Source organism: Vibrio sp. 10N.222.52.B12, assembly GCF_002875385.1.
In the GTDB taxonomy this organism is placed as follows: domain Bacteria; phylum Pseudomonadota; class Gammaproteobacteria; order Enterobacterales; family Vibrionaceae; genus Vibrio; species Vibrio jasicida.
On sequence record NZ_MDAW01000115.1, the window covers coordinates 114,996 to 172,666 of the forward strand.

The following is a 57,671-nucleotide window of genomic DNA, read 5'->3' on the forward strand; positions in this document are numbered from 1 at the left end:
AGTTTTCGCCGAAATGGCGGATTTTCAGCATGAGTGCTATGTCGTTTTAGACGATTACCATTTGATCACCAACGACGAAATTCATGAGTCAATGCGCTTCTTCTTAAAGCACATGCCAGACAACCTAACCGTGGTTGTGACAAGCCGTGCGGCACCACCTTTAGGTACGGCTAACTTACGCGTACGCGATTTAATGATCGAAATTGGCAACGAAATGTTGGCATTCGATACAGAGGAAACCACACGTTTCTTCAACCAACGTATTGCCGATGGCATTGATGAAGACATGGCAAACAATCTACGTACCTATGTGGAAGGTTGGCCATCCGCGTTGCAATTGATCGCGCTGCAAGCACAACATCAAAACCGCACACTGGCACAAACCGTCGAATCGGTTTCTCAGTTTAATCATGCGCACCTATGGGATTACCTTGTCGAGGAAGTGTTTGATTTGCTTGATCATGAAACACGCCACTTCTTAATGCAAGTGTCGGTGCTGGACCATTTCAATGATGAGTTAGTTTTCGCACTCACACAGCGTGAAGACGCGCTAGGTATGATTGAATCTCTGAACCGTTATGGCCTGTTCATCTATCCGTTGGAAGGTGAGCAAAACTGGTTCCGCTTCCACAATTTATTTGGCGAATTCCTTTCTCATGAACGTCTTGCTCGAATTCCACAACAAGAAAAAGACCTACATCGTAATGCCGCCGTTGCTTGGTTGAACCAGAAAGCACCGCATCAAGCCATTCATCATGCGCAGAAATCTCATGATACCGACTTAATCGTCGAAATCTTAAATGAATTTGGTTGGAAGATGTTTAACCAAGGTGAGTTAACCACCTTAGAATCGGCGATCAACAAACTGGACAAAGAGTTACTCTTCAGCCATCCAAAACTGTCGATGCTAAGAGCATGGTTGGCACAAAGCCAACACCGTTACAATCAAGTGGGCGAGTTGCTGGCAGAAGCCGAAGAAGAACACACTAAGCGAAATATCGAGTTGGACTCTGGCTACCAAGGCCAAGCTCACGCCTTGCTCGCTCAAGTTGCGATCAACAGCAACCAACCAGAGCGTGCATTGGAACTAGCCGAACTTGCATTGAGTCAACTTGACCCTACCGTGTACCGCAGTCGCATCGTGGCGACATCGGTCGTCGGTGAAGTTAACCACGTATTGGGTAAGCTCGATCGTGCGTTGCCAATGATGCAGCAAACCGAAAAGCTGGCTCGCCAGTATCAGGTTTACCACCAAGCGTTGTGGGCAATCCTGCAGCAAAGCGAAATTATGATTGCGCAAGGTTACGTTCAAGCAGCATTTGAACTGCAAGACTCAGGCTTCCGTCTGATCGAAGACCAGCAGTTACAACACGTACCCCTTCATGAATTCTTGCTGCGTATTCGCGCTCAAGTATTGTGGTGTTGGAACCGTCTGGATGAAGCGGAAGAGTGTGCGTACAAAGGTCTGCAAATTCTGGAAAATCACTCACCAAGCAAACACTTACATAGCTACTCAATGCTGGCACGTATTGCAATTGGCCGTGGTGAACTCGATAAAGCAGGAAAATTCATTGAGCACATCCAACACTTGATGAAACAGTCTACTTACCACGTAGATTGGACTGCGAACGCATCACTTTCTCTGATCTTGTTCTGGCAAGCGCGCGGTAACACAGAAGCGATTCAAGAATGGTTGAATACTGCCGTTCGCCCTGAATCCGCATGTAATCACTTCCAACAACTGCAATGGCGTAACATTGCTCGCGCTCATATCAACCTAGGCCAATATGATGAAGCACGTGAGGCACTGAACTTTTTGCAAAGCGAAGCTAGTCGTACGAATTTGGTGACGGATACAAACCGCAACTTGGTTGTAGAGGCTATCTTGGCAGCACGCCAAAAAGACGAAGACCAAGCGAAAGCGCTATTGAAAGAAGCCCTAGTTATGACGAACCAAACTGGCATGGTAGGTAACTTCCTTACTGATGGAGCCACCATTGGTGGTCTGTTAGAGAAGCTAAGTCTTCGTCACGAACTCGGTGACCTAGAACGTCATCGTGCTCAGCAATTGATGAAAGACATTTCATCAAACCAACGCAGTCGTTCTATCCACTTCGATGAAGACTTTATTGAGAAATTGGTGAATCACCCGAACGTACCGGAACTGGTTCGTACAAGTCCACTGACTCAACGCGAATGGCAAGTTCTTGGTCTAATCTACTCAGGCTTTAGCAACGAACAAATCGCGCAAGAGTTGGATGTCGCAGGCACAACGATTAAGACTCACATTCGTAACTTGTACCAAAAGCTCAACATTGCTAACCGTAAGGAAGCCATCGTAACAGCGGAAAATCTGTTGCAGTTGATGGGTTACTGATCGGACTGAATAAATTAGTGCTAGATACTAGGGTTGGCGTTATGCGTCAGCCCTTTTTATTGCTCATTAATCGTTGAAAAGTGCAAATTGCAAAGCACGTAGGAAACGTTGTACATATATACCCGAGTCATTCTCGCAGAATCAAGCATCTCAAGGTTATTTGGGTATACTACAGACAAAAAAATAGCCAACCGCAATTAAGGCGATTGGCTTATGTATGATGTGAACAATGTGTATTCACTAACAACGTCAGTTGGCTAGGTGACCCTCGGCTTAAGAAGGGTCGAAAAGAATTATGCATTAATCATGCCAATTTGAAAAGCTTTATTTTTGGGCACAAGATCTCATATCAGATCAGACCAGAACGGATAAATTTGCAATATGCAAAACCAAAACGCAAAACGCAGTTGCAATACGCAACTATACTTCATAAATGATAAATAAATCATCAAATGGCCAGATTCACGATATTTATTGTTTAGTTAGGATGATTTAGACAGTGTTGCGCCTTTTATATTTCCCCTCTTCACATTGCTAAATCTCGCTTATCGTTCTGTTTTATTTGTTCAAACTCGCGATAGAGTTTGTGTTTCTCCGATAAGCCATCATTTCGAACTCTTCCGAAACACTATTTCATACTTTTTTGACATCAATGTTTGTATACTCACTGCCATCAACATGACTTAGTACTTGAGAAATGAACTATCTAATCACCTACTTTAAAGGAATGGCCATGGGTGCAGCTGATGTTGTCCCTGGCGTATCAGGCGGCACCATTGCATTCATTACGGGCATTTACGACACGCTGCTAGAAAGCATTCGACGTATTAACCCATCACTTTTCTCGATTTGGAAAAAAGATGGCTTCAAAGCCGTATTTAACCATATTAACGGCTTCTTCCTGATTTCATTGTTTGCGGGCATTTTCACTAGTATCGCAACACTGGCAAAACTGATCAGTTGGCTACTAGAAACCCACCCAATTCCAATCTGGTCTTTCTTCTTCGGCCTGATTTTGGTGTCGGTCTACCACATCATTCGCCAAGTAGAGAAACGCGATGCGATTCGCTTTGTTGCCCTCTTGATTGGTATTGGCTTTGCCTACAGCATCACGGTACTAAAACCACTTCACATGGAGCCAACTGCAATCAACACCATTCTTGCAGGTGCGATTGCGATTTGTGCAATGATCCTACCGGGCATCTCAGGCAGCTTTATTTTGCTGTTGATCGGCATGTACGCTCCTGTACTAGGCGCAGTGAAAGGGTTCCAAGTTGATATTCTTGCATTGTTCCTTGTTGGCTGTGTGGTCGGTCTATTGTCTTTCTCTCACCTGTTATCTTGGTTACTGCGCAAATTCCGCGATTTAACGTTGATGTTCCTAACAGGCTTGATGATCGGCACGCTACCGAAGATCTGGCCTTGGAAAGAGACACTAACATGGCGTACGAACTCAAAAGGCGAGCAAGTGCCATTGCTAGAGCAAAACCTGTCACCGTTTGAGTTTGAGCACATCACGTCTCAACCATCACAACTGGTGTTAGCCGTGATCATGATGCTAGCTGCCATTGTACTGGTACTTGGTTTAGAAAAGTTTGCGGATTCAAACAAGTAATCAGAATCACTATTCCATCATCTAAGAAGCGGAGCCATTGGCTCCGTTTTTTTATTTACGCTTTACAAACGATAAGTTTCAAATAGATAGGAATATACCCAAGTGACTTCAAGATGCAGGATTCAGAGCGTTGTCATTGATTCGAGGTCAAGGAAAACAACACAGCGTAATAGCCAGCTATTTCCATGTTGTTTGACGCAGCAATCGGGTCAATGACACGCTCCCAAAGGGCGAGTTGCTTTGGCTTGTATACTTTGTTGTCGATTCTTGATTTAGCCCCACCAAACCTTTAAATCGCCGCCGCGTCTACAAACCAAATCATTCTCGCTGAACCAGCATCTCGAGGTTACTTGGGTATAGTGCACAATTTGTTGAAGTTACGAGTTTTCCTACATCCCATCTGTGCTAGGATGCAGACAATGTTAAGTGATAAATACTGAATCTTAATGAAAGTGTTACAAATCGCAGGGATAGCCGTTGCACTGGTTGCTGGCTTTTACGCGCCTACCCTGATCAAAAACTTCTCTTCAGCGCCCGAGCCTAAGTCGCTCGATGAATACTGTTTCCTCTCTACTGAACCTTGCATCCAACATGATGTTGCGATGACGCTTAGCGTCGATACTGCTCAACCTCTGATCCCCGCTCAACTCGAAGTCGAATGGCAAGACAGCGAAGCCGATCAGCTTGTATTAAGTTTGGTTGGTCGAGAAATGGAAATGGGCGAGCCAAAATTCATGCTGAAGAAAGTGGCGCCGGGTAAATTCGTGGGCGACGTGACATTGCCCGTTTGTACACAAGATTCGATGACGTGGGTTGGTGAGCTTTCCGACGGTAAAGACACCATCTACCCAGCCCTCAAAATGCAAAGATAAGGAATTGATATGAGCCGTAATTGGTCTCTTTTTCTCGTGGTTGCTTTTGTCCTCGGCTTTGGTACCAAAACGTATCTAGATGGACAAAAAGACGTAGAGAAAAAACAACAAGTCGCAACCGAACAAAGTGTGTTGTTCGGCGAAGGCGATAAACCTGTCGATATCTTCGATACCAGCGATGATCGCATTCGCATTGTTTACTTTGGCTTTACGCGTTGCCCAGACGTGTGTCCGACCTCATTAGCCATGCTAGCAGGCGCACTCAATCAAATCGACGATGCGCAAAAAGCACAGTTGCGCCCGATGTTTATCTCGCTTGATCCAGAGCGCGACGAAGCCGATGCATCCGCCAAATACGCGCACTACTTCCACCCTATGATTGAAGGCCTGTCAGCACCGTTGGATGTCACTACCCCACTTGCTCACAAGTACGGTGTTATCTTCCGTAAAACGGAACTCGAAGGTTCTGAGCTGAAATACACTCTCGACCACAGCTCATATTTCTATTTCTTGAAGCCCGACGGCACACTCATTACCAAAGTGCCTCATACCCTAACGCCTGCACCAATTGTCGAGGCGATTTCAAAATTGACAGCAGAAGGAAAAACCAATGAAAGCTAAACAAGCCATCAAGAGTCTGGCACTTACCGCCCTTCTTCTGAGCCCATTTGCTCAAGCAAACTTAAACGTGATGCCTCATGAACCATACGCGCGAGCGATGGCGCCAGGCGCAACGACAAGCGCGGTCTTCGTGACATTCGCTAACCGAAGCCAAGAAGACATCAATATCGTTGCAGCAGAAACACCAGCAGCAGGCAAAGTTGAGCTGCACGATGTGATTAAAGAAGGTGATGTGATGAAGATGCGTCAAGTAGATCACATCACACTAACAGCAAAAGAAACCACCGAGCTAAAACCGGGCAGCCTGCATATCATGCTGTTCGACCTTAAACAGCCGCTTAATGAAGGCGACGAAATCGAAGTCACCGTGACTTACGACAATGGTCAAAAGCAAAGCTTTACCGCACCGGTTAAAAAAGTCATGGCTGGAATGAAAAAGCACGAGCATCAGCATTAATTGTTGCTCGGCAAATCAGCTCAAAGCTCCTCCAACGTGAGGAGCTTTTTTATTCCTCTCCCTTTTCTCTGAGCAGTATTCACCAAGCTATCAATGCATGATTTTGTGTCCTAAATCAGAGCGAAGCAGCCGCAGCTGAGATATAAACAAGGCTTTGCTGCCAAACGAGTTTCTCGCCATGTTAAAAGCCCTTTCTCGCGTCTTCAAAATGCTGACGCAAGTGAATCCAAATCTGGAACAAGATGTCGACACCGTGATACAAGCCATTGGCGGTTTGGATAACTTGGTCGAAACGGGCGCTTGCGCGACAAGGCTACGCCTAACGTTAAAAAGCACCGCTATCGTGAACCAAAAAGCATTAAAAGAACATGGAGCGCATGGTGTGGTGATCATTGATGAGCGACATATCCAAATCATCTACGGCGTAAAAGCCAATACTTATTCACAAGAGATGGAAGAACGTCGAATAAAACACATATAAAACGCAGAGGAGTTGTAAGAATCGAATCACAGCCGCTATACTCCGGCCGTTAACTCACCAACTAAGAGGAAACATGATGATTGTAATGAATAACACTAACTGGGCAGTGAAAGGGTAAACGTCCAACTTTTTTCTCGTGGCTAAACCACAACTCCCCCCTTCCTTGCCCGGTTTCACCGGGGTCAGCTCTATGCGAATTAGACCCTAATGCGATTTGTATTAAGGCGCTTTGTTGCGTCTGGGATAATTCAACAATGAATAAAACACATTCTTTTTGTGAAACACTACTAACTCAACCTAACCCATTAAAGCTATTAGGTTGGAAACCGTTTTTTCAACAACAACTGACGTTAGACGATTACGAGAACACGCTTTTCGCGCGAGTGATTGCTCACCATCGTAGTGGTTACGTTGTGGTTAGCGAACAAGGTGAAACTCACTTACCTATCCATACCTCGTTACCCAGCATGACCGTTGGTGACTGGGTGATACTCAACCACCAACAGCAGTTTTCTCGTTTACTTGAACGCCGCAGCTTATTCAGTCGTAAAGCCGCAGGCAGCAAGGTTGCCGAGCAGCTTATCGCCGCAAATGTGGATACCGTATTTATCGTTTGTTCAGTCAACCACGACTTTAACCTCAGCCGCATTGAGCGTTATTTAACTTTGGTCAATGAAGCCGATGTTGAGCCCGTGATTGTGCTGACCAAAGCCGATTTATGTGACGATGTCGATGAACTAAAAACTCAGGTGCAAAGGCTCGATCCATTGCTAATGGTCGAAAGCGTAAATGGCCTAGATGAATCGAGCGTAAGCAAGTTAATGAGTTGGTGCGGCGAAGGGCAAACCGTTGCTTTTATTGGCTCATCTGGTGTGGGTAAATCCACTTTAGTGAACACGCTACTAGGCGAACAAGAACAAGAAACGGGTGGTATCCGTGAAGACGACAGCAAAGGTCGACACACTACCACTTCTCGCTCTATTCACTTGTTACCTTCTGGCGGCATCTTAATGGACACGCCAGGAATGCGTGAGATCCAATTGACCGATTGCGAAACTGGCGTGAGTGAGACCTTCTCTGATATCGAAGCATTAGCAGAGCAATGCCGATTTGGTGATTGTCAGCATCAAACAGAGCCAGGCTGCGCCGTTCAAGCTGCGATTGAAGATGGCACGTTGGAGATGCGCCGCTTTACTAACTACCAGAAGTTACTGCGCGAACAAGCCCATAACGGCGCGACACTTGCTAAGAAGCGAGCGCAAAGCAAGCAATTTGGAAAGATGGTACGTAATGTCGTCGGAGAAAAGCGAAAACGCCAACAAGGTTACTAAGTTGTAGTATTTAGGTAATCAATAGAACAAAGGAGGCTAACGCCTCCTTTTTTAATAACTTAATGAAAAACCATCATTCATATTTGGCGACACAAATCAACACAAAAGACCAATAATGGCAACATCAAGCAAACATTTAAACTAAGAACAAACTAAAACTAGACACAAAATATTACCAAGCTAAGATATGTGATATTCAGCAAGAATATGGCTGAATTTATAAAAACAGGATAATTGATAATCAGGACGTCTTAGCAACGCAATTCCAACCTTCAGCCCTTGTTTTACGAGGAACATTACGCCGTGTAATGACTGAATTTTGCGCGCTTGCTCAGACATCACATTGCAGGAATGATGTATGCAACACAACAGTCTCGTTGCCCGATATGCTCGCGGTAACCTCGTTCTCCAAATCCTCGTCGGTATCGTCTTTGGTATCTTACTAGCAACAATTTCTCCAAGCCATGCTCAAAGTGTTGGCATGATTGGTAGCCTTTTTGTTGGCGCACTAAAAGCCATTGCACCGATCTTGGTGTTCATTTTGGTCGCAGCGTCTATCGCGAACCAAAAGAAAAACCAACACACTTACATGCGCCCAATCGTGGTTCTTTACCTAGCGGGTACCTTCTTTGCAGCACTAACCGCGGTATTACTAAGTTTCCTTTTCCCGACCAATTTAACGCTAGTAACCGGTGCTGAAGGTGCAACGCCACCACAAGGTATCGCAGAAGTTCTACAAACCTTGTTGTTCAAACTGGTTGATAACCCAGTAAACGCATTAGTAGAAGCTAACTACATTGGTATTCTTGCTTGGGGTGTTGGTCTTGGTCTTGCACTTCACCACGCATCAGCAACGACGAAAGCGGTATTCGAAGATCTAAGCCACAGTGTTTCTCACATTGTTCGCTTCATCATTCGTCTTGCGCCATTCGGTATCTTTGGTCTAGTTGCATCAACGTTTGCAACAACAGGGTTTGGCGCACTAGCGAGCTACGCACATCTGCTAGCGGTACTGCTAGGTTCGATGATGATCATTGCGTTAGTGGTTAACCCAGCGATCGTATACTTCAAAACAAAAGAAAACCCATACCCATTAGTGTTCCAATGTCTACGTGAAAGTGGCGTAACAGCATTCTTCACACGCTCAAGTGCTGCGAACATTCCAGTGAACATGAACCTATGTAAGAAGCTAGACCTAGACGAAGATACGTACTCTGTATCTATCCCGCTGGGCGCGACCATCAACATGGCAGGTGCAGCAATCACCATCACAACGCTAACGCTAGCAGCAGTACACACTATGGGCATCGAAGTTGATCTCATGACAGCAGTACTTCTAAGTATTGTTGCCGCAGTATCAGCGTGTGGCGCATCTGGTGTTGCTGGTGGTTCTCTACTACTGATTCCACTGGCATGTGGTCTGTTTGGTATTTCAAACGACGTAGCAATGCAGGTTGTAGCAGTTGGTTTCATCATTGGTGTAATTCAAGATTCTGCTGAAACAGCGCTAAACAGCTCAACAGACGTTATCTTCACTGCCGCTGTTTGCAAATCAGAACAGCAAAAAACTCAGTAAGACTTAAGCATCAGTAAGATTTACGCATCTTTGGTGTAGGAAATAGAAAGGGGAGCCAATGCGGCTCCCCTTTTTGTTTCCTGTTAAGGGTGACTTACAAACGAACCGTCTTCCCTGTTTGCATCGACTCTAACGCAGCATCCGCTAGCGTCAGAGCAATCTCGCCATCTATGCCAGAGCAGCATGGCGCTTCGCCTTTCAGTACTTCAACAAAGTGTTGCCATTCCGCCACGTAAGCACGCTCATAACGCTCTAAGAAGAAGTACTTCGGTGTTGCGCCTGTTTGCCCTGTTTCTGTACTGCGGCTGACTAGATTTTCAGTTAGATTCGCCACTTGCAGCATACCTTTCTCGCCATGCACTTCGAGACGTTGATCGTACCCGTAACCAGAGCGACGGCTGTTATGAATCGTCGCCATCGCGCCAGAAGGGAATGTAAGCGTCACCACACTGGTATCGATATCTCCCGCTTCACCGATGGCAGGATCTACCTTGCAACTGCCATGTGCAGTAACCGCGATTGGATCTTCCCCTAAGATAAACCGCGCCATGTCGAGATCGTGAATCGTCATATCACGGAACATGCCACCCGAGGACTTGCTGTATTGCGCTGGCGGTGGCGCAGGATCGCGAGAGGTGATAATTACGCTTGCTGGTTCGCCAATTTGACCGTCATCCAACGCTTTCTTAAGACTCAGGAAATGCGGATCAAAGCGGCGATTGAAGCCTAATAAGAAAGGCACTTGATGCTGATTTACTACGCCCAAGCAATCACGTACTCGCCCCAAATCAAGGTCGATTGGCTTCTCACAAAAGATGGCTTTACCTGCTTTTGCTGCTCGCTCAATCAAATCCGCATGAGTGTCGGTTGAAGAGCAAATGCACACCGCATGAACGTCGTCATCCGCCATCGCCTCTTCTACGGTTTGGCGTTTTGTCTGCGGATACTGCGCACAAAACTGATCCGCATAGACTTCATAAGGTTCGATAAGCGAATAAATCGTGGTTTCTGGTGAACGTTCGATATTGACCGCATGGACTTGACCAATTCGACCCGCTCCAAATAAAGCAATATTAAACATAGTAATTCCCTTCTGTGTCGCTTAATCGAATTGACGCTTCATGCCCGCCAACATATCTGTGGCTATGTCGTAGTAATCCCCTTCCCACAGTTGGTCATTGAGGAATTCACCAGAATAGAAGCCGTCGTAACCTGTTTGGCGAATCGCATCGACCCATTCTTTTAATGGCACCTCACCTTGCCCTAACAAGTAACCGCGTAGAGCGCGCTCATCGGGCCAAGCCTCGCCCGGAGCAGGACGCTTACCGTCAGACAAGTGCACGTTGTAAATCAGCTCGGCATCGATATTTGCCACTTGCTCCAACGTTGCCCCGCGACATGCCCATAAGTGCCATGTATCCAGAACAAAACCAAAGTTGTCGCGGCCGACGGCGTCGTACAGGCGGAAGTAATCTTCCAACTTGGCGATTGGAGTCCAAGCCGCGCCTTCATATTGGAAACGGATGCCATAGCTCTTACCAATGTCGACAATCTGGCGAATGTTCTGTGCCGTGAGTTCGATGTTTTGCTCTTTGGTTAAGCCATTTAATGCCTCAAAAGCATTGAGCTGGATGGTAGGTGCACCCACGGCTTGCGCAAAACGGCACAGCGTCTCTGAATCTTGGAACAGTTGGCGTTGGCTGGCTTTATCTGTCACTTCAACCGCGCCAATGATATCGATCGCCGTTGGGACAATGCCAAACTCATCCATGCGCTGTTTAAGCTGCTCAGCGGTGAAGCCAGCCTGAATGTAACGCCAGAGTTTTTCGGTGTGGATTTCGAGCCCTTGATAGCCAGTTTCTTTGGCGAGTCGGACATCAGATAGGATATTGCTGTGCAGAGAGCACATGCCATGTAGAGCAAAACGCATCAGATTTACCTCTTCTCATTGCCCTGTACATTGCAGGACATAAGCCGAATTCAGCTCGAGCAAACCCGCAGCACAACCGCTAAGTTGCACCTAATCAGTGGACAAAGGTATGGAAAAATCTGCGCGCTTTACTGCTTATTCGCTCGCAGGATCGCGTCCCTATTCGAGATTACTGAGCGATGAAATTACTTCACTTCTCGACAAATCAGACTCACCGCAATCGCCTGCGCCAAATACATGGAGCTGCTGAGCGAACGGAAGCCCATCAATTCGCCTTCTTGCACTTCAAAACAGACATCCATTTTGCTGCCATGAGGCGTCATTTGGTTATCAGTAATGCAGACAATCGGCACGTTCTTTTTGCAAGCATCATCAATCAGTTGGCTGGTTTCTTCCGCGTATGGATTGAAGGTGATAGCAAACAGAACGTCTTTATCGTTCATTCGTCGAGTTAACGGGGACAACATGCCACCGTGATCATCCAAGAGCACGACACTCTTGTCAGATTTCATGAGGGCGTACCAAAGATAGAAAGCCACTGGATAAGCACGGCGAGTACCTTGAATGTAGATGGTTTCAGCACCATCCATCAAAGCCACTGCACGTTCCAGCTTTTGAGGAGAGACCGACATTTGAAGCTGTTCTAGTGCTTCAATGTTTGCGTGTCCGAAATCTTGGAAGATGGCTTGAGGCGAGTCATGCGGGACGTCCTCCATCTCACGAGCTTTACGAACGCGCTCTTTGTAATCTCTCGGGCGATTCAAATACTGATCGCGAAACAGTACTTGCATAGAAGTGAAGCCATCAAAGCCCATCGCATTAGAGAATCGACTCAAAGTCGACAGGGGGACGTTGGCTTGCTTGGCAATGGTCGCCATGGTTTCTACCGCCACCAGCATCGGCTGGTCGGTGACGAAATCCGCGACTTGCTGCAAACGCCCGCTCAAACTGTCGTAACGCTTTGCGATTAACTCTTTTAGTGTGTCTAAATCTGCAGGTGCTTTCACTTCAACATCCATAGTTATACTGCTCTCCTATCAATGAACGCTTGGAGATAGAGGCCCCTTATAGTAACAAAAGGGGCCGCTATTTTAAGATAATAATTCAAAGTTTCGTACCGCTTCTTCTTTCACATAAGGCATCGCCTTTTGCATGAAGTAAATACGGTCAAACTTTTGTGGTTCCTGATTCATGTAATCGCGAAGATTATGACCCAGAGCCTGACGCAAACAGGTGCCAATATTGAACTTAGACACGCGACTTTGCTTGAGCTTGAGCATGTCTTCATCGCGGATACCACTCGAACCATGAATCACCAACGGCACAGCCACAGCATTTGCGATACGGTCTAAGCGACCAAAATCGATAGTACAAGTTGGCTCGGTTAAGCGGTGAACGTTGCCGACAGAAATTGCGACACAATCAACGCCACTTTCTTCTGCAAAGCGCGCCGCGTCTTCCGGTTCTGTGTAGATAGATTTTATGTGGTCGCGACCTTCTTCATAAGGCACCGAACCAATTTCACCCTCTACCGATGCTCCTAACGCATGCGCCACTTCCACGACTTTCTTGGTGCGAGCAATGTTCTCGTCCAACGTCAGTTGCGAGCCATCAAACATCACGGAACTAAACCCAGCTTTAAGCGCACGAAAGACGATGTCTTCTTCGTAAGTGTGGTCAAGGTGCAGCACCACAGGCACCGTGCTCTTGTGCGCCAGATTTAGGAACATTGCCGCAGCGGTTTCAACACCATAAAAATCCACCACGTCTTTGTTACAGGCCAGAATTACCGGTTTGTTCACTTGCTCTGCCGCTTCAACAACAGCACGTGCATCTTCAAAGCCGAACACATTAAAGCAAGGGACAGCATAGTTAGATGCCGCAGCCTCCGGCAATAGGTCATTCAAATTTACCAACATGATGATTCCCCTACTTAAATTTCGCGATCATGTCTTTGATGCCAGGGATCGTCTCCACTTGGTATTCGTGGTGCGGATCAAAATGCTGAATCAAAGATTTCTCAGTTTTGCCAACGATGATGGTGAAGTAATACATTTCATAACCCGGCGCCGCCACACTTGGGTGATAACCTTTGTCGATGGCAATCACAGAGCCAGTGCGCACATGGTAAACCGGGCCAAAGTCGTCTTCATGCTCGTATAGGAACTGCGCACCAAAGCCGAAATCTGGGTTAAAGCGGAATTGGTACACTTCTTCATAAAGGGTTTCTTTGCTGCCATCAGACTTAACACGATCTTCATCGTGCTTGTGTGGTGGAAAGCCAGACCAACCACCTGCACCAACGGTGAATAGCTCACTCACTAATAAACGACCACGTTTGTCTGCGTTGGATTGACCCAGCACGTGTTTGATCTTGCGGTGTGTTTTGGTGTCATCTGAACCGTATTGCACCATATCCACGTTCTCTTCACGAACACAGAAAGGCTCTAATGACGCTTCAAACTTACCACCTGCAATCATGACGTCAGCCTTGTCGCTCACACATTGAATGGTCGCACGGTAGCCAAGTGGTACGTAAACCGCTTCTGGGTTGCCGTCCCAAACTGATTTACGCTTACCAATGTTGTCGAACGTTTCGCTCTCGCTATCTTTCGTCACGGTGATGCTGCAAGTACCGCCCGCCAACACGATGACAGACTCATACCCTTCGATAACATGGTCAAAAGCTTCGTTCTGATTCAAGAACACTTGGTTGAAGTAACATAGCGGTGTTACTTCGTCGTTCGCACCAATAATTGGTTCATTCTTGTTATCAAATGGTGGAATGTGTTTTCCCATTTTTCTTTTCTCCTCACAGTTCGTTTGATAACGAGACTGTCCTATCCTTCTGAAAGTGGCTTAACAAAAAAGCCGGGCCACGATGGTGTGTACGCGCACTGTTTGGTTACCCTCAAGTGACATACCGGCCCGGGAGACCAAACGCGCAGCAATGTGGTGCCCGAAAGCACCAAACCGTGCTTAACTTCGCGTCTCAATAAAATCGAATAGTTGCTCCTTAGTTGGCATGGCCTCTGTGCAGCTGTGACCGCTGACATTAATCGCCGCTGCTGCCGTGCCGTTGCGTACGCCCTCTTCTAACGAACCGCCCGTAACTAGCGTCCAAATCAGACCGCCCGCAAACGAATCACCAGAGCCAAATGGTTTATTGGCTTCCACTCGGAAAATGCCTTGCTCGAATTTGTGACCGTTACGGTCGTACACTTTCGAACCATGCTCACCGGCTTTCACCACCACCACTTGAGTGTTCTCCGTTAGGAATCGAGCCGCCGTTTGATCATCATCGGTGTTACCCGGAGCAATGACGGTTTCCATCATGTCGAACTCTTCACGGTTACCGATCACGATGTCTGAAAGACCTGCGGCAATGCCGTAGTAAATCGAAGCATCGGTATCTGTGCGCCAAGAGTAAGGACGGTAATCGACATCCAGCACCACTAAGGTATTGCTGCGGCGAGCGTGCTGCATCGCAATCAAAGTGGCTTCACGGCTTGGGCTTTCCGACAATGCCGTTCCCGTGACCACCAAGACTTTTGAGCTAGCGATGTAAGCGGGATCAATCTCTTCTGGTTTGATGGTCAAATCCGATGCGTTGTTACGATAGATAAGCACGGTGCAATCTTTTGGCTTCATCTCCGTGAATGCCACCGAGGTGCGCGAGCCAGAATCATCGGTTCTCATGCCGTCAAGGTTGATGCCTTGATCCGTCATGTAACCTTTGACGTAACCACCGAATGCATCGTCAGCCACGCAGCCAATAAAGCCGACCTTACCGCCTAACTTGGCAATGCCCACCGCAATGTTTGCTGCTGAGCCACCAACGAATTTGTTGAAGCCGGAAATGTCCGCCATGTCGGTTTTAGCTTCGCGAGCGTAGAGATCTACGCCCGCACGTCCTAAAACGATGGCATCCAATGGTCGATTTGTTTCAAGGGCAATGTTTGTCATCGTCTGTTCCTATTATTTGTATTCAACCCAAGCGGCGTTCTGGTCTGCCGATTCCACACACTTCTCGCATAGGCGTACGCCTTCGATGCCAGCGTCGATACCCGGGAACCAAATTTCAGATAGCGCTTGCTGGTCATCACGGTCAGCCGCATCGAATGCCAACGCAAAACGGTGGTATAGGTTCGCCCATGATTCGAAGTAACCTTCGGCATGACCACCACCAACACGGTTGGAAGCCACACCCGGAGCATCTTGGTATAGGTAGCCCATGCCACGTTCAAGAATGCGTGGTGCTTCGCCTTGGACTTCAAAACGAAGTTGGTTTGGTTGCTCATCCCACCATTCGATGGACGCTTTCGAACCGACGATGCGGATTTTTTGTTGGTGCATCGAACCTGCATTCACTGCCGATGCCCAAAGCGTACCGACCGCACCATCTTTGAATTGCATCATGATGTGAGCGTTATCTTCGAGCGGAGCACGTGACTGGATAAAGCTTTGACGCATGCAAGACAGACGGTCGATTTCAAGACCTGTCATCACTTCACACAAGTAGAAAGCGTGCGTACCCACATCGCCTAGAACATAAGTTGGACCTGAGACTTCTGGGCTGACGCGCCATTTCAAACCTGGATCGTTTTTCTCGTATTCTTCGTTGTGGAAGCCGTGAGCAAACTGCATGTTCACCACACGAATCTCACCAAGGTCACCACGCTTCACCATTTCACGTGCTTGCTGAACCATTGGGAAACCGCTGTAACCGTACATCACGCCAATCACGCGATTGCGCTCTGCTGCGATCTGTTTGAGTTCTTCTGCTTCTTCCGTCGTGAAGGTGATTGGTTTTTCACACACGACGTGCAAGTTGGCTTCCAGTGCTGCTTTACAAATTTCGTAGTGAGTTGAGTTTGGCGTTGCGACTGAAACAGCTTGGATGCCATCTTCGCGTTGCGCTTCCTTCTCAAACATTTCTTTGTAATTTGCGTAGCAGCGGTCGCCATCTAGACCTAAGTTCTCACCGAAATCACGGCAACGATCCGCATCCAAATCGAATGCACCAGCGACCAATTTGAACAAACCATCACGCTGCGCCGCATTACGGTGCGAGTAACCGATCTGACTGCCACGACCACCGCCGACCATTGCCCAACGGATTGGTTGCTCAAAATGACGTTCTTCATTAAACATGTTTGACTCCTTGATAGGCTCTTGCTCAAGAGCCTATAAATCGAATTGTTGAAATCTGTTTTAAAGCTGGATGTTTTGATACATAAATCGGTTTGGGCTTAAACGCCGGCGCGTTGCGCTGCTCTGCCTTCTTCCCATGCCGCCACTTTCTCAGCGGTGTCGTCATTGCGTGTCACTTGAGGAAGTCCCACTTCCCACCAGCAATCACACTTAGACCAAGCCATTGGCGATACTGGATCGATGTCGACCACAATCACGTAAGTACGGTCGGCTTCTTTAGCGCGTTGGAATGCGTCATCAAACTGGTCGATTGACGTCAACTTCTCGCTGATTGCGCCTTGCGCTTCGGCATGCTTAGCAAAGTCCACTCGAGCCACCTCGCCATCAGGACGGCGACAGTCTTCCAGAAGGTTATTGAACGACTCGTTACCCGTATTGTTTTGCAGCTTGTTGATCACCGCGAAACCGCCGTTATCGCATACCACGACAATCATCTTGTGACCCGTCAGAACTGACGAGTAGATGTCTGAGTTTTGAATCAGATAAGAGCCGTCGCCGACGAGCACAACCACATCGTTATCTGGGTTCGCGACTTTCGCGCCCCAGCCACCTGCGATTTCATAACCCATGCAAGAGAAGCCGAATTCGATGTCGAACTTACCAATTTGGTAGTTCTGCCAGTTCATCGCGAGCTCTGCTGGTAAGCCACCCGCTGCCGTAAGTACGGTGTCGCCCGGCTGCATAGATTTGTTGAGCTTGCCAATCACTTCTGCATAAGAAGACGTACCGTCGAGTAGGTCGCCTGGTTGAGGATGAGTACGACGATGCACCACGGCTTTCCATTCATCCGCTTGCGCTTTCGCCGTTGCCGCCCATTCGTCACTGCTACGGAAATCGCCCAGTAGGTTAGACAGCTCAACTAAGCCACGTTTTGCGTCTGCTTTAACTGGAATAGCGCGATGTTTAATGGCATCAAAACGTGCGGTATTGATGGTAACCAGCTTCATATCTGGGTTCTTGAACACCGACCAAGAGCCTGTTGTGAAGTCTTGTAAGCGAGTCCCCACCGCCAACACCACATCCGCATGTGCTGCCATGTAGTTTGCAGAGTCTGAACCTGTCACGCCGATTGGACCTGCGTTCAGAGGATTGTCTTGCAACATCGTGGCGCGACCAGCAATGGTCTCAACCACAGGGATGTTGTGTTTTTTCGCAAAAGCAGCCAACTCGTCCGTTGCTAGTGAGTAATGCACGCCACCACCAGAGATAACCAAAGGCTGTTTCGCGCTAAGCAGCGCCGCTTTTGCATCTTCTAGATCCGCCACTTCTGGCTCTGGACGACGAATGCGGTGTACTTTTTCTTGGAAGAAGACTTCAGGGAAATCGTAAGCCACGCCCTGAATATCTTGCGGTAAGCCGATAAACGCTGGACCACAGGTTTCTGGGTCAAGCATGGTGTCAATTGCCTGAGGCAATGAGTGCATCAATTGCGTTGGCGAGATAATGCGATCCCAGTAACGTGTTAGCGGTTTGAACGCATCGTTACAAGTGATAGAAGGATCGTAGAAATTCTCTGGCTGTTGAAGCACAGGATCTGGCAGACGGCTAACGTAAGCATCACCAGAAATCAAAAGCACTGGTAAACGGTTAGTGTGTGCGATACCTGCTGCGGTAACCATATTGGTTGCACCCGGACCAATTGAACTGGTCGCGATGCCGATGCGACGACGTAAGTTCGCTTTGGCATACGCGATTGCCGCTGTTGCCATCGACTGCTCATTTTGACCACGCCAAGTCGGAATTTTGTCTTCGATGTTTTTTAGCTGTTGGCCAAAACACGTCACGTTACCGTGACCAAAGATGGCAAACGCCGCACCAAACAGCTGTTCTTTTTTACCATCAATTTCAATCATTTGTGCGGCTAGGTATTGAGCTAGCGCTTCTGCAACAGTTAGGCGTACAGTTTTCATTGTCTTCCCCGGTGGTATCAATCATTTTTGTAGCCACGTTGTCTCCGCGGCTTGATACAGGGGAGACGAATCTCCCCTTCCTTGCTTGTGCTCTTATAGGCCGTATTTCTTCGCGTAGCCTGTGATGTTCTCGTAAGCAGTTTTCGCGTACGTCAATGGGTGCGCTTTCGCTGGGTCTTGCTCTGCTTCAACCAGCAACCAGCCTTGGTAGTTGCGCTCTTTTAGTGCTGCGAATACGTCGTCGTAATCCACGTCACCTGTACCAGGAACAGTGAATACGCCATCAAGTACTGCGTTTAAGAATGATTTGTCTGCATCACGCGCGGCTTTCATTACTTCTAGGCGAAGGTCTTTAAAGTGCATGTGACCAATACGGTGACCCCAACGTTTGATCATGGTCACTGGGTTACCACCACCGTAAGTGATGTGACCCGTATCTAGAGTCAGGTAAACCGCTTCGCCGGTGAATTCCATCATCATGTTGATGTCATCTTCCGTTTCACAGATGGTGCCGACGTGATGGTGGAAAGACAGCTTGATGTCGTGCTCGTTTAGAAGATATTCCGCAACTTGAGTGAGTTTCGCGCAGTAGGTTTTCCACTCATCCATAGTAAGGATCACGCGTTGAGAAAGTGGCGTGTTGATGTCACCGTGAACCGTGTTGCTCACTTCACCGAACACCATTGCTTTACAGCCAGCAGCCTTAAGCAATTTGATGTGCTCTTGCATCGCTGCGATTTCTTCTTCCGCAGTCAGCTTCATTAGGTTGCCGCTGTACCAGCCAGAAGCGAGCACTAGGCCATGTTTTTCTAGTAGAGGGATTAGAACTTCTGGCTCACGTGGGTACTTAGTACCTAGCTCTGTACCAGTGAAACCAGCTTCTGCCATTTCACTTAGACACGTTTCCAATGGGATATCGCCGCCTAATTCAGGCATATCATCGTTGGTCCAAGTCAGTGGGCTAATTCCATATTGCACGTTGCTCATTTTTATTCTCCGACAATGTTTGCGTTATTTAATAAATGTCGTGAAGTAAAAGCGTGTTTTTATCGATGCTTTTCTTTCACCAATTTCGTTTCACTGGAAATTACATTAGCGAAAAAAAGACAAATTGAAAAATATTTTTCAATCAAAGTAATCGATGTCATCAAATTGTTAAATCATGAAAAAAGCTAATAGCCACGTGCCTTTCAAGCGAGTATGATCTGGATCTCGTTTATAATTTATCATTTAAAATCATAAAGTTAAATAAAGCACATCAAATGAAAAATGTTTTTCATTATTTGATTTGGATAACACTTTAGGATAAAAAACGAACAGACACCTAGTCGAATAACAAAAGAGTAAATATGATTAAACCAACCGACAAATGAAAAATAATTTTCATATATCTAATAAACACAACAAGTCGGCAATATAGATATCCAATACTCGTACCCTACAAAGCGGAGTATTGGCCGCTACCCAACTGGCTCTTATTCGATGGTTAAGGGAAGGATTGGGGATCTAATAAAGGAAAAAACAATGGAAGCTACATCCAAGGCCGAAGCTCGAAAGCACAACCTCGCCTACATCATTAGGATTTGTTGTATCGCTGCACTCGGAGGCATCTTATTAGGTTACGACACTGCTGTTATCTCTGGGGCAATTGGACCAATCCGTGAATATTTCGGATTGTCAGCAGCACAAACCGGTTGGGCCGTATCCAGCGTTGTACTAGGAAGTATTATTGGCGCAGTAAGCGCAGGTTGGGCAGCCCTTAAATACGGTCGACGCAACACACTCTTTATCGCCGCTATCCTCTTTATCATTTCAGCCATCGGTTCTGCCCTCGCACAAACCTTCTCGTTCTATGTCATGCTCCGTATCGTAGGCGGTGTCGCGGTAGGTCTGGCTTGTGTGGTATCACCAATGTACATGTCGGAAGTCGCGCCAAAAGACTTCCGTGGGCGTGCGGTGAGCATGTTCCAGCAATCCGCGGTTATCGGTCAGACTGGCGTGTTCTACGTTAACTATTTAATTGCAAAAGGCATGTCCGAGGCTTGGCTCGTCGATCTCGGTTGGCGTTGGATGCTCGGGTCAGAAGTGATTCCAGCCGCGCTTTTCGCCATGTTGCTGTTCCTCATTCCAGAGTCACCACGTTGGCTGGTACTAAAAGGCAAAGTCGCCGAAGCAAAAGATACTCTCTCTCGAATTTCTAACCCGAAACACGCGGACCGCTTGATCAAAGAGATCCAAGAGTCGTTAGTAGAAAGTCATGGTGCGAAGAAGAACAAGGTCAGCCTGCGTTCGCCATTATTGTTCGCAATCTTGGTTATCGGTACGTTTGTCGCGGCAGCTCAGCAGCTAACCGGTATCAACGTGATCATGTACTACACTCCGGAGATCTTAAAACCAATCACAGGCTCTACTGAAAACGCGCTATTCCAAACCACGTTCGTGGGTATCGTATTTATTGGTGGTAACGCTTTGGGTATGTACCTGATCGATAAAGTCGGCCGCTTGCCACTGATGAAGTACGGCACCTTTGGCTGTGCGTTCGGTATGTTCATCGTTGGCTACGTGCTTTACCAGCAAACGGAAGGTTACGCGGCGCTATTCGCACTTTGTCTGTACGTGGTGTCTTACGCGACCTCTTGGGGCTGCGCATGTTGGACTATGATTTCAGAAATCTTCCCGAACAGTATCCGCTCTCGTGCCATGGCTATCGCGGTCGGTGCACAATGGTTTACTGGCTTTATCGTGACGCAGTCATTCCCAATGCTCAATGAAAACGCCTACCTACAAGAGAACTTCAACGGTGCCTTTGCCTTCTGGTTATTCGGTGTGTTGTCGCTCATTTGTATGTTCGTGGTCGTCAAGTATGTGCCTGAAACCAAAGGCGTCAGCTTGGAGAAAATGGAAGAAGCGATGGCGAAAAAACTGGGTAAAAAAGTATCTGGAACTGCGACTGAAGCACGTGCATAAGATAACTTAATGTTTTACAAAGGGAACAGGTGTTAGCACTTGTTCCCTTTTGCTTTTGGAGGCAAACCTCATGCTCGATAAAATGGCGTTCTTTGTGTATGTGATCCGCTCTGGGTCTATCTCCTCCGCAGCGCGTAAATTCAATATTTCGGTCTCCGCCGGAAGCCGTTGGCTGCAAGAGTTGGAACAACACTTCGGCACTACCCTATGCCGCCGCTCGAACCGATTATTGGAAGCCACTCAAGCAGGCCAAACCTTATATGAAGAGTTCTCTCCTCTTGTTGACAGCGCCGAGCGTATCAGCCGCAAATTAGAAGACTTCCAAGACAGCGAAAAAGGTCATATCAATATTGCGTGCACGCCCGTGTATGCCAATCACTACCTGATGGACAAAATCGCCGAGTATTCTAAGCTCAACCCAAAGGTGACCTTTAACATCAACGTCACTCCTTGGGCATTGGATCATGCCAGTACTTGTGACCTGATGATCAGCGCTAACGCTAGCTTCCAAGGCTACCGTGAAAAAGATTTATTACTGGTGAAACGCGAGCTGATGCAGTGCCCGTTTATCGTCGTGGCTTCGCCGCAATATCTAGAAAAGCATGGCTTGCCTAGGCATCCAGAAGCACTACGAGACCACGCTTGCTTGATTGCAACCACACTGACAGGCAGCAATGATTGGATCTTCCGCCAAGGAATGGAAAACATGGTGCTGAAAGTGCCAAAAACAATTGAAGTGAATGACAGTGACCTGTTGCTCAGTGGCACCTTAAAGGGGGCAGGCGTCGCTTACTTACCGCAATTTGTCACAACAGAAGCAGTAGATAAAGGCGAGTTAGTACCGCTATTGGAAGAGTATGAGACCAGTATTTGGAGTTTGAATCTGTACTACCATTCCCCAAAAACCGCCTCTCCCGTAGCGATAAAGTTCAAAGAGTTCTTATTGGAAAAGCCTTGTTAGGGCGGATTGGATTTAAAACAATAAAGTGCTGACGCCATCGAAAGTCAGCTTGGCGCCTGAAAGAAACAAGAACAAGTAACAGAGCTGATAGATTCTTTCCTGACTTACGCGATGCAGAAGATACACGCCCATCTTAACGCCAACAGGCGCGAGTGGAATCAACACTAGCGCAGTCATCAAGTTGGTCGAATCAAACTCACCAAGCCAAATGTAAGGCACGAGTTTCGCTACATTCACTATGCCGAATAATACCGCCATAGTCGCTATCAGGGTGATTTTAGGCAGTTTCAATGGCAGTAAATAAATACTCGCTGGACCGCCACCAGCATGAATTGCAGTACTGGAAAAGCCGCTCAGAGTACTCCAAATCCAAGCACCTAATTTCCCTGATTGAGAGGGTGAGTCACCACTTAGCCAATACTGAAAACAGAACAGCAAAGACAGCATGCCAACGGTGATCTTCAACCCCGACTCTGGGGTGATACTCAGAAATAAGCCCGCTAATACCACGCCAAGCAAAGCCCCAGGCAGCATGGTTTTAAGCACTCGAACATCGGCATTTCGATAATGATGACGCACCGCAAAGGCATCCATCACCAACAGAATGGGCAATAAAATCGCTGCGGCTTGTGTTGGCGGCACCACCAGCGCCATCATAGGAACAGCCAAAATGCCCAGCGCCCCACCGAGCCCACCTTTACCAATGCCATAGATTAACACCGCAGGAATCGCCAAAAGATAGAACCAAGGATCGCTGAGCATCATCGTCACCTTTTTAGAATCGAATATCGAACTACGCCACAATCTGAGCGAGATAATTGCGACTGCGTTTTAAATCACGCGAAACCTGACTCACGTCTGCCGTACCGTGTTCATGCTCGACCACTATCCAACCTTGATAGTCGACTGCTTTAAGTGCACTCATCACTTGTTGCAACTTTATATCGCCATCCCCTAGTGGCGTAATCAGCCCTTTACTGTACGCATCGACCCACTCCAACTTATCGCGGATAGCTAACCTCAATTTGTCCGTCGAGACATCTTTGACATGAATGTGCTCGATGCGCGTTCCGTACTGACGGATAAGCCCCAGCGGATCCATCCCATCTAAAAATGCATGCCCGATATCAATGCAAAGTCCGAGCTTGTTCGCTGGGATCTGGCTCATGACAAAATCGATCTCGTCTTTATAACTGATGTAACCGCCGATGCCCGGATGAAGCAAACAGCGCAAACCATATTGGCTAGCCACGCTAATGATGCGTTCGAGGTTGGCAATCATGGTTCGTTTACTTTCCATTTTCAAACGCGGTGCAGTGACGCTTTGTCCTATATAGCCATAACGCTCTGCATGAATGCCTTCCATCATCAGCAAGTTCTTTACACCTAATGAATCTAAACGCTGACAAACGGTGTCGACTTCTTCCAAAATGGCAGGCATGTTTGCAGAATCGCAAAATGGCACTTGTACCTTGCCTGCACACACCTGCAATCCACGTACGCGAAACGCACTTTTCAGCAGTTCAGGATCTTCTGGGAAAAAGCCATCTGGCCCCAACTCGATACCACGAAAGCCACTGTCACTCGCATCCATTAATACCTTTCCCCAGCTTGGGTTGGTCGCATGAGATGCCTCTTCCACTCCCCAGCAGCATGGGGCGCAAGCAATACGATCAAGCATGTGTTTTTCTCCTAAGTTGATTTCCTTTCACCTTAAGATTGGTGGGGGTAAAAGTTCGTGATTTGCGCCTCGTTTGTACTTTGCATTTTCGCAAAGCGGCTTTGAATTCCTGGCTATATCGCGAGCACATCGCACTCCCTACACTGGTTGTGACAGAACGATTACGGAGTAGACAGCGGTATGGAACGAATCTTTATTGTGGCGGCAAAGCGCACCCCAATTGGCAGCTTTAATGGCTCGTTAGCGTCATTGTCCGGTGTGGAATTAGGCGCTCATGCCATCAAGGCAGCCTTGGAGCAAGTGGATATTGCACCAGAACAAATCGATGAAGTGATTGTGGGCAATGTACTGACTGGAGGCGCAGGCATGGGTCCGGGTCGCCAAGCCGCAATGAAGGCAGGCATTCCAGAATCCGTTCCCGCTTACACCCTCAATATGATTTGTGGCAGTGGCATGAAAGTCATCATGGACGGTGCAAGCCACATTAGGGCGGGCGATGCTGAGTTAGTGCTTACTTGCGGTATGGAGAGCATGTCTAACGCACCTTATGTCTCTTCTGGCCAGATTCGTCGCGGCTACCGCATGGGTCATCAACTCCAAGAAGACAGCATCATCAAAGACGGTTTGACGGATGCCTTCCACAACTACCACATGGGGGTTACGGCAGAAAGCATCGCCAAGCAATTCCAAATCAGCCGAGAAGACCAAGATGCCTTTGCCTTACAAAGCCAACGTAAAGCCGTCAGCGCGATAGAAAATGGTCATTTTGAAGCGGAAATTTCGCCAATTACCATTGTGGATCGCAAACGCCAATTCGAAGTGAAGAACGACGAATATCCGAAGGACGACAGCACTTTTGAAGGCTTACAAGCGCTGCGCCCCGCATTCGATAAAGAAGGCAGCGTTACCGCAGGCAATGCATCCGGTATTAACGATGGTGCATCAGCAATTTTGCTCGCTTCCGAAAGCGCAGTGAAACGCCATAACCTTAAGCCACTGGCAGAACTCGTCGAATATGGACAAGGTGCTATCGCTCCAGAAGTGATGGGCCTAGGTCCGGTGTCTGCAATTGCCAATACCTTAGCCAAAGCCGAAATGGCGATTGAAGATATCGACGTTTTTGAGCTTAACGAAGCCTTTGCAGCGCAAGCACTTGGCGTAGTTCGATCCCTTACCGAGCAACACAATATCGATGAAGCATGGCTGCTAGAACGCAGTAACTTAAGTGGCGGCGCCATTGCACTTGGTCACCCAATCGGCGCATCCGGTAACCGCATTGTGACCACCTTGGTTTATCAACTGCAACGCACTCGCCGCGATTACGGTTTGGCATCACTTTGCATCGGCGGCGGCATGGGCACGGCGTTGATTTTAAAACGTTGCTAGAAGGAGCCTCTCATGGACACGAAAAACATGAAAAAAGCAGCCACTACAGAGCAAATTGAAGACCTACTACACGACGGCATGACCATCATGATTGGTGGCTTTATGGCGACGGGAGCCCCAGAGCGTTTGATTGACTTGCTGATCAAAAAAGACATCAAAGACATTACCTTAATCAGTACCGACACAGGCTCACCGGGTCGTGGCTCTAGTCGACTTATTGCGGAAAAACGGGTGAAGAAACTGTATGCCTCACACATCGGCACCAACCCCGAGACTGGCAAGCAGATGAACGAAGGCACACTTGAAGTGGAACTGGTTCCTCAAGGTTCATTGGCAGAGCGCATTCGCAGTGCAGGCGCTGGTTTGGGTGGCGTACTAACACCAACAGGACTTGGCACCATCGTCGCAGAGAACAAACGCGTAATTGAAGTTGATGGCAAACAATATCTCTTAGAAATGCCACTGAAGGCCGACTTAGCGCTGATTCGTGGTTCAAAAGTTGACCGTCGAGGCAACGTTTTTTACAGCAAAACCACTCAAAACTTTAACCCTTTAATGGCAACTGCGGCAGAAACCGTGGTGGTGGAACCAGAGCAGATTGTGGAATTGGGCGACATTGAACCCGAAGCCGTGCATACCCCAAGTTTGTACGTCGATTACATCTTAGTGGAGGACAACTAATGACTGCACAATTAGATAAAGAAGTCGTTCGCCGCCGCATTGCATGGCGCGTTGCTCAAGAGATGCAAGATGGCGACATCGTTAACCTAGGAATAGGTCTACCAACGCTGGTTGCCAATGAAGTAGACAAAGACGTCGAGCTATTACTGCAAGCGGAAAATGGCTTAATTGGCATTGATAAACTGGCATCTGAGGAAGAAATCGACCCTGATCTGGTCAATGCCGGCGGACAGAACATCACAGCAATCGCAGGATCATGTTACTTTAACAGCGCCGACTCTTTTGCCATCATTCGCGGTGGCCACGTGGATTCAACCGTACTTGGTGCGCTGCAAGTCGATGAACGTGGCAATCTTGCCAACTGGATCATTCCGGGCAAAATGGTCCCGGGAATGGGCGGCGCGATGGATCTTGTGGTCGGCGCAAAGAAAGTGATTGTCGCCATGGAACACTCGGTGAAAGGCAATCCGAAACTACTCAAACATTGCACTTTACCGCTGACTGCAGTGGGTCAGGTGGATTTGATTGTTACCGAGATGGGTGTATTCGAGATCACCGATAAAGGCATGATGCTGACCGAACTCGCGCCAGAGCTTTCCGTTGAAGAGGTACAAGCGGCGACGGAAGCTCAACTGATTGTATCGCCTAACCTTATTCCAATGCAGACACCAAATTAACTCTAAATGCAAGAGGAGCAATATGCTCCTCTCTTCATACTTTGATCATACTTCAAGTTTTTGTCAGGATTTTCTGAAACACATCATTTGCCCTTAAATTTTCGAAAATCAATGCGTAGAATCCCGCCCTGTTATGCGTATGGTTGAATTGTATTTAGGGTAAAAACCAATGAGATTGTTGTCTGGATTCTCGTCAAAAGAGTGGCTGCTAACGGCTGTCGTGCTCGGAGGCTTAACCGCGTATGCCGTTTATCACTCCAACCAACGAACTTCTGATGCCCGAACAGCCGCCATCCAAGTGATCTTTGCCGACATGCAGTATCACGTTTCTATTCTCAATCAGAATGCGAAAGCCTTTAAGCAAGACCACGGGGCAGACCAATGCGTCTTAACCGCTGCTGGGTATCAAGAGTTTTACAATGGCTACCCAGAAACCCAAAGTGAGTGCGGTGAGCAGGTCAGCTTCTTCGATAACTTAACCATCACCGATGAGATGAAACAGACAGATTTAGTCTTCATCGAGAACAATCAATACTCCATGGTTGGGTATGGCAATGACGAATCACCAGAAGCGCTCATGGTAGGCAAATGCTATGCGTATTACCGCTTGGATGGAAAAGGCGCTGATGGACACAGCTTTAAGGTTGATACCTCTCGCTGTTAGGGCAGACTTAACGTTGTGGTTGTGTAGAACAGGCTATAGAAATCAAAAAGGGAGCTCAATGCTCCCTTTTTACTGCTTACAGCCTGAATTTACGCTTGGCTGAGTGTTACTTCTTCCAATGGGAAGTGCGCACTTGGCTCTACAAACTCTTGTTGCGCTGCAATGGTTTGAAGTTCCCATTCACCCGCTTGGTAAGTCGCGTTAAGTACGCCATAGCAAGCATCGTGACAGTGTTGGAACGCTTGTTTTGGCGTCCAACCTTTCAATAGGCCAGCAGTGAAGATCGCCGAGATCAAATCGCCAGCGCCTACCGGTGCTTTGGCAAATTCAAAATGAGGACGCTTCGCTAGGTAAGTGCCTTCTGGTGTCGCAAGCAGCATATTGAAGCTGTCATCTGACAAGCAGTAAAGGTGCTTCACCAACACCACTTTAGGGCCTTTTGCTAGCGCACGCTGACAAGCGTTAATCGCGTCATCCAACGTGTGAATTTCCATCTCTGCAAATTGGCTTAGCTCGAACTGGTTAGGCACGATCACATCCGCCATTGGCATTAGACGATTCAACAAGTTTTCTGCGATACCCGGCGCAACAATACAGCCTTTGTCTGGCGCGCCCATCACTGGGTCACATACGTAAAGCGCTTCTGGATTCGCTTGTTTAACTTTAGTGACGGTATCTTCTACTGCCAGACATTGCTCAGCACTGCCTTGGTAACCAGTCAGAACCGCTTGGCACTTCTCTAGCGCGCCAATGTTGCCAAGACCACGAACTAATTCGCTGATGTCATCAGCCGAAAACGCACGACCCGTCCAGCCTTCTTGATACTGGGTGTGGTTAGAAAATTGAACCGTGTGAATAGGCCACACTTCGAAACCCATGCGTTGCATTGGGAAAACGGCACTGCTGTTACCAGCGTGACCAAAAGAAACATGAGATTGTATAGAGAGGATACCTTGCATAGTACCAGACCTCTTCTTGTTGTTATCAATAGTTCAAAGACAGCGGCGAGCGCCAGATTTGCGAAACCAGTAGTGTATCCGACAAACCAAGATTCTCTAACTCAATTCTAGCCTTCTTCGCTGGAATCGGTTGGAGAGCTGGTTTTCAGTACCATTTTCTTAATTTCCATTTTGTCTTTATTGAGCGCAATTTCGAGGGTGTCCCCTTCCCTTATCCCGAGCTCGCTCAGGATCACGCTTGGAATGACTACGACGGTATCGTCACCGATCTTAACAGGTTGGCTAATCATCTTTCGTCCCCCAATTGTCGAAAATGAGTTTTCACGTTACGAGTGGCGAGTAACTTTCTTTTGTGTCCTTAATCTGCCAAATGAATAAAAACAAAAGAGCCCTCCACACCGCGTATGGGAAGGCTCGATTGAAAAAACTTAGTTCACTAGCGGTTCATGCTTAGAAGCAATCAGACCATAAGCGCTCCAACCTAGGAAGGTAACGATAGAGCCCCACATCATGGCTTCATAGCCAGAACCATACAACGCGTAGAAGCTGTAGAGAGAGCCAACCAAAGCGATGATGTTGGTGGTTTTCATTTCTCGGTCAGGTACATGCGCCACTTTTTGCATGATGAAAATCGCCCCCATACATAGAATGTAAGGAATAACGTTAGTCACAACCGCAAGGTTAACCAATGCTTCAAACTGCTCGTTCAACGTCGGAGAGATCGTCATAAGCGACAAGACGGATTGAATGACTGTAATAGCAAGCATACCTTTGATTGGCGTACCGCGTTTATCAACTTCTGAGAACAGTTTCGGGAAGAAGCCCGCATCTGAAGACGATTTAAATACCGACGCGATGGTGAACTGCCAACCAAGTAGTGAACCCGCGCAAGCTAGCACTGCCATGCCCGCAACCACTTTACCTGCCGTAGAACCTAGCATTACTGTCCATACCGTTGAGAATGGCGCCGTAGATGCAGCAAGCTCAGAGTTCGCCACAATGCCAGAACAGATGTTGGTTGAAACAATGTAAACCACTGCCGCGATCAGCGTACCGCCCAATACTGCGATTGGAACGTTCTTCTCTGGGTTTTCTACCGCTTCTGAGTTTGCACAAGCCGATTCAAGGCCTAGGAATGCCCAAAGTGTCATCGCGATCGACGCACTTACCGCTTCACCAAATGGTAGGTGGTGTGGGTTCCACGCTTCGATGTACATGGTTGGGCTGAAGTAGAACCAACCAACAATGCCCAAAGAACAGACAGGAAGAATAACGCCCCAAACCGTAAACGAGCCGATTTGACCTGTGATCTTCGCACCACCAAAGTTAGCGAAGGTACAAATCCAAAGGATAGCGATGGTGTACAGACAGGTTTCTACTGGCGACAAGGTCACTTCAAAAAACGCTGAGCCGTAACCGACACAGGTAATGGCGATTGCGATATTGGCAATCAACAATGATAAGCCGTAGGTCCAACCCGCCATAAACGCACCCGATTTACCAAACGCGTACGACGCATAACCGTTCATACCACCGTCACGTTTGCTAAAACGACCACATTTTGCGAACACATACGCGAGAGCCAAAGAGCCAGCAGCCGTAATCAACCAAGACAAAATCGAAATGGTGCCTACTTGCGCTAGCTTACTTGGCAACATGATGATGCCCGAACCAGCCATGTTAATGAACGTCAGAATGGTAAGTTGCACCACCGACATTTTTTTGGTTTCAGTACTCATAAATTATTCTCCACGAATAAACGGTTCGCACCGCGGTTTTCACGCACGGTGCGAACGGGTAGATTAATCTTTTAGGGCGTAACAATGGGCGGTGGTGCGGCCATTGACGTCTTCTAGGTACACACCTTGGATCTCTGGTGCAAAGCCTGGGAATCGGTTGATGCCTTCTTCTAGAGACAAGAAATAGTCGACAACGTGCTGTGTCCAAACCTCACCAGTGATCACACATATGATGCCAGGAGGGTAAGGAAGCGCGCCTTCTGCTGCGACACGGCCTACCGCTTCTTTAAGTGGTAAGTAATCACACTCTCCACGGAAGTATTTGCGTGTTGCCACATCTGGTTTGTGCACCATGGTTGGGAAGTATTCGCTACGGAACATCGCTTTTTGTAGCTGTTTCACGTTCAGCTCTTTGTACATGTCATGCATTTCCTGACATAGCTGACGGATGGTGTAGCCGCGGTAGCGTTCTTTGTTTGCTTCATAAACGCGAGGCAGCACGATGTTTAGCGGTGCATCATCACGAATGAACTTCTCGAAGCGGTTGATTTGCGCCACAAGATGACGGATCTTGCCCATATCTTCTGCTGGAGTAAGCAGGAACAAGATAGAGTTCAAATCACACTTCTCAGGGATGATGCCGTTTTCGCGTAGGAAGTTAGCCAATAACGTTGCAGGAATACCAAAGTCTGCGTAGCTACCATCTTCTGCAATACCAGCTGTGGTTAGTAGCAATTTACAAGGGTCAACGAAGTACTGACCTTCACCGTAGCCTTCGAATTTATGCCAGCTTGCATTTGGCTCGAACATGAAGAACTTCTTATTGGTTGCGATAAGATCGGTGTCGTAGCTGCCCCATGGCTGGCCTTCAACTTCATCCGGAATGAATGGACGGATCAACTCACAACTTTTCAGGATTTCTTTACGTGCTTCGATACCTGTCTTAACTGCATCTCGCCATAGACGTAGACCTGCTTCACCATCGTGGATCTTCGCGTTCACATCTAGAGCAGAGAACAGCGCGTAGAATGGTGAGGTTGACGCATGCATCATAAACGCGTTGTTGAAGCGTTTGTGGTTACAGTAGCGAGCCTGACCTTTAATATGGTGGTCTTTTTTATGGATTTGCGAGGTTTGAGAGAAGCCAGCCTGTTGCTTGTGAACAGACTGAGTCACTATCACACCCGCATCTTCTGGTTTCAGATCCAGTAGCAATGGAGAACAGTCTTTCATCATAGGAATGAACTGCTCGTAGCCTACCCATGCAGAGTCAAATAGGATGTAGTCACAAAGATGACCAATCTTATCCATCACGTAACGCGCGTTGTAGATCGTACCGTCATAAGTACCTAACTGAATGATCGCAAGACGGAATGGACGTTCATCACGCGCACGCTCTGGTGATACTTTCGCAATTTGAGCACGAATGTATTCTTCATCAAAACAGTGCTCATCCATACCACCGATAAAGCCCCAAGGGTTACGTGCAGTTTCTAGATAAACTGGCGTACCGCCCGCTTGAATTAACGCACCGTGGTGGTTTGATTTGTGGTTGTTACGGTCAAACATCACCAAGTCGCCCTCGGTCACTAACGCATTACAAACCACTTTGTTTGAAGCCGAAGTACCGTTGAGTACGAAGTAGGTTTTGTCGGAGTTGAACACTTTTGCTGCGTGCGCTTGGGCTTGGTGAGCAGAACCTTCGTGGATCAGCAAGTCACCTAAATCAACATCCGCGTTACACAAGTCACTGCGGAATAGGTTTTCACCGAAGAAATCGTAGAACTGTTTACCCGCTGGGTGTTTTTTGAAGAACTGACCGCCTTGGTGTCCTGGGCAGTCGAATGCAGAATTGCCCATTTCCACATAGTGAGTCAATTGTTTGAAGAAAGGCGGTAATAGGCGGCATTCGTACTTGGTCACCGCTTCATTGATTTGACGACCGTAGTATTCAATTGATTGTCTTTCTAGATCAATAACGCCGGTTAACCAGACATAATCGTCGGCGGAGACCGGATTTTCATCTGTTACTAAGAAGACCGGGATACCATAACCCGTCTCAGAAATAATTTTGTGCAGACCAGCCTTAATATCTGAAGAAGTAATAATTGCAGCGCCAACGTCAGTTAATTCGACATGCTCTAGCGGTTTTAAAGTTCGGTTAAATTGTTCATCCAAAGATTCAGATAATAAACTGAAGTCTTCTGGCATGTAATTACTAACACCGATAATTAAACGTTTCATTGAAATATCTCTTATTTGTTCTGTAAAAACGATAAGACAGATATTACAAATGAATTTAATATTTAAAATTAAAAAACCAAATTTCGTGATTATTCGTTCATATTTATAACTCGTATTTTCTCGAAATAAAATTTCGCGATCTTTATCACTTTCCTTTCGATAAGCCAATGATATTGAATTTTGGTTTAAATTGAATTCAGGTGAAGAATTATGTGACCTCACCAGTTATTATTAAAAAAGGAATCAAAAGAAAATAAAATTTTGCGATTTTCATCACTCTATATTTAACTAGATTGATTTATTAGCAATAACAAACACAATAAATACGCTTATATTTAACAATTTATAAACTATAACAAAAAGCCATCAACATTTCTGCTGATGGCTTTTCACGTTATTGTTTTTTCTTTGGTGCTTTCTTCGAGCTCAAGTCTAATCGAACAAATGGCTATCGAGTTTAACGCCGTTATTTGACCACAATTGATACCGTTTCACCGCGTTACCAGACGAATACATGGTGTGCTTGCAGTCCATACATTCGACAAAATACAAACCACTCATACCAGCCATAACGTGTAACCTTCGACTGTCACAGCGCTTACAAGAAAGACGCTGAACCTTACTGTTTACGTCAACACGACGAGCGAAGTTAAGTGTCTCATGGGAGCACAAGGCGTCCACTGCACTATCTTTAAACGGATGCTCACTGAGCAAATGATTGATGGCGTAATCGTACACCGGGGGAATCGAAGATTTGCCATTCTCTATATTGGTTATCTTAGCTACGGAAACACCCAACAAAGATGCAAACTCCACTTTGCTGTATTCCAAGATAAACCTTGAAGAGATGAACTTATCTGCACTAATGATTCTCAACATACACAAATCTCTAATAGAAACAAAAAGAGCACGACGTTGCTCTTTTATGTTGAAAAGGATAATAACAGGTTACTTCCGACTGTATTTATACGCAGAGTATGCGCTATTTTTATTTTTAGTATCTTGCGCTCAATTTAATTAAAGATCAATAGCATTCACTTAGTAACAAAAATAGAAATTAAGATTTAATAATATAATCCTTAATAGCAAATATTAGTTAAAGTAATGGTTCTAGTGAACTAAAAATAATTTAAGCTAACAAAGTAATTTCATAGCCATGATATGAGCTAATCAATAATAATGGATTGGAGCTTAATTCATGTATTTGCAGCAAGGGGGGATTTCCCTCTATTTGTCGATTTATATACCAACAGCTCGGTGACAGGTAGAATTCTGTTGAAGCTTTGCATAAAGATCACCCAACAATTATGCAACCGATAGAGTAAAGAAGAATTTGAGTGATAAAAAAGCCTCACGAATGAGGCTTGTTGAGATTCTGTGGCTGTAAGAAGTTTTGCGTAAAATCGAGCACTTCTTTGGAAGGTTGTTTTGGTGGAGGCGCAAATTCTTGTTGTGCGGACACTTCGCTTTCGAAGTTTAACTCTGGCATCCCATCAGGTACGTTTGCTTCTTCATGATGCTCTTCATTAAGCAACTCGTTCAGTTCTTCTTCTCCAGGGAAATACGGCTCACGCTTGTAAACCTTGTTTAAGGCTCTGATGATTGAGTGCTTTTTCACCACGCCAGAAGCCAACTTTCTTTGTAGCGGTTTAGCAATTGATTGTAAGCCAACCACCACATCTACACCGATGTTGCTGGCAACCTCATCACGTACAACTCTCGCAGGCTCATAACCCATGTTCGCAGACAAGAACAACCAAACGTAAGCAATCGCGTTACCTGTTTTGCCAGTGTCTTTCCACGCTTCACCTGCATGGAACATGGCTTCTGCACTGCCGCTTTCCGCCGCTCTTTCTAACCAATAACAGCCTTTGACCATACTTTTTTCAGTACCAATGCCATTGAGATAGCATAGACCTACTTGGATTTTGCCATCAGCACTGTCTTGCTCTGCAGCTTTCATAAACCAAAACAACGCATCAGCCCGCTGACCTGATGTGTTTTCTGGTGACAACTGCCATTCGCCCATATACAGCATGGCTGGAATGCAGCCTTCATCGGCAGCTTCTTCAATCAACTGATGTCCTTTAGGAATGTTTTTCTCAGTACCACGCCCAAACACAAGCGCCTTTCCGGTCGCGAATTTCGCATCGATATCGCCTTCCATGCCCGAAATAGCCGTACGCCAGAAGTTTGCCTGCTCTCTTAAGATCACATCTTCACGCATACGTTCGGCAAGTCTTACTACACCGTACATACCAGTGACATTATCTAACTTGGCCGCTTTATCATACCAATAGAGCGCCTGTTTAATGTTCTCTCGTTCCGCTTCTTTTGCTAAATAAAGAATGGTCGGGATATGCCCCGTTTCCGCCTTAAACGCACGTTCTTTACGCTCTTGCTCTCGCGCCTTCTGCATCGCTTTGCGGTATGCCGCTTCACGAGCTTTCCTCTCGGTCTCGAGACGTTGCTTACGCATCGACAACGAGATCATCCACACAAATATCAGGACGAGTGAAAGGCCAGTTGCCACAATGGCAATGCCCATACTACTCATAAATAGCCTCTTTTTAGGTCAGGGCCCATAAGGATTTCCCGTAGCTCGGGGAATCTAGAAAATTGTTAATTTGGGTGTGAAAGCAATCATTCCACTGTACACCGCCTTTATTATATAACGACCATGTAGGCAAAATCTGAAGTTTACAATTTTACTGTGAGGGCAATTTATTCAATATCATCTAAACTTATTTTTTAAAGAAAAATATCATCCTTACTTTTATAGAACCTAATCACAGTTTTGGGGCTTAGACATTCTCCTCCCCTATCATCCCCCCGATCTCCTCCTATAGAAATTTACATTTTTAGGCTGTGCTTAACATCTCACTATGCGCTCGTTTTATTATTTAATTTGTGAACAAAATCTAGTGTGATAGAAAATTTTCTCTTGTAAAAAACTTAACCGCCTGCTCTCACATTTTGCTGATAGTTCAGTGTATTAGCATTTAGTTGAACATTTCCTTTTCGGCATCTTGCCCAATCTATTCTCAATTCAATAACAATGGATTTGTAAACGTGGACAATAAAACATTTAAATTATCAGCGATTGCCAAAACCGTGCTACCTCTACTTTCTGTAGCAGTGATCAGCGGCTGTGGCAGTGACAGCTCTAGCGATGACACTACGAACCCTGGCTCCGGCCTTCACCCTGCGGGAGAGAACGAAGTTGTCATCTATTACAAACGCGATGTTGCTTCGGCTTCAACAGCAAGTGATTACGACGGTTGGGGCCTACACCTTTGGAATGGCGAAGGCTGTACCAGTACTGACCTAGAAGCAATGGGGATCGCTGACGGCGGTACGGATTGGGCAGCACCGCTTCCGTTCGAAGGCATCAGCGAAACTTACGGCGCTTACTACGTACTTAAAGTGAACCCTGACGCATCAGACCCACACGAGTGTATGAACTTCATCTTGCACAAAGGCGATGAAAAAGCCTTTGGCAGCGCGAACTCTAAAGTGGAGTTAACCAAACTGGGTGAGTCTCAAGGTCTATTCGGCTTCCACGGCAGCAGTGAGCTTTACTATGAGCCAATTGCAGATCGTCCTGTTGATATTGATGGCCAGAAAGCACACTGGTTAGATGCCGACACTATCGCTTGGGAAGCGGCAGCAAACGCCGACTCGATGAAGCTATTCTACAGCTTAACCAACGACATCAAGATGGACGAAGACAAGCAGATTTCTGGCGGTACAGCCGTTGAGTTGACGAAAGCAGGAGACCTGTCTGAAGAACTGAAATCTCGTTTCCGTCACCTTGCGAGCTTACAAGCCGCAGGCATTGATGTGGATTCTGATACGCTACGCTCTATTCTGAAGTCACAAATCGTGATGGTGGCATACAACGCAAGTGGCGATGTTATCTCTGCCACTGAAGTCCAAAAGCCAGGTGTGCTTGATGCGGTATTCGCAGATGCAGACGCAGGTAACGCCATTGGTCAGGAACTTGGTGCCATTGTTGAAGGCAATGCAGCAACATTCAAACTTTGGGCACCAACAGCCCAAGACGTTGACCTGATCATCTACGATGCCGATTTGAAAGAAGAATCCACCGTTGCGATGACAGAAAACCCAACTACTGGTATCTGGGCTTCTGAAGCGCAAAGCGATGCATTGAATAAATACTACCGCTACGAAGTGAAGGTTTATCACCCAACAACAGGTGTGGTAGAAACGCGCCTTGTGACTGACCCATATTCATTAAGCCTTTCTGAAAACTCGCTTTACTCACAAGTTGTGGATCTAGACAGTGCTAGCCTGCAACCACAAGGCTGGAATGATTACGATCGCCCAACGGTTGAAAAAGACGAAGACCATGTCCTTTATGAATCACACTTACGTGATTTTAGCTTTAGTGACACGAAAGGCACAGAATCGTTAAACGGCAAATACCTTGCGTTGACGGAAGCTGAGCGTGAATCTGTTACTCACCTTCAAGCTCTGCAAGATGCTGGTTTAACAACGCTTCACATTCTTCCTGCATTCGATATCGCAACCGTTGATGAAAACGAAGCTAAACGCGTTGATATCACGGATACGGTAGGCAAGCTATGTGGCATTAAGCCTGAAGCCTCTGTTTGTGAAACCGAAGACGATGCAAAAGTGATTGAAGATGTCCTAAATAGCTACGATCCAGCAACAGGTGCTGCACAAGCTCTGATGAACGATCTACGCATGCTAGACAGCTTCAACTGGGGTTACGACCCATTCCACTACACTGTACCAGAAGGCAGCTACGCGACTGATCCAAACGGTTCTAAACGTATCCTTGAATTCCGTGAAATGGTGCAAGCGACGCACAAAATGGATCTGAAGCTGGTTATGGACGTGGTATACAACCACACCAACGCATCTGGCGTAAACGACAAGTCAGTTCTCGATAAAATCGTCCCAGGGTACTACCACCGTCTGAACGTCAACACAGGTGGCGTTGAGAACTCAACCTGTTGTGATAACACAGCAACTGAGAACTTAATGATGGGTAAACTGATGGTTGACTCATTGCTTGTGTGGGCAGATGACTACAAAGTCGATGGTTTCCGCTTCGACTTGATGGGCCACCAACCAAAAGACGTGATGGTGTACGCGCTAGAACAAGTACGTAAAGTTGATCCTAATACGCTGTTCTACGGCGAGGGTTGGGACTTCGGTGAAGTCGCGAACAACGCGCGCTTCGACCAAGCAACACAGCTAAATATGGCTGGCACAGAAATCGGCACCTTCTCTGACCGTCTACGTGATGCGGTCCGTGGTGGTAGCCCATTCGATGGTGGCATGGACTCTGAAGGTAAACACCCACTTCGCTTCAACCAGGGCTTTGGTAACGCAGGGTACCCGAACGAAGAAACAAAGACAGATGCAGATTCAGTAAACGGTCGTCTACACAACCAAGATATCGTTCGTTTAGGCATGGCTGGCAACCTAGCAGAATTCGTTCTACTCGATTACAAAGGGGATACGAAGCTTGGTAAGAACGTAGACTACAACGGTGCACCTGCGGGCTACACTAAGATGCCTTCTGAGAACATCTCTTACGTATCTAAGCACGATAACCAAACCCTTTGGGACAACAACGCTTACAAAATTGCGACTGGCACTTCTTCCGCTGAGCGCGCTCGTATGCAAACGGTGTCTCTATCTACGGTAATGCTTGGTCAAGGTATTCCGTTCATTCACATGGGTTCAGAATTATTACGCTCTAAATCAATGCAGCGTGACTCTTACGATTCAGGTGACTGGTTCAACCGTGTTTACTTCGACGGTAGCGACAACAACTGGAACGTAGGCCTACCTCGTGAAGACAAAGACGGCGCGAACTGGGAGCTAATCAAAACCATCGTTGCGGATGGCACAGCAAAACCAGACTCGACTGATATTGAACTTACTAAACAACAATTCCTAGAACTACTAACTATCCGTAGCTCAAGCGAACTGTTCCGTTTAGATACTGCTCAAGAGGTCATGAACCGCGTTGATTTCCGCAACGTAGGCAAAGACCAAGTTGAAGGCTTGATTGTGATGTCTATTGACGACGGTACGTCAGCTGGAGCAGACCTAGATACAAACTACGACGCCATCGTCGCGGTAGTGAACTCAACAGCAGAAGAGAAATCTTTCAAAATTGAGGGCGCAACGGGTTTCGAACTGCATGACGTTCAGAAGAACTCGGCTGACATGACCGTTAAGAGTGCAAGCTTCTCCGGTGAGACTTTCACGGTTCCGGCACTTACAACAGCGGTATTTGTACAACCTCAAGGTAACGCACAAGGTGCTGGTCTGCCTGTTGATACAGATAACAAAGACGTATCGAGCATTCCTCCTTACGGTGAAACCAAGGTTTATGTTCGTGGTGACATGAACGGTTGGAATCCATCAGAAGAATGGGAAATGTCATTCATTGGCAACGGTATGTACTCGGTAACGGGTGTACTTGAAGCTGGTGATTACGGCTTTAAGTTTGCTGATGATAGCTGGGGTACACCAAACTTTGGCTGTGATTACGCAGAACAAGCTTCTGGATCTCTAGACTTGGGTACTGAAGGTAACTGTGCATTGTCCGTTACTGAAACAGGCAAATACACCTTCGTTCTAAATGCAATTCATGAGCAAAGCGATTCAGCTGACAAACCGGTTGTTTCTGTAACGAAAGCGGCAGACGCACCAACGTTTGGTGAAACTTCACTCTTCCTACGCGGCACGATCACTACTTGGGATACGCCAGCTGAAGATTCAAGCGCGAAGTTCAACTACGTAGCCGCCGATGTTTACTCTTTAGACATCGACCTAGCAGCAGGTAGCTACGAAATGAAAATCGCAAGTGCGGATTGGGCGGGTGACACCAACTTCGGTGGAGAAGGCAATGTAGAGCTCGGCGCAGCAGTCACCATGGATGTTGGTGGCGACAGTGCAAACCTTAAAATCACAATTGCAGAAGCAGGAAACTACAACTTCCACTTCAACGCAGCAGATAAAGCAGCGCCAATCGTGACAGTGACTAAGAACTAAAAACAGTAGGCGCAATCATGTGCTAGCTTGGGGAGGGTAACATCTCCCCTTTTTTGTGCCTGTAAAACGGCATAAAAAAAGCCGCTCGAACAGTGACGATGGCGGCTTTGTTGTTTCTAACGATTTGCTTTAACTATGGGGTTAGTTTCCCCAAATGATCTCTACAAACTCAGGGTGATCCACAAACGGGTTACGGTTACCTTGGAATTCAAACACCGTTTGGTTACGGCTGATCTCTTTCGCGCTAACAGGATCGTTTTTGTGCCAACGTTTCAACATGTTCAGCATCCATGGTTCAAAGACGGTCGTTTTCGTGCCGTTCAATACCGCGTCAGAGTTGCTAGAATTGCTTTCCCAGTTGCCAATGACGTTTTCATAGCGCGTCGCCATGTAGAAATATGCACGAGCAAAATCACCTTTAAACTCATCAATAGGCTCAAATACCGTTCCTGAATAGCCCAAAGTAGAGCTTGCTGAGCCGACTTTTGAGCCATTGCTAGATACGTAAGTGCTGTTACCCACTTCACCAAATGGCCAGTTGCTGCGCTTCGCATTCACATAGCCATCGGTTGCAAACAGGTGGTGACCATCCGAGTTCATCGGTTCAACCTTGCCACCAAACCAACTCTTAGGGAATGAGTGTTCACGGTTGTAGCAATCACCTTCCGTTTTGTATTGGCCGCATTGGTCTGTAACTTTGGTAAAGCTCACCGTATCGCTGCCAGATGGTTTTTCAGAATACATATCGAGAATGGAGCCGTCTTTCTCGTAGTAGTTGTCTAAATCCGCGTCTTTCACTAACGTCCAAATAGCCGAGTAGCCGCGCCCTGTGTGATCCTTGATGATGTTAAACAGCGCTGTTTTCAACTCAAAACCGGTTTTGCCTTCTGCGGCTTTATAGTATTCACCCACAACAGGCGGAGGTGTCGTTGAACCACCAAGAGTAAAGCTTGTGGTTTGAGATTTCGTGAATTCACCACCAGACGCTAATGTGGTTTGGCCAAACATTAAAGCGTATGAGCCACTGCCGTTACCGCAACAAATACCATCACCATAACTGTCACTGATCGTAAACTGGTAATCACCGTTCGCTAGGCACATGGTCTTTTCGTAAGTTTTCGAAGAGTCAAAACCTTGGCCTGAAAACAGAACTTGCGATTGGTTATCTTTCAGTTCCCAACTCGTTTCTGAGCCATAGCTATCGGTGTTCAATGTCAGTAACACTTCGTTGTCATTACAGCTTTCTACCGGTGGCTGAGTACCACCATTTTGGTTTGGCTGAAAGTTATCGACATAAACGACTTCAGAACCGTCAAAACCCGACTCATCATAAAAGCGTAACCCGACATTGATCGCTTTGTTTGATGATGCAGTGTAACTGTGCGTGAGTTGTTGCCACTGATTGGTTTGCTGAGGATTAGAGTAGCTGTGGTATCCATCAACCACCAAACGCGCTTTAACATTACCTTCCGTATGATAAACCGCGACAGAAAATGGGTAGGTTTTCCCTTGCTCCACATTAATGGTTTGCAAAAAGTCGGTGTTGCTTTGGGTACCTGTATTTACGATAACTTGAGCCGCAAGACCACCAGATTGGTGCGGGTCACTGGTCGGTGAGACAGCAATGCCGGAATCAATCACAGACCACTGCGTTGGTGCATTACCATTCCACTGTTCAAAGTCGCCATTAAGAACGTGACTGAACGCGAATGGAGAGCAAATAAGGGGTAATAGACAGAGGGGTTTCGTTATGGATTTCATTATAATTTTCCATTAGTTATATAAATCCACAAAAAGATAAACATAACAATTACAGATGAGTAAGCCTTAAATCACACTTTGACTTTGCATGAATGTGAATATTCTCATTATCGTGCAGCACATCTCACAAACTCCGTACTGTTTCTTTCAATTTTTAGCGGCGAATGTTCGATATAAAACAAATAAATGTAGAAAGGAAAACTGGGATTCGACGTGCAATATCGCCACCGAAGAACAAGAAAGAACAAGAAAGAACAAGAAAGAACGGCATCTTAGACAAAGAGACGAAAAAAGCCAAGCGTGCGCCTATGGGGGTCAGCAGCAACACTTGGCTTTGGATGAATGGGGAAAACTTATTGTTCGCTTTACCTCACTTTGAAGAAGCGCCCTTGTAATGATGACATCGGGATCTGGTATTGCCCGTTACTTGGTGTGATTTGTTGGTTAGTGATTAAATCCACCAGCGCTTGATTGCTGCCGACTTGCGCTTCTGTCAGCACTATGTTGCGAGCACTCTCAAAGGTATTCAAAGCAAATAAGACTTGGTCATCGCCAGATACTTTCAAGTCCACATAACTGCCATTACTTGCTACCAAGTTAGTTCGGCTGCCTTGATACAAAGCAGGATGAGCAGCACGCATCGTCATCAATGACTTAACGTAGTTTTTCAGATCAACTTGGTTGGCATCTAGGGTTGCTGTTACGCCTTCGATCTTTGCGCTGCTTCGCGCGACGTGATCATCACATACCCCACGAACCGCACACGTATTGTTGTCTTCTTTTGCGTCAAAACCATCAACTTGGTCACCGATTTCATCCCCATAATAGAGAGTGATTGGTCCGGTGTAAGCCGCTTGGAATGCAAACGCGGCTTTGTGGCGTTGCCAGTATTCAGCATCGTTCACATCCGCTAATCCACCTCGTTGCAGCAAGTCACCAAAGCGAACCAAATCGTGATTGCCAATCATCAAGTTTGGCTGAGCATGAGACGGATATTGGTTGTGTGTTTGGTAGCCATTGTCTAACCAATCCACACCACGACCGCCGACACCGCTCTCATTGACAGCCAGTGTTTCCACCACGCGATAGCGCATTGGGAAATCAAATGCCGAACACAACGCAGGTTCGTCAACCGCGCCATATGCGTCACTCGCGATTTCTGACTCGCCCTTCCAGATCTCAGCGACCATGTAACCCAGAGGATTCACTTGATCACCTTCCGCGTTGGTGTAAGTCACACTCTGTGAGGCTTCATCCACCGCTTTGCGGATTTGTGTCCATGCGTCGGTTGGGACTTGGTACGCTTGGTCTAAACGCCAACCATCAATTTTTAGCTCTTTGACCCAGTAAGTAACGACTTCTTTGTAGAAATCCAAACTTGCAGGGTAGTCGACCGGATTGCTCGAACCAGAAGGTAATAAACCCGATGGAGACGGCTTAATCAACCCTTCTTTGTGATGACCAAACACGCCATCAAAGAAAACATACAAGCCGCGTTTGTGTGCTTCATCAACTAAGGTTCTCGCCGTTTCTAAATCGCCAAAGCGAGGAGCAATCTTAAAATAGTCCGTGGCAAAGTAGCCCGTTGCATCCAAACGATCAGCCCAATGATCCTGCCCATCAATGGCTTCCGATTCAAAAACTGGCGTCAACCAAATTGCATTCATGCCCAAGTCTTGGATGTAATCGAGCGAATCGATAATCCCTTGAAGATCACCGTTATGATGGCTAGTGCCGTAACCTGTGCCATGGCCGATAGTCGAATCGCCATCAACAAAGCTCTCAACCATGATTTGATAGGTGCGAAGTTGGTTGCTTTGCTCCATTACATTCGCTTGGCAAGCATAACTTGCATCAGGAAGTGGCGTGCTGCCATTATCGCTTCCACCAGAGGAATTACACGCGGATAAAACACCAACCACACTCAAGGCTAAAAGCGATTGGCCAAATAGTTTTTTATATCGTACGTTGCGCATTTAACTCTCCCAAATAAAATTAACCCCAACATGTTTCCCATGCAGGGGTTAATAAATAAAAATAAATTTCAAATAACTGAATGGAATATTATTGGCACTTATTTACCATTACGTGAAGTGGCTTAACTTTTCCTTCAAATTGAAGGCTCCAAACGTATTTTCCATCTTCTTTAATATCAACCGAAGTATCTGTGCCGTAACCACCAAATGTTAATGGCGTTAATTCACCGACATTCATTCGATTACCTTTCGCGGTAAATTGTGGGAACCACAACTCAGTCGCGTACTGCATTTTGTAAGAGCCTGCTTTTTCTTGCGTCACAACTTGATAGAAGTTATTGCCTTTGTAAGTGTATTTACGTTGAGGTACATGCTTCCAATCTGAATCAGCAAACGTACCGACAACAAACAGAGGTTTAGAAATTGGGCCTTTCGCCGTGCTACCTGGGTTGTCACAAGCCGCCATGAAAGCAACGACTTCGTCTTGAGACAGATTAACAATAGGTTCAGCAGCACCTTCTGGTTCTGCTGTCGATTGACAACCAGCAAGAGCAACAAGTAAGGCAGCAGCAAGTGAAGTTTTCATCATGTTCATTTTCACGTTAATTCCTTTTTAATATTCCAAAGTAAATACAAACTCACCAATCTGAATAAAGTTAATATTTAAAAAGAACAAAATACCAAACTAGCGATAAAGAATATTATTCTCTATCTTGCTGAGCCAGATTACTTTGAGAGGTTTAATTATTTCCTAATCGATGACGAGTAAGGTTAGGAACACATGTTAATTATTGATCTGTTAAATATGAAAAACAAAGTAAAACAAATAAATTTGTGAATAAGCTAACTATATGTAGGGGTGAGTTTTATCGTTCTAAAGGAAATTAAAAAAGGCCAGCAAGTTGCTGGCCTTTTTTATTCGTTTATTTGGTATTTACCGCTTTAACAAATACAGTTTGTGCACCTTCGATGCCCAATTCTTTTGCCTCATCGAGAAGCGTCAGAGCTTTCGGAATATCATCCGCTTCGACGGCTGCTTTGATGGCATTATGGTAGTAACTGGTTAAGTCTGTACCTTGCGGGATATTGTCGTTTTTCGCGACAATCTTAGTATTCACGATATCATTCGCGGATACTGAAAAACGGAACTGACCGAGTGGGCTGTGTTTTGCTTGAGGATCTGCAATATCTGGCGGCTGAGTGTGATTTGCCAGAGCGAAGGCTTTTGCAGGGTGAAGAACTTCTGAGCTTCCTTTGAGATCAGAAGAAGTCGTGTAAACCAAAACATGCAAGTCGTTACCTGTCATGTCAGGAATCACATTCATTTCAAGTACGAATTTATCGTTATCCAACAGTTTTGCTGGCTCGTACTTAAACTTTGAGAAATCTGCTTGATAAATAGTTTCGCCAGCCGTGTTCATAACAACGACATTAGGTGCGTAAAACTCTAGATTTTTGTTTACGAATGTTTCTAGTTTGATATCTAGACTGCCACGATTACCTGGTAACGCGAACGCTGCAATTGCGCCAGCGCTATTACCATCTAACAGCATTTGGCTTTTGTCAGTCAAAGCGAACTCAGTAACCACAGGCACATCAATTGGTACCCATTGAATGTCGCCCGATTGCGTGATCACTTGTTGCTGACCTTTCGGGCTCATATCGACTTGTTCTACAGAAGTACAACCTGTAGCCAACATTCCCAACAGTACGGGAGCAAGCCATTTTTTCATTACCGTCTACCTCGACTCATTATTGTTTTTTGAAATAAATACAGCCAGATAAGGTTCTGGCTGTATCATTCTAGGACAATTTAGGACTTAGTGGCTAGATGATTACCACCAAGCTTCAGCTTGTACACCGAACTGGAATGTATCGTCAGAACGACCGTTGTCGAATGTGTTCGAGTTGTCGTCTTTATCCGCTGTTAGGTAAGAAGCGTATAGACGAATTTCAGGACGAGCCCAGAAGCTAGAGCCAGCAGACCATGCTTGAGCAACTGTTAGCTTACCGTATTTGTTCTCTGCACCGTCGTTATCATCGATAGCGTAACCTGCTTCGAAGATAGTTTTGTGGTTGTCATCCCATTTGTACATTGGACGAACAACAGCAGACATTGCTTCCCATTTATCTTGGCCGTCCCACATGTCTTCACCTACACCGTAAACAAGTTGGTGACCAAGTTCCCAGCTATCACCCATACCGATTACACCCCAGTTGATTAGGCGGTAACCAGATGCGCCACTGTTTGCTTCTGCACCGTACCAGCTACCGTCACCGTAAAACGCCATTGTTTTAGAGTAACCTTCAGTACCGTATTGAATTACAGTTTTGTTGAAGCCTGAATCTAGACCTTGAGTCAATTCAGCTGTGAACATTACGCCATCTTTCGCATCTTTAGTGCTGTTTGGCGCAGCATCAGTTTCGTTAACTAGCGCGTAGTTTAGACCTAGTTCTAGAGAACCGTTATCCCATACTTGAAGACCCGCGTAACGCGCATCAAGTGTATTTACGTTTGCATCGCCGCCATCGTTACCTGGGTCAGCGATGTCAGAACGGTCGTTACGAACCCATGCTAGAGATAGTTTACCTGGACCAGCTTCGATGTTTTCGATACCAGCACCTGCGCCAGAGATGTTCCAGTAGTAGAAGTCAGAGATATGGATGTCGTGACGTTGGTAGTAACGCTTACCTGCCCATAGAGTCGCTTCTGGAGCGAAATCCAGAACACCTTTAGCTTGAACGTTGAACTGACGTAGTGCGAATTGTGCATCATCAACACATTTAACATCGCCAGCGCCGTCAAGACCACAGTTAGCAGAAGTGCTTTCCCAGTCGTTTGAACCGTTAGAAGTCATTGCAAACATAGAGTCAACGTAGAACGTTTTACCGTTGTTGTTGTAAACTTCTTTACCTAGTTGAACTTCACCGTATACATCGCCTTCGTTACCTAGACGACCGATTTTGTTCTTTTCAAATGTTACTTGTTGGCCACCGTCAGCGCTAACGCCAACACCAGCACGCATATAACCATGGAAATCCACTGCGAACGCAGAACCAGCAGCTAAAGTTGCAGCAACAGCCGCTGCAATTGCACTTACTTTTTTCATTCTTAACTCCATTAAGGGTATTTATAATTCTGTCTTCCCTGCTCGCTCTTTTTGGTGAATATAGGCAGTAAAAACGCACCAAAAGAAAGAGAGGTAAGATGGGAACAAGTCCCCGTTTGTTTCAACAGTCTTAAGATTACCCAAGGAGTACAAGGATGACGTCCTCCACCCCAAACTAATTTAGGGGGGATGAGAAGGGATGAGAAAATATACCGAATGGTGTTTTTTCGAGTCAGATCACCAATCTAGGGAGGAATTAGTAAGTTTCTTCAGTTTATGGCCGCTACAAAGTGATAGCCATTTCATATTTTTGTCAAAAATAGGTCGTAGAAAGTAATTTAATTACAGTGATAATTTTCGATATAAGGTGGTTGACCTTAGTAAGACAAAGTTTTTTACTTATAGTTTCTTAAAGGTAGCAATAAAATTAAAAAAAGATTCGCTGATGACACAACTTCACTCTCGCCCATACCCACTCGGCGCAACCGTAAATAAAGAAGGTTGTAACTTCTCTATTCATGCTCCGAGTAGTAAAGACATTCAACTTGCGCTATTTGCGAAAGACGGTAGCTACAAGCTTCACGACTTACCAGGCGAATATGCAGGCATTCGCCATACTTTTATCCCTGACATCAAACCGGGGCAAAAGTATGGCTATGTGGTGACGCACAAAGACGAACCTTTGCTGATCTCCGATCCTTATGCAAAGTCGATTGATAAAGCCCTTCACTACCAGCCTCCATTTTCTCCTGCAAAAAGCTTCGATATGCCAAAGTGTGTCGTCCTAGAAGACAACTTTGATTGGCAAGATACAGAACATCCTCGCATACCACGAGAAGAGATGGTGTTGTTTGAAACTCATGTTAAAGGGCTCACTCAGCAGAACCCTGAAGTTCCAAGCGATACAAAAGGCCGTTATTTAGGTTTGTCTTCACCTGAAATGTTGGCGTTCTACAAACAGCAAAACATCAATACGTTGCAATTGCTACCTGTCGCAGCGTGTATGCATGAACCGCATTTGCTAAAGATGGATAAAGTGAACTATTGGGGTTACAACCCATACTTGTTCATGGTGCCGGACCCTCGCTATGCAGAAAAAGACGCGGTAACCGAGCTCAAAACCACCATCCGCGAGCTGCATAAACACGGCATCGAAGTGATTCTTGATGTGGTGTATAACCACACGGCGGAAGGCGGTGAAGGCTCAACGATCTTCAACCTAAAAGCACTCGATTCACGTTTCTACATCAAACATGGTCAGAACTTCGCGAACTTTACTGGTTGTGGCAACACAGTCGACTTAACTTACCAGCCAGCTCTGAATCTCGTTATGGATACGCTGCGATACTGGGTGAGCGAATTTAAAGTTGATGGTTTCCGTTTTGACTTGGCAGCAACGCTAGGTCGCCAAGGCGACGACTACAATCCAGAAGCAGCGTTTTTTAAAGCGGTCGCACAAGACCCAATTCTTCGCGAAACCAAGCTGATCGCTGAACCTTGGGATATCGGTCCTAACGGTTACCAAGTGGGTAACTTCCCCTTCGGTTGGAACGAGTGTAACGATAAACTGCGCGACATCTCCCGCAGCTTCTGGCGTGGTGACCAAGGCTACCTAAAAGAATTTGCGACTCGTTTGATGGGCTCTCGTGATATATACAGCGCAGCAAACTGGCCTTACAAACTCACGGTCAACTACATCACATATCACGATGGTTTCACCTTGCAAGATTTGGTGTCTTACAAACAGAAGCACAATGAAGCGAACGGTGAAGAAAACCGCGACGGCCACGGCGATAACCGCTCTGAAAACTATGGCGTGGAAGGCGAAACCGAAAACCTGATGATCATCGCCACGCGTGAAAAACAAAAGCGCAACTTAATGGCGAGCTTGTTGTTTGCGTTTGGTATCCCTCACATCCTAACCGCGGATGTGTTGTCGCACACGCAAGGCGGTAACAACAATGCCTACTGTCAGGATAACGAAACCAGCTGGCTAGATTGGTCGAGCACAGAACGCAAACAGCACTTCAAAGTGTGGATGTCACAAATGGTCGCTAATCGTAATCAGTATATGGTGCCATTCATTCGAGCGTTCAGTGGTGAGAATCGCAATAACAACCGTATCTTCTGGCGTCGTATTGATGGCAGCTTAATGGAGCACGACGATTGGAATCGTTTGAGCTCTGTAGCGCTGCATTTAGGCATCGGCAAGGAAGGGCAGGAGTTGGTTTACCTGATCAACCAAACCAACGCGCCTGCGCGATTTAAGCTACCAAATGAGCGTGGTCAAGAGTGGGTGACCGTGTGTGATACCAATGTGCGTAATCTCAATCCTGGTCATGCGGAAGGCGAAGTGCTGCTTTCTCCTACGTCGATGGCAATTCTGCATTATCAGCCAGAGTAAGAACCTTACCTGACAAAAGCGAAGCGTATTCCCACAAGAACTGACAAGCCCAGCCATGCGCTGGGTTTGTTTTATCAACGTTTCGGATACATAAACAGCAATCAGATCAAATAGCACACCATACGCATTGATGCACAAGTGAAACTAATCTAATATTGTTAGCCAAATCACATTTATAATATATACAACGTTATTTGGCATATGGCTTTACCTAAATTCTTAATCCGCATTCTGCGGCCTTACCTGCTATTACTCGCAGGCTTCATGGTCTATCTGGCTTACGCTCAGTTAGTCGATTCCGAGTCGATGGTCTATCGGCAATCACAGACCAATATCATCACTGCAGAACGGCTGATACACTCCCAAATCGAAGCGGCTTTCAGCAAATTCTATCTTCTAGAAACCGCATTAAAAGCAAGTAAACAAGACCTCAATGATCCTGACTTCCGTGAACTAAGCCAAGGCATCATCGACTATTCTCCGCAATACTCCAATATCCTCTATACCAAATCCAACAACAGCATCGCTTATGGCCTATCTGGTCAAATAAAACAACCAGACACCAGCGCAATTCAATGGCACAAACTGGATACTGTCAGCGATAAATTCTCTATCTCTTCGCTGTACCAAAACCCACAGCAACGCTGGGTATTCGCCATCAAGCACGCCAACCCAAATCTGAAATACCAACTTTGGCTTGAGTTCGATCTTCTTCATACCACTCAACAATTGCGTGGTCTGAAAACATTGAATAAAGGTTATGTGTTTGTCGTAGACAGAGATACAGAACGCTTGGTATTCCATCCAGATCCAAGCCGCATCGGTGACTATTCAGTGAGTTATCATGGCGGTATCAGCGATAAAGTCGCATCGGGCTTACTGTTTGGTAAGCACGAATACTATTACCAAGATAACTTCAAAATTTCGGTCTTCGATGCAGACAACGGCTTAAACTGGGTGTTTGTCGCAGGGACAGACCGTGCCGACATCCTCAACAGCAGTTATCCGTTCACGCTAACCGCCGGTGTCATTGCCTCTCTACTCGCACTCGCCATCGGAATCAACTACCTCACTTACCAACTGCATTTGTCTTTAGCCAGCCTAAATGGCACGGAGAGCGTTGGTGAGTTCAAAACCCAGCTCAAGCATGTCTTGGATCGTTTTTGCTACCATAGAGGCATACAGTTCTGTGTCTACGACAGCTTGAATTACAGCTTCTACACGCTCGATTATCATGGCAATAAAAAACTGGTGTTAACCAACGCGGAACTCGCAGCGCGTTTTTCTCATAGCGCGCTGACTTACCGAGCGAAGAAGTACGGCGACGAGCTGACGAAAAAGCTCAAGATCAACAGTAACCACTACTGCATTCCATTGTTTGATGGACGAGAGCTGCTTGGTGTGACTTATGTCAGTTGTCGATTCCCGACCTACAAATGCGTGCTGAGCTTGATTCAAAACTACGCCCAAGTTGCGTTGGCAAACCTGAAATTACATGACCGTTTGCGCCATCAAGATCCAATGACGCAACTGGAAAACAAAGCGTGCTTAGCCGCGAAAGTATCGAGAGAGCTTCATTCAGAGAACCGTTTTATTGCGATGGTCGATATTGATAACTTCAAATACATCAACGATAAATTCGGCCACCCTGTCGGTGATTTAGTCATCCAAAAGACCGCAGAAGTGATGCGCGACTGTTTCCCTAAACCAAAAGGGATTTGTTTAGCGCGCTATGGTGGTGAAGAGTTCGCAATTGTGTTCCAAGCCAATGACGAATTCGATGCCAAACACCAGCTGGATAATTTCCTAACCGCGCTGCAAAGAAGCCATCTCACATTGGGTTGTGGCGATGTGCGATTTACGGCAAGTGTTGGGTTTACGCCAGTAGAAATCAGCTATCACCATGTAGTGGAGCAAGCTGACAAAGCACTTTATCAAGCAAAAAGATTGGGCAAGAATCGCGTCTGCCACCTCAAAGCTGCATAGCGAATTTCTTACGAAAAACGACAAAGCCAGAACAGAAATAGTTCTGGCTTTTTTTATATTTATTACAGTCAGTTAAATCAAAAAAATCTGACACTCCCCTTCCCTCTTTCCCGTCTTTTAACCGACTCAAGTTCTTCCCCCAAAGACCCTCTCGTTAATCAGTTCTGAACAGGTGTTTATTTTTCTTTGATTTAACTTAACGGCTCTCATCAATAACCTTAAATGCATCAGGGGATTGCACGAAGCCAATTGAAAATGAAAGAACTGGACGATTACGTAGAGCAGATAAATTTAGACCTGACTAACGAGATGTTAGAAGAACTAGGTTGGATCAGCGACAACGTTCATCAGATTCTGTACTGGTCTATTGCCACCATCCTATTTGTTGTATTGATTTGGGGTATTTTCTCATGAAGGCAGCCAATCCATCTTTTGGTCTGGTCTATTTGGTTGGCGCAGGCACAGGCGATGCATCACTGCTTACCATCAAAGCATTTCGTCTACTCAATCGCGTTGATGTTGTGCTCTATGACCATCTGGTTTCGGAAGAAGTCTTGGATGTCATTCCACGAAAAACCCTAAAGATCTGCGTGGGTAAACACTACGGTAAGTGTTCGCAAACTCAGGCAGAAATCAACGAAATGATGAAGGGCTACGCAATCACCGGTCTCACGGTATGTCGCTTAAAAGCGGGCGATCCGTTTGTATTTGGTCGAGGTGGTGAGGAAGCGACCTATTTAACACAGCAAGGTATCAACTATGAGGTTGTACCGGGTGTAACTGCGGCACTTGGATGCTGCGCTTACGCGGGGATACCGGTCACTCATAGACAAGTTTCGAGGGGTGTCACCTTGGTAACGGGTCGAAACTGTAATGATGCCAGCGAACCAAATTGGAGCGCACTTGCCGCCATCGACCACACTCTTATTTTCTACATGGGGCTGCACAAAGCGGAAGCGATCGCAGACAACCTTATTGCACACGGTCTCGCGCCAGATACACCTTGCGCCATCGTCAGCAATGGAACACGAGAAAATCAAAATAAGATCGTCACTACCTTAGCCGGACTGTATGAAACCTGCAAAACGCAAAATCCACCACTGCCAGCAATCATAGTGGTGGGAGACGTGGTTTCCCTTTCGGAGTCACTGGAGTGGTTTGAGTCCACCGCCGAGCCCTGTTTAGAACGCACGATTCATTAGTTTTTGAAAATAACGAGATAGAACAATGCCTAAGTTTTTAACTACTCAGCAAATGGGTTCGGCGATCGAGGCGTTACGTCAGAGCTATAAAGTGATGGCGCCCGTCTATGAAGAATACGCGGGTCGTTTTGCCCATACCCCGAATTTGGATTACCAAGAATTGGAACGTTACGACCAACTGGAGTGGAAAGAGAAAAGCCACTTTTCACCCAAAGAAATCGTCTTTCCCATCACGGAAACTCTGTTTTGGTTTAACGCCGACGAATTACGAGAATCTAGCGTTGATGCACGTCCTGTGTTTCTGTTTCTCAGAGCTTGTGACATCAATGCGCTCAAAAGCCTTGATTACATGTTTTTAGAAAATGGCGACCACGAGGACTTCTATTACAAGCGTCTTCGCCAAAAACTCAAGCTTGTACTGATTGAATGCCGCGAAAGTTTTGAAAACTGCTTTTGTGTCTCTATGGGCACCAACAAAACTGATAACTTCGCCGCTTCAGTTCAATTTAGTGAGCACGGCGCGATTGTCACCATTAAAGATCCAGAGTTGACGCCTTATTTTTCACAAGGCAAAGACGTTGAGCACAGCGTCAGCTTCGTCAAGTCCAACCCCGTCAAAGTCCGTACGCCAGATTCGGTTTGCGATGATCCGGCGAAAGTACGCGAAGTATTACTCAGCCATCCGGTGTGGTCAGAATACGATTCACGCTGCATTGGCTGTGGTCGCTGCACTTCTTCATGCCCGACTTGCGCCTGCTTCAACGTGTTTGATGTGGTTTATAACCAAGAAGCCAAAGTGGGTGAACGTCGCCGCCAACACGCCAGTTGCATGATTGATGGCTTCTCGGATATGGCAGGCGGTCACAGCTTCCGCCATAAAACTGGAGAGCGTTTACGTTATCGCGCCTTGCACAAGGTCAATGACTTTAAATCTCGCCAAGGCGAACACCACATGTGTGTCGGATGCGGACGCTGCGACGACCGATGCCCTCACTACATCTCATTTAGCAACATCATCAACAAGATGACATCGATTGTAGAGGAGGCGCTCTAATGTGCGATTGTGAAAACAAAATGCTGCCGCAAAGCTACCCGATTATTCATATCGAAAAGCACACAGAACTGGAATGGAATTTTCGCGTTGCGTGCGACTTTCCGGTGCACTATGGACAATTTGTCGAAGTGGGTTTATCCCTTGTAGGCGAAGCCCCCATTTCCGTCTCCGATTACGGCTTAGGTTACGTGGATTTGTTGATACGTAATGTCGGCAAGGTAACTAGCGAGCTGTTCCAATTAAACGCCAGTGATCGCGTGATGATGCGCGGCGCAATGGGCAACGGCTACCCGATGGAAGCATACCAAGATAAACACCTCATTGTGGTCGCGGGCGGCACTGGCGTTGCTCCGGTTAAAGGGCTGATTAACTACTTTCACAACAACCCAAGTGATGTGAAGAAGATGTCTTTGATCCTCGGATTCAAAAACCAAGATGCCGTGTTGTACAAAAACGACTTGCTGAATTGGTCTTACTCCAATCACGTCATCACCACCTTGGATGACGGTGGCGACGAACACTTCTATGAGAGCGGTCTGGTCACCGAGCACATCAGCAAGCTTGACCTCTCTGACAAAGAGAACATCCGCGTCATCGTAGTGGGCCCACCGATCATGATTAAGTTTGTCGTGCAGGACTTCTTGTCCAGAGGTATTCAAGAAGACCAGATTTGGGTCGACTACGAACGCAGAATGGCCTGCTCAGTTGGTAAATGCGGTCACTGCCGAATTGGCGACAAATACGTGTGCTTGGATGGTCCAGTTTTCCGTTATGACCACGCCAGAACCATGATCGATTAGGAGGGAATCACAATGACGATGGACGTAGATATCATCAAAATGCGCGCCAATGGCGATTACCGCCTATCGAAAGTGCGTGGCGAGTGCATGATCAGCGTGCGCATTCCGGGTGGCATTATGCCCGCATACTTACTCGGTGCTGCGCAAGAGATCGCCGAAAAATGGGGCAATGGTGTCATTCACCTCACCACACGACAAAAACTGGCGATGCCCGGCATTCGTTATGAAGACATTCCAGAGGTCAACAAAGCGCTTGAACCCTTCATTCAAGACATCACCGTCGATACGTGCGGCATTGATGTCGAAGACACGCAAGCAGGTTATCAGTCGATTGGTGGGCGTAATATTGTCGCGTGTCAGGGCAGTCGAATCTGCCAGAAAGCCAATACCGATACCACTGGTTTAGCGCAGCGAATGGAGCGTCACGTTTACCCTAGCAAATACCATTTAAAAATGGTCATGGCTGGCTGTCCGAACGATTGTGCCAAAGCCAATATGGCGGATTTTGGCATCTTAGGTATCGCCAAGATTAATTTCGAAAGCCATCGCTGTATTGGTTGCGGCGCCTGCGTCAAAGCTTGTGCGCACCACGCTGTAGATTGCTTGTCACTCAAAGACGGCAAAGCGGTGAAGGAAGAAAGCAAATGCATTGGCTGCGGCGAATGTGTACTTGCTTGTCCGACACTGGCTTGGCGTCGAGATCCAAAACAATTCTATATGGTCAAGCTGGGCGGTCGAACTTCGAAGAAGACCCCTCGCGTTGGCAAGATGTTCCTCAATTGGGTAACGGAAGACGTCCTACACCCTGTCATCGACAATCTGTTCGAATTTGAAAAAGAGATGTTGGGCGGTAAGCCGATTTACCTCCACATGGGACATCTGATTGATAAAGGCGGCTACTTGCGTTTTAGAGAGCGCGTCTTAGATGGCGTTAGCCTAAATCCGGAAGCCAAAGTCGCCGAACGTATGTATTGGGCAGAAGATGAATACGTAGCGAACATGCACGTGAAATAGGCATAGTATGAACAAACTAGAAGAAATGTTTAAAGAGGCGTTAGCCCCAGCAGGTATCACCATCAATGGTTCTAAACCGTGGGATATCCAAGTGTTTAACCCAAAAGTGTATGAGCTTGTGATGCAGTCAGGCTCCTTGGGTTTAGGGGAAGCGTACATGTCCAAGATGTGGGATTGCAGCCGCTTGGATCAGTTCTTTGAGCGCGTACTTTTAAACGATATTGAAGGCAAATTAGGACTGGCTGAAAAGCTCAAGTTCGCCTCTTCCGCTGCGAAGTTAAAACTGAAAAGCTGGGTTAACCCACAAAGCATTGAACGTTGTAAATTCGATGTACCGCACCACTACGACATCGGCAATAAGCTTTACCAAAAAATGCTCGACTCGCACATGACCTATACCTGTGGATACTGGAATCGAGCAGCAACGCTGGACGAAGCGCAAGAACATAAAATGGATTTGATTTGTCGTAAGCTCGATCTGCAACCGGGGATGCGTATTCTCGATATTGGCTGTGGTTGGGGCAGCTTTATGATTTACGCTGCGAAGAAGTATGGTGTGATTTGCGATGGCCTGACTCTATCGAAAGAGCAGAAGAAGCTCGGCAGCAAACTGGCGATAGAAAATGGCGTAGTCGCGAACTTCATTTTGAAGGACTACCGCGAGTTCAAACCCACCGTACAGTACGATCGCATCTTTTCTATCGGTATGATTGAACACGTGGGACCGAAGAACTACGCGGAATACTTCGAGTGCGCAGAACGCTTCATGAAAGACGATGGCGTGTTCTTGTTACACACCATTGGCTCACACCACAGCACTACCGCATCGGACCCGTGGATCTCGAAATACATCTTCCCAAATGGCGTCATTCCATCAATGAAGAACCTCGCAGAAGCGATGGAAGATCGATTCAATATCGAAGATGTGCACAACTTCGGTGAAGACTACGACAAAACCCTGATGTGCTGGTTCTCTAACTTCCAACACTCATGGAATCAGATCAAAGGCGATTACAGTGAAGATTTCTACCGTATGTGGAAATACTACTTACTCAGCTGTGCTGGCGCCTTCCGCTCACGAGACTTGAGCTTATGGCAGCTCGCTCTAACTAAGATTGGTCGCCGCCGACCACTGACCGTACGTTCCATGTAAGCAATCTGCCTCCAGATTGTGTTTTGAGCACCTTCGTTTGGCTCCTAGCCAGAATGGGCGGTTTCATTCTGGCTTTTTTTACTGCTTTCTATTTCCTTCCAAAGCACTAAACAACCCATCCAGGGGGCATTTAGTACGACCTTACTCGTAAAAACTAATACTTAGTAACGCCCAGTATTACTTTTAGTCTTGCACGCTATGACTTGTTTTACATTGATGGTGACGTTCGTTCGACTCAGGCAATCTTCCTCTCAACCAAGGCTCATCCCGATAACCAAAACCAGAGCCAAAATACTATTTTTGAGAGTCACCATTATGAAAACCATCAAATCAATCATCATTGCACTGCTATTTACGTCTACACTTTCTGGCTGCGTTTCCACTCCAAGCCACTATCGCTTGGCTCCCAACGTTCGCCCTACTTTGATGAATGCCAATATCAACGTTCAACCACTGGTAAACACGGCGGTCTCTGTTGGTAAAGTCGTACTGCCTTATGCGATTTCAGCGGGACATGCTTACGTTAGTACGCCTTACTTCCTATTGCGATAAACCCACCGAACTCATTCAGTCACACCAAAAAAACAAAGCCGATGCTTATCAGTGCATCGGCTTTTTTCATTCTGGCATCACTTTGAAAAGTATCTCAAACGCCCTTAAATGTTGTAGTCGTAAAGCCTAAACCGCCAAATAACCACCATCTGCATTAAAATATGCACCGTTGATAAAGGTCGCTCGGTCAGAAGCTAGAAACGCGACAAGCTCGCTTATTTCTCTTGGTTGTCCAACTCTACCAACTGGATGTGATTCTATCGTTTTTCTTGCTCTTTCTTGGTCTGCATCTTTCTCTATCATTGATGTAGCAATAACCCCTGGAGCAACTATATTTATCCTGATTTTTTCTGCATAATCGACGGCATACGCCTTGGTTAATCCGACAACAGCATGCTTGGAAGTCACATAAGGTGCGCTGTTTCGCACAGCTATTTTTCCTGCTATCGATGCGGTATTTATGATAACCGGATTTGAATGATTGATACTCAAGAAATGAGCAACCTGAGCATTCATCGCTAGCGCAACCCCACGCACGTTAACTTCATAAACCTTATCAGCAATGGTCATGTCTTGCTCAGCGGCAGGGGTTGAGGTGTCTCCTATAATGCCTGCGTTGTTAAAACAGATATCAAGGCCACCAAACTCCTCTACCGCGGTCTCGATTAACAATGAGTGTGCATTTGGTTCGGTTACATCCGAAAGTTGAAAAGTACAGTTGGGGTTCGAACGGCTGATCTCCAAAATACCTTCTGATGGGGAAATATCACCAGCAACCACCTTGGCTCCCTCTTCAAGAAATAGCTTCACCGTCTCTAATCCAATACCTGATGCAGCCCCGGTGATAATAGCAATTTTATTACTCAACAACATATGCAATTCCTCTAATCCAGTAGATGTTTGAACTTGTTGCGCCCAAATAAATAACAACTCGCTAACAATAGAGTATTTACTCACACCAAAGTAAACAAAGTGGATGAGAGGCGATTTCAATATGCCAATTGAAACCAATCAGAGAGAAGAGTATGGACTCAGAGCCTATTCGCAAGGCGGCGCTAGGTGAATCAAAGCCAATCCACCCAGTGACGTCTCGCGGTATTTCTTGTTCATATCTTTGCCCGTTTGATACATGGTTTCAATCACCTTATCCAACGATATCAAACATTTACTATTACGCTTTAATGCCATACGAGAAGCATTGATCGCTTTCATTGCACCCATCGCATTACGCTCAATACACGGTACTTGCACTAA

At 46.5% G+C, this 57,671-nt stretch carries 48 protein-coding genes (2 of these 48 cut by a window edge); 24 read left to right on the forward strand and 24 right to left on the reverse strand.

The window, feature by feature from the left end; all coding sequences use genetic code 11:
- The 8 genes from malT to sstT form a co-directional block, all read left to right on the forward strand.
- Positions 1-2,377 carry the 3' portion of an HTH-type transcriptional regulator MalT gene (gene malT, locus BCT11_RS11510; protein ID WP_038868966.1) on the forward strand. Its footprint begins 332 nt before the window's first position, so only the last 2,377 of its 2,709 coding nucleotides appear in the window; its start codon lies off the left edge, out of view; it ends in the stop codon at positions 2,375-2,377.
- A 697-nt stretch (positions 2,378-3,074) separates the two neighbouring features.
- Positions 3,075-3,992 (forward strand): DUF368 domain-containing protein, encoded by a 918-nt coding sequence (locus BCT11_RS11515; protein WP_042604777.1) that lies wholly within the window; start codon positions 3,075-3,077, stop codon positions 3,990-3,992.
- 446 nt (positions 3,993-4,438) lie between these two features.
- Positions 4,439-4,864 carry a hypothetical protein gene (locus BCT11_RS11520; RefSeq protein WP_005437869.1) on the forward strand — a complete coding sequence of 142 codons (426 nt, stop codon included), beginning with the start codon at positions 4,439-4,441 and terminating at the stop codon, positions 4,862-4,864.
- Positions 4,865-4,873: 9 nt separating this feature from the next.
- Positions 4,874-5,485, forward strand: coding sequence for an SCO family protein (locus tag BCT11_RS11525; RefSeq protein WP_045405864.1), 612 nt, complete (start codon positions 4,874-4,876; stop codon positions 5,483-5,485).
- Entirely contained in the window at positions 5,475-5,942 is a 468-nt protein-coding gene (locus BCT11_RS11530; RefSeq protein ID WP_042604779.1) for a copper chaperone PCu(A)C, read from the forward strand. The genes BCT11_RS11525 and BCT11_RS11530 overlap by 11 nt, the downstream gene beginning before the upstream one ends.
- A gap of 178 nt (positions 5,943-6,120) precedes the next feature.
- A complete protein-coding gene (locus BCT11_RS11535) occupies positions 6,121-6,423 on the forward strand; it encodes a glucose PTS transporter subunit EIIB (protein ID WP_042604780.1) in 303 nt (100 codons plus the stop codon).
- Positions 6,424-6,677: 254 nt separating this feature from the next.
- Positions 6,678-7,754 carry a ribosome small subunit-dependent GTPase A gene (gene rsgA, locus BCT11_RS11540; RefSeq protein ID WP_102388369.1) on the forward strand — a complete coding sequence of 359 codons (1,077 nt, stop codon included), beginning with the start codon at positions 6,678-6,680 and terminating at the stop codon, positions 7,752-7,754.
- Positions 7,755-8,112: 358 nt separating this feature from the next.
- Positions 8,113-9,330: a serine/threonine transporter SstT gene (gene sstT, locus BCT11_RS11545; RefSeq protein ID WP_038868957.1), complete on the forward strand. Its 1,218-nt coding sequence runs from the start codon at positions 8,113-8,115 to the stop codon at positions 9,328-9,330.
- A gap of 94 nt (positions 9,331-9,424) precedes the next feature.
- Here the strand turns inward: sstT and iolG are convergent, their stop codons facing one another.
- The 9 genes from iolG to iolE all read right to left on the reverse strand — a co-directional run bounded on the left by iolG (position 9,425) and on the right by iolE (position 19,371).
- Positions 9,425-10,411: an inositol 2-dehydrogenase gene (iolG, locus tag BCT11_RS11550; protein ID WP_042600545.1), complete on the reverse strand. Its 987-nt coding sequence runs from the start codon at positions 10,409-10,411 to the stop codon at positions 9,425-9,427.
- 21 nt (positions 10,412-10,432) lie between these two features.
- Positions 10,433-11,260: a sugar phosphate isomerase/epimerase family protein gene (locus BCT11_RS11555; RefSeq protein WP_102388370.1), complete on the reverse strand. Its 828-nt coding sequence runs from the start codon at positions 11,258-11,260 to the stop codon at positions 10,433-10,435.
- 185 nt (positions 11,261-11,445) lie between these two features.
- On the reverse strand, positions 11,446-12,279 hold the full coding sequence (locus BCT11_RS11560) for a MurR/RpiR family transcriptional regulator (protein ID WP_005437844.1): 834 nt from the start codon (positions 12,277-12,279) through the stop codon (positions 11,446-11,448).
- A gap of 72 nt (positions 12,280-12,351) precedes the next feature.
- Entirely contained in the window at positions 12,352-13,179 is an 828-nt protein-coding gene (locus BCT11_RS11565) for a class II fructose-bisphosphate aldolase (protein ID WP_005437843.1), read from the reverse strand.
- Between the two features lie 10 nt (positions 13,180-13,189).
- Entirely contained in the window at positions 13,190-14,059 is an 870-nt protein-coding gene (locus tag BCT11_RS11570) for a 5-deoxy-glucuronate isomerase (protein WP_102388371.1), read from the reverse strand.
- Between the two features lie 180 nt (positions 14,060-14,239).
- A complete protein-coding gene (gene iolC, locus BCT11_RS11575; RefSeq protein ID WP_102388372.1) occupies positions 14,240-15,226 on the reverse strand; it encodes a 5-dehydro-2-deoxygluconokinase in 987 nt (328 codons plus the stop codon).
- A 12-nt stretch (positions 15,227-15,238) separates the two neighbouring features.
- Complete coding sequence (locus BCT11_RS11580) at positions 15,239-16,414, reverse strand: Gfo/Idh/MocA family oxidoreductase (protein WP_038881300.1); 1,176 nt, start codon at positions 16,412-16,414, stop codon at positions 15,239-15,241.
- A 98-nt stretch (positions 16,415-16,512) separates the two neighbouring features.
- Positions 16,513-18,384 carry a 3D-(3,5/4)-trihydroxycyclohexane-1,2-dione acylhydrolase (decyclizing) gene (gene iolD / locus BCT11_RS11585; RefSeq protein ID WP_005437835.1) on the reverse strand — a complete coding sequence of 624 codons (1,872 nt, stop codon included), beginning with the start codon at positions 18,382-18,384 and terminating at the stop codon, positions 16,513-16,515.
- 93 nt (positions 18,385-18,477) lie between these two features.
- Positions 18,478-19,371 carry a myo-inosose-2 dehydratase gene (gene iolE, locus BCT11_RS11590; RefSeq protein ID WP_042600558.1) on the reverse strand — a complete coding sequence of 298 codons (894 nt, stop codon included), beginning with the start codon at positions 19,369-19,371 and terminating at the stop codon, positions 18,478-18,480.
- A gap of 537 nt (positions 19,372-19,908) precedes the next feature.
- Between iolE and BCT11_RS11595 the strand changes: the two genes are divergently transcribed.
- Positions 19,909-21,351 carry a sugar porter family MFS transporter gene (locus tag BCT11_RS11595; protein WP_038881291.1) on the forward strand — a complete coding sequence of 481 codons (1,443 nt, stop codon included), beginning with the start codon at positions 19,909-19,911 and terminating at the stop codon, positions 21,349-21,351.
- A 70-nt stretch (positions 21,352-21,421) separates the two neighbouring features.
- A complete protein-coding gene (locus BCT11_RS11600) occupies positions 21,422-22,312 on the forward strand; it encodes a LysR family transcriptional regulator (RefSeq protein WP_042604789.1) in 891 nt (296 codons plus the stop codon).
- Positions 22,313-22,324: 12 nt separating this feature from the next.
- Here BCT11_RS11600 and BCT11_RS11605 read toward each other — a convergent pair whose 3' ends face one another.
- On the reverse strand, positions 22,325-23,074 hold the full coding sequence (locus BCT11_RS11605; protein ID WP_042604790.1) for a sulfite exporter TauE/SafE family protein: 750 nt from the start codon (positions 23,072-23,074) through the stop codon (positions 22,325-22,327).
- A gap of 31 nt (positions 23,075-23,105) precedes the next feature.
- The gene (locus BCT11_RS11610; RefSeq protein ID WP_042604791.1) at positions 23,106-23,993 is read right to left on the reverse strand and encodes a TIM barrel protein; all 888 of its coding nucleotides are present in this window, start codon (positions 23,991-23,993) and stop codon (positions 23,106-23,108) included.
- Positions 23,994-24,173: 180 nt separating this feature from the next.
- Between BCT11_RS11610 and BCT11_RS11615 the strand changes: the two genes are divergently transcribed.
- The 4 genes from BCT11_RS11615 (at position 24,174) to BCT11_RS11630 (ending at position 27,401) form a co-directional block, all read left to right on the forward strand.
- Positions 24,174-25,379 carry an acetyl-CoA C-acetyltransferase gene (locus tag BCT11_RS11615; protein WP_042604792.1) on the forward strand — a complete coding sequence of 402 codons (1,206 nt, stop codon included), beginning with the start codon at positions 24,174-24,176 and terminating at the stop codon, positions 25,377-25,379.
- 27 nt (positions 25,380-25,406) lie between these two features.
- Complete coding sequence (locus BCT11_RS11620; protein ID WP_033005678.1) at positions 25,407-26,060, forward strand: CoA transferase subunit A; 654 nt, start codon at positions 25,407-25,409, stop codon at positions 26,058-26,060.
- Positions 26,060-26,737 (forward strand): 3-oxoacid CoA-transferase subunit B, encoded by a 678-nt coding sequence (locus BCT11_RS11625; RefSeq protein WP_039974066.1) that lies wholly within the window; start codon positions 26,060-26,062, stop codon positions 26,735-26,737. Before BCT11_RS11620 ends, BCT11_RS11625 begins: the two co-directional genes overlap by 1 nt.
- Before the next feature lie 169 nt (positions 26,738-26,906).
- A complete protein-coding gene (locus BCT11_RS11630; RefSeq protein WP_038881275.1) occupies positions 26,907-27,401 on the forward strand; it encodes a hypothetical protein in 495 nt (164 codons plus the stop codon).
- 89 nt (positions 27,402-27,490) lie between these two features.
- Here the strand turns inward: BCT11_RS11630 and pdxY are convergent, their stop codons facing one another.
- The 6 genes from pdxY to BCT11_RS11660 all read right to left on the reverse strand — a co-directional run bounded on the left by pdxY (position 27,491) and on the right by BCT11_RS11660 (position 34,900).
- Positions 27,491-28,360, reverse strand: a complete 870-nt coding sequence (gene pdxY / locus BCT11_RS11635; protein WP_005429237.1) for a pyridoxal kinase PdxY — start codon at positions 28,358-28,360, stop codon at positions 27,491-27,493.
- 107 nt (positions 28,361-28,467) lie between these two features.
- The gene (locus BCT11_RS11640; RefSeq protein WP_038868933.1) at positions 28,468-28,650 is read right to left on the reverse strand and encodes an AbrB/MazE/SpoVT family DNA-binding domain-containing protein; all 183 of its coding nucleotides are present in this window, start codon (positions 28,648-28,650) and stop codon (positions 28,468-28,470) included.
- 138 nt (positions 28,651-28,788) lie between these two features.
- Positions 28,789-30,099: a putrescine-ornithine antiporter gene (gene potE, locus BCT11_RS11645; RefSeq protein ID WP_038868932.1), complete on the reverse strand. Its 1,311-nt coding sequence runs from the start codon at positions 30,097-30,099 to the stop codon at positions 28,789-28,791.
- A gap of 63 nt (positions 30,100-30,162) precedes the next feature.
- Positions 30,163-32,343, reverse strand: coding sequence for an ornithine decarboxylase SpeF (speF, locus tag BCT11_RS11650; RefSeq protein WP_038868931.1), 2,181 nt, complete (start codon positions 32,341-32,343; stop codon positions 30,163-30,165).
- A gap of 432 nt (positions 32,344-32,775) precedes the next feature.
- Positions 32,776-33,222, reverse strand: a complete 447-nt coding sequence (locus tag BCT11_RS11655) for a helix-turn-helix transcriptional regulator (protein ID WP_038868929.1) — start codon at positions 33,220-33,222, stop codon at positions 32,776-32,778.
- Positions 33,223-33,694: 472 nt separating this feature from the next.
- Positions 33,695-34,900 (reverse strand): SEL1-like repeat protein, encoded by a 1,206-nt coding sequence (locus BCT11_RS11660; protein ID WP_039974057.1) that lies wholly within the window; start codon positions 34,898-34,900, stop codon positions 33,695-33,697.
- A gap of 515 nt (positions 34,901-35,415) precedes the next feature.
- Here BCT11_RS11660 and pulA point away from each other — a divergent pair.
- Complete coding sequence (pulA, locus tag BCT11_RS11665; RefSeq protein WP_102388374.1) at positions 35,416-39,405, forward strand: pullulanase-type alpha-1,6-glucosidase; 3,990 nt, start codon at positions 35,416-35,418, stop codon at positions 39,403-39,405.
- Positions 39,406-39,546: 141 nt separating this feature from the next.
- Here the strand turns inward: pulA and BCT11_RS11670 are convergent, their stop codons facing one another.
- The 5 genes from BCT11_RS11670 to BCT11_RS11695 all read right to left on the reverse strand — a co-directional run bounded on the left by BCT11_RS11670 (position 39,547) and on the right by BCT11_RS11695 (position 46,252).
- Positions 39,547-41,166 (reverse strand): endonuclease, encoded by a 1,620-nt coding sequence (locus BCT11_RS11670; protein WP_102388375.1) that lies wholly within the window; start codon positions 41,164-41,166, stop codon positions 39,547-39,549.
- A 365-nt stretch (positions 41,167-41,531) separates the two neighbouring features.
- The gene (locus BCT11_RS11680) at positions 41,532-43,142 is read right to left on the reverse strand and encodes an alpha-amylase family glycosyl hydrolase (protein WP_102388376.1); all 1,611 of its coding nucleotides are present in this window, start codon (positions 43,140-43,142) and stop codon (positions 41,532-41,534) included.
- A gap of 88 nt (positions 43,143-43,230) precedes the next feature.
- The gene (locus BCT11_RS11685) at positions 43,231-43,737 is read right to left on the reverse strand and encodes a glycosidase (protein WP_102388377.1); all 507 of its coding nucleotides are present in this window, start codon (positions 43,735-43,737) and stop codon (positions 43,231-43,233) included.
- A gap of 328 nt (positions 43,738-44,065) precedes the next feature.
- Entirely contained in the window at positions 44,066-44,875 is an 810-nt protein-coding gene (locus tag BCT11_RS11690; RefSeq protein WP_038881262.1) for a MalM family protein, read from the reverse strand.
- 102 nt (positions 44,876-44,977) lie between these two features.
- A complete protein-coding gene (locus BCT11_RS11695; RefSeq protein ID WP_038881260.1) occupies positions 44,978-46,252 on the reverse strand; it encodes a maltoporin in 1,275 nt (424 codons plus the stop codon).
- Positions 46,253-46,697: 445 nt separating this feature from the next.
- Between BCT11_RS11695 and glgX the strand changes: the two genes are divergently transcribed.
- The 9 genes from glgX to BCT11_RS11735 all read left to right on the forward strand — a co-directional run bounded on the left by glgX (position 46,698) and on the right by BCT11_RS11735 (position 56,417).
- Entirely contained in the window at positions 46,698-48,656 is a 1,959-nt protein-coding gene (gene glgX / locus BCT11_RS11700; RefSeq protein WP_102388378.1) for a glycogen debranching protein GlgX, read from the forward strand.
- A 264-nt stretch (positions 48,657-48,920) separates the two neighbouring features.
- Positions 48,921-50,642, forward strand: coding sequence for a diguanylate cyclase (locus BCT11_RS11705; protein ID WP_102388398.1), 1,722 nt, complete (start codon positions 48,921-48,923; stop codon positions 50,640-50,642).
- 255 nt (positions 50,643-50,897) lie between these two features.
- The gene (locus BCT11_RS28145) at positions 50,898-51,056 is read left to right on the forward strand and encodes a hypothetical protein (RefSeq protein WP_198593940.1); all 159 of its coding nucleotides are present in this window, start codon (positions 50,898-50,900) and stop codon (positions 51,054-51,056) included.
- Positions 51,053-51,844: a uroporphyrinogen-III C-methyltransferase gene (gene cobA, locus BCT11_RS11710; protein ID WP_102388379.1), complete on the forward strand. Its 792-nt coding sequence runs from the start codon at positions 51,053-51,055 to the stop codon at positions 51,842-51,844. The genes BCT11_RS28145 and cobA overlap by 4 nt, the downstream gene beginning before the upstream one ends.
- A 25-nt stretch (positions 51,845-51,869) precedes the next feature.
- Positions 51,870-52,898, forward strand: a complete 1,029-nt coding sequence (gene asrA, locus BCT11_RS11715; protein WP_102388380.1) for an anaerobic sulfite reductase subunit AsrA — start codon at positions 51,870-51,872, stop codon at positions 52,896-52,898.
- Positions 52,898-53,698 carry an anaerobic sulfite reductase subunit AsrB gene (gene asrB / locus BCT11_RS11720; protein WP_009706541.1) on the forward strand — a complete coding sequence of 267 codons (801 nt, stop codon included), beginning with the start codon at positions 52,898-52,900 and terminating at the stop codon, positions 53,696-53,698. The genes asrA and asrB overlap by 1 nt, the downstream gene beginning before the upstream one ends.
- 12 nt (positions 53,699-53,710) lie before the next feature.
- Positions 53,711-54,712, forward strand: coding sequence for a sulfite reductase subunit C (gene asrC, locus BCT11_RS11725; RefSeq protein ID WP_042605157.1), 1,002 nt, complete (start codon positions 53,711-53,713; stop codon positions 54,710-54,712).
- A gap of 7 nt (positions 54,713-54,719) precedes the next feature.
- The gene (gene cfa / locus BCT11_RS11730; protein WP_102388381.1) at positions 54,720-55,865 is read left to right on the forward strand and encodes a cyclopropane fatty acyl phospholipid synthase; all 1,146 of its coding nucleotides are present in this window, start codon (positions 54,720-54,722) and stop codon (positions 55,863-55,865) included.
- Positions 55,866-56,180: 315 nt separating this feature from the next.
- Entirely contained in the window at positions 56,181-56,417 is a 237-nt protein-coding gene (locus BCT11_RS11735; RefSeq protein WP_102388382.1) for a hypothetical protein, read from the forward strand.
- A 126-nt stretch (positions 56,418-56,543) separates the two neighbouring features.
- Here the strand turns inward: BCT11_RS11735 and BCT11_RS11740 are convergent, their stop codons facing one another.
- Both BCT11_RS11740 and BCT11_RS11745 read right to left on the reverse strand, forming a co-directional pair.
- Complete coding sequence (locus tag BCT11_RS11740) at positions 56,544-57,410, reverse strand: SDR family oxidoreductase (RefSeq protein ID WP_206747853.1); 867 nt, start codon at positions 57,408-57,410, stop codon at positions 56,544-56,546.
- A gap of 45 nt (positions 57,411-57,455) precedes the next feature.
- A protein-coding gene (locus BCT11_RS11745; RefSeq protein ID WP_041056177.1) for an L-serine ammonia-lyase crosses the window boundary here: on the reverse strand, positions 57,456-57,671 show its end. Its footprint extends 1,155 nt past the window's final position; 216 of the gene's 1,371 nt are visible here — the last part of the coding sequence; its start codon lies off the right edge, out of view — the gene reads right to left on this strand; the stop codon is at positions 57,456-57,458.

Coding starts and splice junctions, on each gene's coding strand:
- cfa (WP_102388381.1), top strand. CDS start 54,720: ATGAACAAACTAGAAGAAATGTTTAAAGAGGCGTTAGCCCCAGCAGGT.
- BCT11_RS11630 (WP_038881275.1), top strand. CDS start 26,907: ATGAGATTGTTGTCTGGATTCTCGTCAAAAGAGTGGCTGCTAACGGCT.
- BCT11_RS11530 (WP_042604779.1), top strand. CDS start 5,475: ATGAAAGCTAAACAAGCCATCAAGAGTCTGGCACTTACCGCCCTTCTT.
- iolD (WP_005437835.1), bottom strand. CDS start 18,384: ATGAAAACTGTACGCCTAACTGTTGCAGAAGCGCTAGCTCAATACCTA.
- glgX (WP_102388378.1), top strand. CDS start 46,698: ATGACACAACTTCACTCTCGCCCATACCCACTCGGCGCAACCGTAAAT.
- BCT11_RS11595 (WP_038881291.1), top strand. CDS start 19,909: ATGGAAGCTACATCCAAGGCCGAAGCTCGAAAGCACAACCTCGCCTAC.
- BCT11_RS11735 (WP_102388382.1), top strand. CDS start 56,181: ATGAAAACCATCAAATCAATCATCATTGCACTGCTATTTACGTCTACA.
- BCT11_RS11655 (WP_038868929.1), bottom strand. CDS start 33,222: ATGTTGAGAATCATTAGTGCAGATAAGTTCATCTCTTCAAGGTTTATC.
- BCT11_RS11690 (WP_038881262.1), bottom strand. CDS start 44,875: ATGAAAAAATGGCTTGCTCCCGTACTGTTGGGAATGTTGGCTACAGGT.
- BCT11_RS11620 (WP_033005678.1), top strand. CDS start 25,407: ATGAAAAAAGCAGCCACTACAGAGCAAATTGAAGACCTACTACACGAC.
- BCT11_RS11600 (WP_042604789.1), top strand. CDS start 21,422: ATGCTCGATAAAATGGCGTTCTTTGTGTATGTGATCCGCTCTGGGTCT.
- BCT11_RS11695 (WP_038881260.1), bottom strand. CDS start 46,252: ATGAAAAAAGTAAGTGCAATTGCAGCGGCTGTTGCTGCAACTTTAGCT.
- BCT11_RS11605 (WP_042604790.1), bottom strand. CDS start 23,074: ATGCTCAGCGATCCTTGGTTCTATCTTTTGGCGATTCCTGCGGTGTTA.
- BCT11_RS11555 (WP_102388370.1), bottom strand. CDS start 11,260: ATGCGTTTTGCTCTACATGGCATGTGCTCTCTGCACAGCAATATCCTA.
- pdxY (WP_005429237.1), bottom strand. CDS start 28,360: ATGCAAGGTATCCTCTCTATACAATCTCATGTTTCTTTTGGTCACGCT.
- potE (WP_038868932.1), bottom strand. CDS start 30,099: ATGAGTACTGAAACCAAAAAAATGTCGGTGGTGCAACTTACCATTCTG.
- BCT11_RS11535 (WP_042604780.1), top strand. CDS start 6,121: ATGTTAAAAGCCCTTTCTCGCGTCTTCAAAATGCTGACGCAAGTGAAT.
- speF (WP_038868931.1), bottom strand. CDS start 32,343: ATGAAACGTTTAATTATCGGTGTTAGTAATTACATGCCAGAAGACTTC.
- iolC (WP_102388372.1), bottom strand. CDS start 15,226: ATGACAAACATTGCCCTTGAAACAAATCGACCATTGGATGCCATCGTT.
- asrC (WP_042605157.1), top strand. CDS start 53,711: ATGACGATGGACGTAGATATCATCAAAATGCGCGCCAATGGCGATTAC.
- iolG (WP_042600545.1), bottom strand. CDS start 10,411: ATGTTTAATATTGCTTTATTTGGAGCGGGTCGAATTGGTCAAGTCCAT.
- BCT11_RS11615 (WP_042604792.1), top strand. CDS start 24,174: ATGGAACGAATCTTTATTGTGGCGGCAAAGCGCACCCCAATTGGCAGC.
- BCT11_RS11520 (WP_005437869.1), top strand. CDS start 4,439: ATGAAAGTGTTACAAATCGCAGGGATAGCCGTTGCACTGGTTGCTGGC.
- BCT11_RS11570 (WP_102388371.1), bottom strand. CDS start 14,059: ATGGGAAAACACATTCCACCATTTGATAACAAGAATGAACCAATTATT.
- asrA (WP_102388380.1), top strand. CDS start 51,870: ATGCCTAAGTTTTTAACTACTCAGCAAATGGGTTCGGCGATCGAGGCG.
- BCT11_RS11670 (WP_102388375.1), bottom strand. CDS start 41,166: ATGAAATCCATAACGAAACCCCTCTGTCTATTACCCCTTATTTGCTCT.
- BCT11_RS11610 (WP_042604791.1), bottom strand. CDS start 23,993: ATGCTTGATCGTATTGCTTGCGCCCCATGCTGCTGGGGAGTGGAAGAG.
- BCT11_RS11515 (WP_042604777.1), top strand. CDS start 3,075: ATGAACTATCTAATCACCTACTTTAAAGGAATGGCCATGGGTGCAGCT.
- asrB (WP_009706541.1), top strand. CDS start 52,898: ATGTGCGATTGTGAAAACAAAATGCTGCCGCAAAGCTACCCGATTATT.
- BCT11_RS11565 (WP_005437843.1), bottom strand. CDS start 13,179: ATGTTGGTAAATTTGAATGACCTATTGCCGGAGGCTGCGGCATCTAAC.
- cobA (WP_102388379.1), top strand. CDS start 51,053: ATGAAGGCAGCCAATCCATCTTTTGGTCTGGTCTATTTGGTTGGCGCA.
- BCT11_RS11580 (WP_038881300.1), bottom strand. CDS start 16,414: ATGTTTAATGAAGAACGTCATTTTGAGCAACCAATCCGTTGGGCAATG.
- rsgA (WP_102388369.1), top strand. CDS start 6,678: ATGAATAAAACACATTCTTTTTGTGAAACACTACTAACTCAACCTAAC.
- BCT11_RS11525 (WP_045405864.1), top strand. CDS start 4,874: ATGAGCCGTAATTGGTCTCTTTTTCTCGTGGTTGCTTTTGTCCTCGGC.
- BCT11_RS11660 (WP_039974057.1), bottom strand. CDS start 34,900: ATGAGTAGTATGGGCATTGCCATTGTGGCAACTGGCCTTTCACTCGTC.
- BCT11_RS11705 (WP_102388398.1), top strand. CDS start 48,921: ATGGTCTATCTGGCTTACGCTCAGTTAGTCGATTCCGAGTCGATGGTC.
- BCT11_RS11625 (WP_039974066.1), top strand. CDS start 26,060: ATGACTGCACAATTAGATAAAGAAGTCGTTCGCCGCCGCATTGCATGG.
- BCT11_RS11560 (WP_005437844.1), bottom strand. CDS start 12,279: ATGGATGTTGAAGTGAAAGCACCTGCAGATTTAGACACACTAAAAGAG.
- BCT11_RS11680 (WP_102388376.1), bottom strand. CDS start 43,142: ATGCGCAACGTACGATATAAAAAACTATTTGGCCAATCGCTTTTAGCC.
- BCT11_RS11640 (WP_038868933.1), bottom strand. CDS start 28,650: ATGATTAGCCAACCTGTTAAGATCGGTGACGATACCGTCGTAGTCATT.
- BCT11_RS28145 (WP_198593940.1), top strand. CDS start 50,898: ATGAAAGAACTGGACGATTACGTAGAGCAGATAAATTTAGACCTGACT.
- iolE (WP_042600558.1), bottom strand. CDS start 19,371: ATGAGCAACGTGCAATATGGAATTAGCCCACTGACTTGGACCAACGAT.
- BCT11_RS11685 (WP_102388377.1), bottom strand. CDS start 43,737: ATGAACATGATGAAAACTTCACTTGCTGCTGCCTTACTTGTTGCTCTT.
- sstT (WP_038868957.1), top strand. CDS start 8,113: ATGCAACACAACAGTCTCGTTGCCCGATATGCTCGCGGTAACCTCGTT.